The 56240-nt window shown below is 71.3% G+C and carries 52 protein-coding genes and 2 pseudogenes (1 of these 54 running past the window's edge); 34 read left to right on the top strand and 20 right to left on the bottom strand.

Annotation, left to right across the window (positions count from 1 at the left end; genetic code table 11):
• From AB0M08_RS32690 to AB0M08_RS32665, 6 genes are all read left to right on the top strand, one after another.
• On the top strand, nt 1-568 hold the 3' portion of the coding sequence (locus AB0M08_RS32690) for a response regulator transcription factor (protein WP_364501717.1). 98 nt of this gene lie to the left of the window's left edge; 568 of the gene's 666 nt are visible here — the last part of the coding sequence; its start codon lies beyond the left edge, outside the window; its stop codon occupies nt 566-568.
• A 197-nt stretch (nt 569-765) separates the two neighbouring features.
• The gene (locus tag AB0M08_RS32685; RefSeq protein WP_364501715.1) at nt 766-1806 is read left to right on the top strand and encodes a hypothetical protein; all 1041 of its coding nucleotides are present in this window, start codon (nt 766-768) and stop codon (nt 1804-1806) included.
• Between the two features lie 99 nt (nt 1807-1905).
• Nucleotides 1906-3465 carry a CoA transferase gene (locus AB0M08_RS32680; RefSeq protein WP_364501712.1) on the top strand — a complete coding sequence of 520 codons (1560 nt, stop codon included), beginning with the start codon at nt 1906-1908 and terminating at the stop codon, nt 3463-3465.
• A gap of 80 nt (nt 3466-3545) precedes the next feature.
• Nucleotides 3546-4262: an ADP-ribosyltransferase gene (locus AB0M08_RS32675; protein ID WP_364501709.1), complete on the top strand. Its 717-nt coding sequence runs from the start codon at nt 3546-3548 to the stop codon at nt 4260-4262.
• A gap of 215 nt (nt 4263-4477) precedes the next feature.
• Nucleotides 4478-4729, top strand: coding sequence for a hypothetical protein (locus AB0M08_RS32670; RefSeq protein ID WP_364501706.1), 252 nt, complete (start codon nt 4478-4480; stop codon nt 4727-4729).
• A 17-nt stretch (nt 4730-4746) separates the two neighbouring features.
• On the top strand, nt 4747-5865 hold the full coding sequence (locus AB0M08_RS32665; RefSeq protein ID WP_364501704.1) for an SPFH domain-containing protein: 1119 nt from the start codon (nt 4747-4749) through the stop codon (nt 5863-5865).
• 48 nt (nt 5866-5913) lie between these two features.
• Here the strand turns inward: AB0M08_RS32665 and AB0M08_RS32660 are convergent, their stop codons facing one another.
• Both AB0M08_RS32660 and AB0M08_RS32655 read right to left on the bottom strand, forming a co-directional pair.
• The gene (locus AB0M08_RS32660; RefSeq protein ID WP_364501701.1) at nt 5914-7638 is read right to left on the bottom strand and encodes a tannase/feruloyl esterase family alpha/beta hydrolase; all 1725 of its coding nucleotides are present in this window, start codon (nt 7636-7638) and stop codon (nt 5914-5916) included.
• Between the two features lie 92 nt (nt 7639-7730).
• On the bottom strand, nt 7731-8537 hold the full coding sequence (locus AB0M08_RS32655) for an SAM-dependent methyltransferase (protein ID WP_364501698.1): 807 nt from the start codon (nt 8535-8537) through the stop codon (nt 7731-7733).
• A gap of 41 nt (nt 8538-8578) precedes the next feature.
• On the opposite strand from AB0M08_RS32655, the gene AB0M08_RS32650 reads away from it, so the two are divergent.
• From AB0M08_RS32650 to AB0M08_RS32640, 3 genes are all read left to right on the top strand, one after another.
• On the top strand, nt 8579-8977 hold the full coding sequence (locus AB0M08_RS32650) for a hypothetical protein (RefSeq protein WP_364501696.1): 399 nt from the start codon (nt 8579-8581) through the stop codon (nt 8975-8977).
• Complete coding sequence (locus tag AB0M08_RS32645) at nt 8952-9233, top strand: hypothetical protein (RefSeq protein ID WP_364501694.1); 282 nt, start codon at nt 8952-8954, stop codon at nt 9231-9233. Before AB0M08_RS32650 ends, AB0M08_RS32645 begins: the two co-directional genes overlap by 26 nt.
• Nucleotides 9234-9302: 69 nt before the next feature.
• Nucleotides 9303-9683, top strand: a complete 381-nt coding sequence (locus tag AB0M08_RS32640) for a cupin domain-containing protein (protein ID WP_364501691.1) — start codon at nt 9303-9305, stop codon at nt 9681-9683.
• Between the two features lie 22 nt (nt 9684-9705).
• On the opposite strand, the gene AB0M08_RS32635 is transcribed toward AB0M08_RS32640, so the two are convergent.
• Nucleotides 9706-10155 carry a hypothetical protein gene (locus AB0M08_RS32635; RefSeq protein WP_364501688.1) on the bottom strand — a complete coding sequence of 150 codons (450 nt, stop codon included), beginning with the start codon at nt 10153-10155 and terminating at the stop codon, nt 9706-9708.
• A 386-nt stretch (nt 10156-10541) separates the two neighbouring features.
• On the opposite strand from AB0M08_RS32635, the gene AB0M08_RS32630 reads away from it, so the two are divergent.
• Complete coding sequence (locus tag AB0M08_RS32630) at nt 10542-11177, top strand: sensor domain-containing protein (protein ID WP_364501685.1); 636 nt, start codon at nt 10542-10544, stop codon at nt 11175-11177.
• Between the two features lie 62 nt (nt 11178-11239).
• Here AB0M08_RS32630 and AB0M08_RS32625 read toward each other — a convergent pair whose 3' ends face one another.
• A complete protein-coding gene (locus tag AB0M08_RS32625) occupies nt 11240-12112 on the bottom strand; it encodes a hypothetical protein (protein WP_364501682.1) in 873 nt (290 codons plus the stop codon).
• 128 nt (nt 12113-12240) lie between these two features.
• On the opposite strand from AB0M08_RS32625, the gene AB0M08_RS32620 reads away from it, so the two are divergent.
• Nucleotides 12241-12567, top strand: a complete 327-nt coding sequence (locus AB0M08_RS32620; RefSeq protein ID WP_364501679.1) for a hypothetical protein — start codon at nt 12241-12243, stop codon at nt 12565-12567.
• Between the two features lie 157 nt (nt 12568-12724).
• Here the strand turns inward: AB0M08_RS32620 and AB0M08_RS32615 are convergent, their stop codons facing one another.
• Complete coding sequence (locus AB0M08_RS32615) at nt 12725-13243, bottom strand: pentapeptide repeat-containing protein (protein WP_364501676.1); 519 nt, start codon at nt 13241-13243, stop codon at nt 12725-12727.
• A gap of 56 nt (nt 13244-13299) precedes the next feature.
• Nucleotides 13300-14904, bottom strand: a complete 1605-nt coding sequence (locus AB0M08_RS32610) for a PLP-dependent aminotransferase family protein (protein ID WP_364501673.1) — start codon at nt 14902-14904, stop codon at nt 13300-13302.
• Between the two features lie 47 nt (nt 14905-14951).
• Between AB0M08_RS32610 and AB0M08_RS32605 the strand changes: the two genes are divergently transcribed.
• Nucleotides 14952-15089, top strand: a complete 138-nt coding sequence (locus AB0M08_RS32605) for a hypothetical protein (RefSeq protein ID WP_364501670.1) — start codon at nt 14952-14954, stop codon at nt 15087-15089.
• Nucleotides 15090-15260: 171 nt separating this feature from the next.
• Here AB0M08_RS32605 and AB0M08_RS32600 read toward each other — a convergent pair whose 3' ends face one another.
• Complete coding sequence (locus AB0M08_RS32600; RefSeq protein WP_364501668.1) at nt 15261-15797, bottom strand: DUF6817 domain-containing protein; 537 nt, start codon at nt 15795-15797, stop codon at nt 15261-15263.
• 1 nt (nt 15798) lies between these two features.
• Nucleotides 15799-16803: a LysR family transcriptional regulator gene (locus tag AB0M08_RS32595; protein WP_364501665.1), complete on the bottom strand. Its 1005-nt coding sequence runs from the start codon at nt 16801-16803 to the stop codon at nt 15799-15801.
• 70 nt (nt 16804-16873) lie between these two features.
• Between AB0M08_RS32595 and AB0M08_RS32590 the strand changes: the two genes are divergently transcribed.
• The 3 genes from AB0M08_RS32590 to AB0M08_RS32580 all read left to right on the top strand — a co-directional run bounded on the left by AB0M08_RS32590 (nt 16874) and on the right by AB0M08_RS32580 (nt 19282).
• Complete coding sequence (locus tag AB0M08_RS32590) at nt 16874-17569, top strand: SDR family NAD(P)-dependent oxidoreductase (protein ID WP_364501662.1); 696 nt, start codon at nt 16874-16876, stop codon at nt 17567-17569.
• Between the two features lie 70 nt (nt 17570-17639).
• Nucleotides 17640-18206, top strand: a complete 567-nt coding sequence (locus tag AB0M08_RS32585; RefSeq protein WP_364501658.1) for an RNA polymerase sigma factor — start codon at nt 17640-17642, stop codon at nt 18204-18206.
• Entirely contained in the window at nt 18203-19282 is a 1080-nt protein-coding gene (locus AB0M08_RS32580; protein WP_364501656.1) for a hypothetical protein, read from the top strand. Before AB0M08_RS32585 ends, AB0M08_RS32580 begins: the two co-directional genes overlap by 4 nt.
• Nucleotides 19283-19332: 50 nt before the next feature.
• Here the strand turns inward: AB0M08_RS32580 and AB0M08_RS32575 are convergent, their stop codons facing one another.
• On the bottom strand, nt 19333-20124 hold the full coding sequence (locus tag AB0M08_RS32575) for an alpha/beta hydrolase (protein WP_364501653.1): 792 nt from the start codon (nt 20122-20124) through the stop codon (nt 19333-19335).
• 108 nt (nt 20125-20232) lie between these two features.
• Here AB0M08_RS32575 and AB0M08_RS32570 point away from each other — a divergent pair, with 108 nt between their 5' ends.
• Nucleotides 20233-22989, top strand: a complete 2757-nt coding sequence (locus AB0M08_RS32570) for an AAA family ATPase (protein WP_364501650.1) — start codon at nt 20233-20235, stop codon at nt 22987-22989.
• A 57-nt stretch (nt 22990-23046) separates the two neighbouring features.
• A pseudogene (locus tag AB0M08_RS32565) lies at nt 23047-23421 on the top strand (cytidine deaminase); the annotation flags it as partial.
• Between the two features lie 69 nt (nt 23422-23490).
• On the opposite strand, the gene AB0M08_RS32560 reads toward AB0M08_RS32565, so the two are convergent.
• The 4 genes and pseudogenes from AB0M08_RS32560 to AB0M08_RS32545 all read right to left on the bottom strand — a co-directional run bounded on the left by AB0M08_RS32560 (nt 23491) and on the right by AB0M08_RS32545 (nt 28304).
• On the bottom strand, nt 23491-25422 hold the full coding sequence (locus tag AB0M08_RS32560; RefSeq protein WP_364501647.1) for a cytochrome c oxidase assembly protein: 1932 nt from the start codon (nt 25420-25422) through the stop codon (nt 23491-23493).
• An 814-nt stretch (nt 25423-26236) separates the two neighbouring features.
• Nucleotides 26237-27028 carry a polysaccharide deacetylase family protein gene (locus AB0M08_RS32555; RefSeq protein ID WP_364501644.1) on the bottom strand — a complete coding sequence of 264 codons (792 nt, stop codon included), beginning with the start codon at nt 27026-27028 and terminating at the stop codon, nt 26237-26239.
• An 11-nt stretch (nt 27029-27039) separates the two neighbouring features.
• Nucleotides 27040-27675 (bottom strand): annotated as a pseudogene (locus AB0M08_RS32550) (glycoside hydrolase family 11 protein); the annotation flags it as partial.
• A gap of 173 nt (nt 27676-27848) precedes the next feature.
• Nucleotides 27849-28304 carry a DUF6314 family protein gene (locus AB0M08_RS32545; RefSeq protein ID WP_364501641.1) on the bottom strand — a complete coding sequence of 152 codons (456 nt, stop codon included), beginning with the start codon at nt 28302-28304 and terminating at the stop codon, nt 27849-27851.
• 181 nt (nt 28305-28485) lie between these two features.
• Here AB0M08_RS32545 and AB0M08_RS32540 point away from each other — a divergent pair, with 181 nt between their 5' ends.
• The 6 genes from AB0M08_RS32540 to AB0M08_RS32515 all read left to right on the top strand — a co-directional run bounded on the left by AB0M08_RS32540 (nt 28486) and on the right by AB0M08_RS32515 (nt 33569).
• Nucleotides 28486-29433, top strand: coding sequence for a DUF234 domain-containing protein (locus AB0M08_RS32540; protein WP_364501639.1), 948 nt, complete (start codon nt 28486-28488; stop codon nt 29431-29433).
• Between the two features lie 73 nt (nt 29434-29506).
• Entirely contained in the window at nt 29507-30640 is a 1134-nt protein-coding gene (locus AB0M08_RS32535; RefSeq protein ID WP_364501636.1) for a glycosyltransferase, read from the top strand.
• Between the two features lie 13 nt (nt 30641-30653).
• Nucleotides 30654-31370, top strand: a complete 717-nt coding sequence (locus AB0M08_RS32530) for a hypothetical protein (RefSeq protein WP_364501633.1) — start codon at nt 30654-30656, stop codon at nt 31368-31370.
• Nucleotides 31367-31705: a hypothetical protein gene (locus tag AB0M08_RS32525; protein WP_364501630.1), complete on the top strand. Its 339-nt coding sequence runs from the start codon at nt 31367-31369 to the stop codon at nt 31703-31705. Before AB0M08_RS32530 ends, AB0M08_RS32525 begins: the two co-directional genes overlap by 4 nt.
• Nucleotides 31705-32784 (top strand): glycosyltransferase family 4 protein, encoded by a 1080-nt coding sequence (locus tag AB0M08_RS32520; RefSeq protein ID WP_364501627.1) that lies wholly within the window; start codon nt 31705-31707, stop codon nt 32782-32784. Before AB0M08_RS32525 ends, AB0M08_RS32520 begins: the two co-directional genes overlap by 1 nt.
• A complete protein-coding gene (locus AB0M08_RS32515; protein ID WP_364501624.1) occupies nt 32781-33569 on the top strand; it encodes a hypothetical protein in 789 nt (262 codons plus the stop codon). Before AB0M08_RS32520 ends, AB0M08_RS32515 begins: the two co-directional genes overlap by 4 nt.
• Nucleotides 33570-33785: 216 nt before the next feature.
• Here the strand turns inward: AB0M08_RS32515 and AB0M08_RS32510 are convergent, their stop codons facing one another.
• On the bottom strand, nt 33786-35150 hold the full coding sequence (locus AB0M08_RS32510; RefSeq protein ID WP_364501621.1) for an aromatic acid exporter family protein: 1365 nt from the start codon (nt 35148-35150) through the stop codon (nt 33786-33788).
• Between the two features lie 174 nt (nt 35151-35324).
• Between AB0M08_RS32510 and AB0M08_RS32505 the strand changes: the two genes are divergently transcribed.
• Nucleotides 35325-36512, top strand: coding sequence for an MFS transporter (locus AB0M08_RS32505; RefSeq protein WP_364501618.1), 1188 nt, complete (start codon nt 35325-35327; stop codon nt 36510-36512).
• Nucleotides 36513-36700: 188 nt separating this feature from the next.
• Nucleotides 36701-37609, top strand: a complete 909-nt coding sequence (locus AB0M08_RS32500) for a cation diffusion facilitator family transporter (RefSeq protein ID WP_364501616.1) — start codon at nt 36701-36703, stop codon at nt 37607-37609.
• Here AB0M08_RS32500 and AB0M08_RS32495 read toward each other — a convergent pair.
• Nucleotides 37602-38819, bottom strand: a complete 1218-nt coding sequence (locus AB0M08_RS32495) for an NAD(P)-binding domain-containing protein (protein WP_364501614.1) — start codon at nt 38817-38819, stop codon at nt 37602-37604. The two genes, AB0M08_RS32500 and AB0M08_RS32495, sit on opposite strands and share 8 nt — an antisense overlap.
• Nucleotides 38820-39368 (bottom strand): OsmC family protein, encoded by a 549-nt coding sequence (locus AB0M08_RS32490; protein ID WP_364501611.1) that lies wholly within the window; start codon nt 39366-39368, stop codon nt 38820-38822.
• A 90-nt stretch (nt 39369-39458) separates the two neighbouring features.
• On the opposite strand from AB0M08_RS32490, the gene AB0M08_RS32485 reads away from it, so the two are divergent.
• From AB0M08_RS32485 to AB0M08_RS32465, 5 genes are all read left to right on the top strand, one after another.
• Nucleotides 39459-40562, top strand: coding sequence for a homoserine O-acetyltransferase (locus AB0M08_RS32485; protein ID WP_364501608.1), 1104 nt, complete (start codon nt 39459-39461; stop codon nt 40560-40562).
• A 2-nt stretch (nt 40563-40564) separates the two neighbouring features.
• Nucleotides 40565-41860 (top strand): O-acetylhomoserine aminocarboxypropyltransferase/cysteine synthase family protein, encoded by a 1296-nt coding sequence (locus AB0M08_RS32480; RefSeq protein ID WP_364501605.1) that lies wholly within the window; start codon nt 40565-40567, stop codon nt 41858-41860.
• Nucleotides 41857-42339: a CoA-binding protein gene (locus AB0M08_RS32475; protein ID WP_364501602.1), complete on the top strand. Its 483-nt coding sequence runs from the start codon at nt 41857-41859 to the stop codon at nt 42337-42339. Before AB0M08_RS32480 ends, AB0M08_RS32475 begins: the two co-directional genes overlap by 4 nt.
• Complete coding sequence (locus tag AB0M08_RS32470) at nt 42336-43145, top strand: alpha/beta hydrolase (RefSeq protein WP_364501599.1); 810 nt, start codon at nt 42336-42338, stop codon at nt 43143-43145. Before AB0M08_RS32475 ends, AB0M08_RS32470 begins: the two co-directional genes overlap by 4 nt.
• Nucleotides 43146-43324: 179 nt before the next feature.
• A complete protein-coding gene (locus AB0M08_RS32465; RefSeq protein WP_364501596.1) occupies nt 43325-43438 on the top strand; it encodes a PLP-dependent transferase in 114 nt (37 codons plus the stop codon).
• A gap of 86 nt (nt 43439-43524) precedes the next feature.
• Here the strand turns inward: AB0M08_RS32465 and AB0M08_RS32460 are convergent, their stop codons facing one another.
• Both AB0M08_RS32460 and AB0M08_RS32455 read right to left on the bottom strand, forming a co-directional pair.
• The gene (locus AB0M08_RS32460) at nt 43525-46719 is read right to left on the bottom strand and encodes a hypothetical protein (RefSeq protein WP_364501593.1); all 3195 of its coding nucleotides are present in this window, start codon (nt 46717-46719) and stop codon (nt 43525-43527) included.
• Between the two features lie 561 nt (nt 46720-47280).
• Nucleotides 47281-48129, bottom strand: coding sequence for a cutinase family protein (locus AB0M08_RS32455; RefSeq protein ID WP_364501590.1), 849 nt, complete (start codon nt 48127-48129; stop codon nt 47281-47283).
• Between the two features lie 115 nt (nt 48130-48244).
• Here AB0M08_RS32455 and AB0M08_RS32450 point away from each other — a divergent pair, with 115 nt between their 5' ends.
• From AB0M08_RS32450 to AB0M08_RS32435, 4 genes are all read left to right on the top strand, one after another.
• On the top strand, nt 48245-49399 hold the full coding sequence (locus tag AB0M08_RS32450; RefSeq protein WP_364501587.1) for a sensor domain-containing protein: 1155 nt from the start codon (nt 48245-48247) through the stop codon (nt 49397-49399).
• Nucleotides 49387-50046: a response regulator transcription factor gene (locus tag AB0M08_RS32445; protein ID WP_364501584.1), complete on the top strand. Its 660-nt coding sequence runs from the start codon at nt 49387-49389 to the stop codon at nt 50044-50046. The genes AB0M08_RS32450 and AB0M08_RS32445 overlap by 13 nt, the downstream gene beginning before the upstream one ends.
• Nucleotides 50047-50165: 119 nt before the next feature.
• The gene (locus AB0M08_RS32440; protein WP_364501581.1) at nt 50166-50945 is read left to right on the top strand and encodes an ABC transporter ATP-binding protein; all 780 of its coding nucleotides are present in this window, start codon (nt 50166-50168) and stop codon (nt 50943-50945) included.
• Nucleotides 50942-53434, top strand: coding sequence for an FtsX-like permease family protein (locus tag AB0M08_RS32435; RefSeq protein ID WP_364501578.1), 2493 nt, complete (start codon nt 50942-50944; stop codon nt 53432-53434). The genes AB0M08_RS32440 and AB0M08_RS32435 overlap by 4 nt, the downstream gene beginning before the upstream one ends.
• 372 nt (nt 53435-53806) lie before the next feature.
• On the opposite strand, the gene AB0M08_RS32430 is transcribed toward AB0M08_RS32435, so the two are convergent.
• Both AB0M08_RS32430 and AB0M08_RS32425 read right to left on the bottom strand, forming a co-directional pair.
• Entirely contained in the window at nt 53807-54538 is a 732-nt protein-coding gene (locus AB0M08_RS32430; protein ID WP_364501575.1) for an L-type lectin-domain containing protein, read from the bottom strand.
• Between the two features lie 122 nt (nt 54539-54660).
• Nucleotides 54661-56031 (bottom strand): FAD-linked oxidase C-terminal domain-containing protein, encoded by a 1371-nt coding sequence (locus AB0M08_RS32425; RefSeq protein ID WP_364501572.1) that lies wholly within the window; start codon nt 56029-56031, stop codon nt 54661-54663.
• Nucleotides 56032-56240 lie beyond the last annotated feature (209 nt).

Raw genomic sequence — 56240 nt, 5'->3', positions numbered from 1 at the left:
GGCCGGCGACGGGGATCAGGCGCTGCGGGTGGTGGCGCAGACCCGGCCGGACGTGGTGCTGATGGACGTGCGCATGCCCGGGACCGACGGGGTGACCGCGACGGCGCGCCTCACCGCCGCCGCCGACGTACCGAAAGTGATCATTCTGACCACCTACGACCTGGAGGAGACGCTCTACGCGGCGCTGCGGGCCGGAGCGAGCGGCTTCCTGCTCAAGGACGTGCGGCCGGGCGACCTCGTGGAGGCGATCCGGGTGGTTGCGCGCGGCGACGCGCTGATCGCCCCGTCGATGACGCGGCGGCTGCTGGACCGGTTCGTGGCGACCGACGTGGCGCCGGTTGTGCCGGGCGGTCGGCTGGACGAGCTCACCGAGCGGGAGCGGGAGGTGCTGGTGCTGCTGGCCCGCGGGTCGTCCAATGCGGAGATCGCGGCGCGGCTGGTGGTCACCGAGGCGACGGTGAAGACGCACGTGTCGGCGGTCCTGCGCAAGCTCGGCGTCCGGGACCGGGTCAAGGCGGTGGTTCTGGCGTACGACCTGGGACTGGTACGCCCGCGCCCCGCCCCGTGACCGGAGTCGCGGCGCTCTCCCGTCGGAGCCGCTTCGCCCCTCGTCCCGGGCCGTGGCTCTCATCCCGGGCCGGGGGTTTTCATCCCTGGGTCGAGGGCTTTCATCCCTGGGTCGGGGGCCTCTCATCCTGAAGTCGCAGAGCGAAGCCCGTCCATGGTCTGATGACCGCGGGCAGCGGTTTTCCTAGCGTTGAGCACATGACGACGAACAAGCGAGCGGCCTGGTCACTGGTGGTGCTGGCGCCATTGGCCGCCGAGGTCAGCATCGGTAATCTGCCGCTGGATCAGCTCTGGATCGTGCTGTTCTTCGTGCCGATCTACGGTGCGGGGGCACTGTTCATCCGGGAGCTGGTCCGGCGGACCGGCGGTGGGTATCCGCACCTGCTGATCATGGGAGTGGGCTACGGGCTGATCGAGGAGGGGCTGGCCCTACAGAGCCTGACCAGCCCGCATCTGTACGGTGCGGCGGAGTGGGCGCCGCGACTCCTCGGCGTCAATACGGCGTACACGGAACTGAATTTGATCTATCACGCGGTGTTCAGTGTCGCGGTGCCGGTGGCGCTGGTCGAGGTCGTCCACGGCACCCGGCCGTTCCTGCGACGGGGCGGGCTGATCACCTCGGGGGTCGTCGCGGTGCTGGGCGCGCTGCTCGTGCGGGTGAGCGTGCCCCCGGTGGCGGACCCGGGCTATGTGATGCCGCGAAGCGCGGTGATCATCGTGGCCCTGGTGGCGACGGCCGTCTTCGCCGTCGGGCTTCGGGGGCGGTTCCCCACGCCACGCCTCGTCGACCCGCCGCGCCCGTTGCCGGCGGCGGGGATCACCGCGGTCGCGGCGCTGGGGTTCCTGGGGATGATCTGGCCGTTCGGTGGGGCGGAGCAGCCGCTCTTCACCCACGGGGCGTGGGCGCTGCTGCCGATGGCGGGGGCGGCCCTGATCGTCGCGGCGACGGTGTGGACACTGGGGCGCTGGCGATGGACGCGCCGGCACCTGGTCGCGGCCTGTACCGGGGCGCTCGTCGGGCACACACTCTTCGGCCTGGCGGAGAACGCGTCGACGGTGCCCGAGAGGGCGTTCCTGCTGGCGGTGCTCCTGGTCACGGTCGCCGGGGGTGCGCTGCTGGGTTCCGGGCGCGGGCCGCTCGATGCGCCGGTCCCGGCCGTGCCGAGCCCCGCGCCCCCGGGGCACCGGCGAGATCTGACCGGTTCTCCGCTTCGGCCCGATCCACGCCACGAGTCGTGATCGGCGTGCGGGCCGACAGAGCCCCGCTGTCTCGGGTCGGCCCGCCTACGCTGGGACGATGCCTCATGCTCGTGGTCTACATCCGCAAAAGGTGGCAGCGTGAACTCGTCGTTTGAGCCCGGGACGCCGCTCTCGTCGGTGTCGGCCTCGTCAGTGCCGGTGCCGGTGCCGGTGCCGTTGGTGTCGGCCTCGTCAGTGCCGGTGTCGGTGCCGTTGGTGTCGGCCTCGTCCGTGGCGGTCTCCTCGTCGGCGGCGCGGCTGCCCTATCCGCTCGCCGTCGCGGACTGTGCGGTGGACTCGGTCGCGGCGTGCCTCGGTGCGGCGGGGGACCTCGCCGAAGCGCGCACCGGACGGCGGCCGGTGATCGAACTGGGCGACGAGCACGTGGCGGCGGCGGTGCGCAGTGAGGTGTGGCTGCGGGACGCGGGCGGCCGCGGGATCGGCGGGTTCGCGCCGCTGTCCCGGCTCTGGGAGGCCGCGGACGGGTGGGTGCGCACCCATGCGAACTATCCCTGGCACCGGGAAGCCCTGCTCGCGGCGCTCGGGGTGACCGGCGACCCGGACGCGGTGGCCGCCGCGATCCGTTCCCGGGAAGCGGCCGAGGTGGAACGGGTCGTCTACGAGCACGGCGGCCTGGCGGTCGCGGCACGGACGGCCGCGCAGTGGTCGGCCGGGCAAGGAACGGCGGGGCAACGGGCGGCCGGGCAGGGGACGGCGGGGCAACGGGCGGCCGGGCAGGGGACGGCGGGGCAACGGGCGGCCGAGCCGGGGACAACCGAGCGGCGGACGGTGTCTGCGGGGCCTGACCTGCGGGAGGTGCCGCTGATCGGTATCGAGCGGATCGGGACGGGCGAGCCGTTGCCGCCGGCCGGAGTGCTGCCCGCTTCGGGGCTGCGGGTACTGGATCTGACCCGGGTGATCGCGGGGCCGGTGGGTACCCGGATGCTCGGGGCGCTCGGCGCTGACGTGCTGCGGGTGGATGATCCGAATCGGCCGGAGCTTCCGCTGCACGCCGTCGACGGGATCATCGGGAAGGCGAGCTGTCTGCTGGACGGGGTCGCCGAGCGGGCGGTGCTGGACGGACTGGTGGCGGCGGCCGACGTGGTGGTGACCGGGTACCGGCCGGGGGCGATGCGGCGGCTCGGGCTCGATCCCGCGACGATCGCCGAGCGGCATCCGGGGACGATCGTCGCGACGCTCTCCGCCTGGGGCGCCGAGGAGACCCGGGATGTGGCGGGGGCCGCCGCGGTCTGGGGTTCGCGTCGGGGGTTCGACAGCCTCGTGCAGGTCGCGTGCGGGATCGGCATGGCGACCAGTGTGGACGGGGAACGTCCCGGGGCGTTGCCCTGCCAGCTGCTCGATCACGCGAGCGGCTACCTGCTGGCCGCCGGGGTGCTGACCGCGCTGGCGAACCGGGAGCGGAACGGCGAGGTCGGGCACGTGTCGGTGTCGTTGGCGCGTACCGGGAAATGGGTCTTGGAAAGGGAGGGCGGGTCGGCGTTCGAGGAGCGGGCCGCCGACGACCATCGGGTCGACCTCGGTGGCGGATGGAGCGGGATCAGCCCGCCGGGACGACTGGACGCGCGGGCGCTGGAGTGGCCGCACCTGCCACCCGCCTACGGACGCTCGGAGGCTGCCTATAACAGCAGCTCACGGTAGCCGTGCGGCGGTCTGGGGAACACGCGGCGATGGTGTGATGATCCACTGAGGTCCCCGGGGTCGAGGCCATCGTGTTGATCATGACTGCTTCCCGGCGTTTTCTCGTCACCGTTCTCTGCCTCGTGGCTGTCCTGGTCACTCCCGCGAGCGCACCGGCGGCCTCCGCGGCCGCTCCGGCAACCGTGCGCGCCGCTTCCGCGAGCGCGCGGGCCGCTTCCGGCGTCGATTCCGTGAGCGTGCGCGCAGCTTCTGGCGTCGCTTCCGTGAGCGTGCGGGCCGCCTCCGTGAGCGTGTTCTCTGCTCTCGTGGGTGCTTCGTGTCCCGTCGTCGAGGACAGGGTCGTGGCGGCGATCGACCACAGTGTCCAGATTGACAAGATCACTCCGGCGCCGGTGTGGCGGAACGGGTGCGGGACGCTGTACCGCAGCGACAGCCGTGGGCCGGCGATCATCTTCGCGCAGGGCTTCGCGGCCAAGGACATCGCGACCGGACAGTACGACGTCAAGGCGTACGTGCTGCAGAACCAGCCCTCGCCGTACGTCTCCACCACCTACGACCACGACCTGTACAAGTCCTGGTACAAGTCCGGCTTCAACTACTACATCGACGCGCCCGGCGGTGTGGACGTGAACAAGACGATCGGCAGTGACCACAAGTACGCGGATCAGCTGGAGGTGGCGTTCCCGGGCGGCATCCGTGCCGAGTACGTGATCGGTGTCTGCCCGGTGAACAAGACCACCAAGACCGAGATCATGAGCGACTGCGAGAGCAACCCGGCCTACAAGCCCTGGCACTGACCCCTGCCCTCGCCGAGCCTCCAGGCCGGCGTGCCCACCGTAGCGCCCACCACTCAACGCCGCGCTTCACCCCTGATCCGTCTCGATCTTGGCAATAAACGTCCATGTATCGACCGAAAATTGCCAAGATCGAGCCGTGGTTCGGGCGCTGCGGAGATCGGCATGGGTGACAAATGGCTGGCGGCGGGGGTGCGTGGCGGGCGCACAATGCGGGAGTGACGAGTGGATCGCTGGTCGGGCGCGTCGGGGTCGTGGTCACCGCGATCCGGGGCGGGGAACGGGCCGGGGAGGTGCGCCTGGTCGTCCAGGGGATACCGCACTACTACCTCGCGTACGCCGCCGGAGCCGTGGCGGCCGGAGCGGACGTGCTCGTCGTCAACAACCGTGGCGCGCGCCAGGTCGACGTCGAGCCATGGCCCAGTGTGCCGCCGGACGGGATCGCCCGCGGCGTCGTGGAAGGGCTGTAGAAGTGTTCGGTTACCGGGTGCCCGCCCCCAACGAGGCGTTGCTGATCAGTGGTCGTAAGCAGCGGGGCGCGGACGCGTTGCCGTTCAAGATCGTCACGGGGCACGGCGTCTTCGTGATGCCGGTCTTCTCCAAGGCCACCCGGCTCACGCTCGCCATGCAGGAGGCCGAGGTCGTCGAGGACTGCTACACGAAGCAGGGGTTGACGCTGGGTGTCCAGGCGGTGATCGCGTTCAAGGTCGGCGACGACCACGAGTCGATCGCCGCGGCGGCCCGTCGCTTCCAGGGCGACCAGGGTCAGATGCCGACCCTGGTCGGGCGGATCTTCTCGGGGCACCTGCGCAGCATCATCGGCAGCATGACCGTCGAGTCGATCATCCGGGAACAGCAGACGCTCGCCGACGCGATCGTCGACGCCAGCAAGACCGAGATGGCGCGGATCGGGCTCGCCGTCGACTCGCTGCAGATCAGCAGCATCGACGACAAGGGCGTCGGGTACATCCGGGCGCTCGCCGCACCGCACCAGGCCCGGGTCAACCAGGAGGCGAAGGTCGCGCAGGCCGCCGCCGACCGGCAGAGCGCGATGGCCCAGCAGGAGAGCATCCGGCACCAGGCCGAGTACGCGCGCCAGACCGCGATCGCCCAGGCGCAGTATCAGGCCGAGATTGATCAGGCGCAGCAGACCGCGGCGCAGGCCGGCCCGCTCGCCGCAGCCCGGGCCGCGCAGGAGGTGATCGCCGAGCAGGCGCTGGTCGCGCAGAAGAACGCCGAGCTGCGCCAGGCCCAGTTGATCGCCGAGGTGGTCCGGCCCGCCGAGGCGGAGGCGGAGCGGATCCGGGCGCTGGCCCGCGCCGAGGCGGACGCGACCACGGTCTCCGCGGAGGCGGCCGCCGCGCAGGACCGGATCGCGCTCGACCAGGCGATCATCGACAAGCTCCCGGAGATGCTGCGGGCGGCCGCCGAGGGCCTGCGCGGCGCGAACGTCACCGTGCTCGACGGCGCAGAGGGCCTGAACAGCGTGGTCGCCTCACTGGCGGCGCAGGGCGTGGCGGTGCTGGAGACGATCCGTACCGGAATGCGCTCGTCGTCCTCTGAGGTTTCTCTCTCGCCGTCGTCCGACGTTTCCTCCAAGGTCTGATTCTTCTCGGCCCGGCCATGTCCCTCATGGCCGGGCCGAGCACCGGCGTCAGCTCTTGCCGGGGCGGGTCACCCACGTACCGTTCTCCCAGCCGCTGACCGTCTCGTAGCCGGAGCGGAACGATCCCAGGTAGTCCACCTTGAGATCGCGTTCCGCCGTGGAGAGCACCGGCGTCCAGGTTCCGTTCTTCGAGACTGCGATATAGGGGTACGGGTACACCGGCCGGGTCGTCGTGGCGTTCTGGCTGGTCAGGCTCTCGGGGGCGGTCCCGTCGGTGACCCAGGCGATCACCGCGGAGAGCGCGTCGATCTTGTCGGGGCCCTGCCCGCCGCCGCAGTGCGACACCCCCGGCAGCAGGAACAGCCGGGCGAAGCTCGCGGCGTCCGTGACCGTCCGCTGGACCGCCTGGTAGTACGCCATGCTGCCCACCGCCGCGATGTTCGGGTCGGCCAGCCCGTGCCAGATGATCAGCTTGCCGCCGGCCTTCTTGAACGCGGACAGATCAGGATCGGTCGCGTCCATCATGCCCTCATTGGTGGCCATCAACTGCTTCCAGGCCTTCGAGGTGAACGTGATGTCCCGATACGTGCCGTTCGGGTGTGCTTCCGGATAGACCAGATACCGTACGCGCTCCGTGACGTTGGTCTGGGCCGACACGGTGCTCGTCGCGGTCGCCGGGACGATGACGTTCGCCCAGTTCAGCTCGTTGCCGCGGAGCTGCCAGCCGGGGTAGAGCAGCGTGCCGTGCTCGTCGCGGGGGCCGTCGTACAACGTGCGGACGCTGGTCACCTGGGCCGTGGTCAGGCAGAATTCGGCGGTGGTCGTGCCGCACTCGATGCTGCCCGGATCCCACGTGCACGTCAGCGGATCGAGGATCAGACCGTCAACCGCACCACAGGCTTCCAGTACGACCTCATGCAGCTGACCGAGAATGCTCGTGGTCATCGTCGGCTTGCCGTCGTCCGCGAAGACCGCCTGCGCGTTCCAGGCGTGCTCGAAGGTGTGCGCAGTCCAGTTGTTCGCCGGGTCGCCCGCGACGATGCCGTCGAAGTCGGTCGGGTAGCGCTGTGCCTCGGTGAGCGCCTCGTGCCCGCCCTGCGAGCACCCGTCGTAGTAGGAGTGCTCGGCCGCCCGGCCGTAGAACCGCTGGATGATCTCCTTGGCGGCGATCGCGAGCTTGTGCTCCGAGGCGTACCCGAAATCGGCCTTGAGGGTGGGGTCGGTGCCGAAGAGGCCGGAGCTCATGCTCGACCCGGCGTGCCCCTGGTTGTCGCCGGCCACCGCGAGTTCGCCCCCGGTCAGCGGCACGCAGCCGGTCGAGGCGGGCGCGTTCCCGGCGCTCACCACGCCGCAGTTGCCACCGCAGCCGACCTGCAGATATCCACCCTGCCAGGTGCTGGTCGGCAGGCGCAGCTCAAACTGCAGCTGAGGCGCGATCATGCCGGTGACGTCGCAGGCCTCCCAGTCGCCGAGCGGGTTGTCGGCCGCCGCCTCGACGGTCGCGGAGCCCAGCTGGGTGGGCGCGCCGTCGATCCCGTTCAGATCAAGACCGGTCAGGCTGGCGCAGGTGAGGGCGGGAGTTGTCACGCTCCCCGCCATCGTGGTGCCGCTGGCTGTCCTGGTGTCGCTGGCTGTCGTGGTGTCGCTGGCTGTCGTGGTGCCGCTCGCCGGTGCGGCCTCACTCGCCGTGGTGAGAGTGATGAGCAGGGCGCTGACGGCGGCCAGCAGCAGGGTGAGGCGCCGGGTGATCGGGGGCGACGTCGTCGTGGCCATGCATCGATCTCCTTCGAAGGTCGGCGATTGCTGACAGGATTGTCACCAGCCGGAAACCTCCGAAGGAAGCTCTGGATCAAGATTCACAGGTCCTATGGTTTGCGTCCCACGGCGGTCCAGACGTTGATGTCGGAGCGTTCCGGGATCTCCGCGCCGCTCTCGGGCCGCCACTCGCTGGCCGGAACGATGCCCGGTTCGACCAGTTCGAGGCCGTCGAAGAGCTCCGCGAACTCCTGTCTCGGCCGGGTCCACACGTCGGTCCGGCCCTGCTCGATGAGCTGCTGGTAGAGCGCTTGCTGCTCGGGTGTGCCGAAGTCGGAGGTGGCGTGCGTGGCCACCAGGTAGCTGCCGGCCGGGAGCGCGTCGAGCAGTCGCCCCACGATCCCGGAGGCCGCGCCGTGCCCGTGGATGAAGTGGAGCACCGCGATCAGCATCAGGCCGACCGGCTGCTTCAGATCGATCGTGTCGTGCAGGACCGGGTTCGCGAGGATTGCCGCCGGGTCGTTGAGATCGGCCTCGATGTAGGCGGTGCGCCCCTCGGCGCTGCTGTTGAGCAGTGCGCGGGCATGCACCATGACCAGCGGATCGTTGTCGACGTAGACGATCCGGCTCTCCGGCGCGTGCCGTTGCGCGACCTCGTGCGTGTTGTCCGCCGTCGGCAGTCCGGTCCCGATGTCGAGGAACTGCCGGATCCCGGCCTCGGCGGCGAGGAACCGGGTGGCGCGCTGCAGGAGGGCCCGGTTGGCGACGGCCCCGAGCCGTACTTTCGGGAACAGCCGTTCCAGCTCGTCCCCGGACGCCCGATCCGCCGCGAAGTTGTCCTTGCCCCCGAGCCAGTAGTTGTACCGGCGCGCGGGATGGGCAACGTTCGGATCGATCGCGGCACTCGTCTCGTCCATGCTGCGCAGGATAGCCGAGTCCAGTCGTCCATTGTGGATTCATGTGGGTAGTCTTCTCGCTGCCCGCGATCACTGATCGCGGTGCTGGATGCGGCATGTTGTTGAAGGCGGGGGACAATGGCATCCGGCTGGACAATGGCATCCGGCTGGTTCCGGGAGACCGGGACTGGCCGCCGGCGGCCGATGCGTCGGTGGCCGATGCGCCGGTGGCCGATGCGCTGGCGGTCGATGCGCTGGCGGCCGCGGTGAACTCGCTGCGATGCGACGGGCCTGTAGTGTTCGGCCGGTTCGAGGTCTGCGTCATGAACCCGAGCCGTGAGGGACGCGACCTAGATGCCACGGAACTCGCCGACGTGGGTGCGCTACTCGGCTGTCTGGTTCGTCAGATCCTGGCCCACTACCGAAGGCGGGGGCGTGACCGTCAGCTTGCAGGTGTGTGACGTGCGGGTCGTCGAGGGCGACCTCATTCAGCTGAGCGTGCGCTGCCTTGCCGGACCGGTTTCCGTGGGAACCCGACTCGGTGCGGGAAACGGCATCCACCTGACGCTGACCGAGATCCTCGTCTATCGGCGTAGCGTCGACGTGCTCGACACGGCGCTCACCGCCCTGGTCACGCTGCGCGGGCACGGCGCGGACCGGGTGAGGTTCAACTTCAACCACGTTCTTCGTGGCGTCGACGGGGCAGGCGAAGTCTGATTCCTCGCGGGTGGATCGGCGCAGGCCCAACCGGGTTCTTCGTGACGCGGAGGGCGGGATGATGAGGGCATGAGCGAGGAATTCAAGGTTGTGGCGGAAGCGTCGGTGGCGTCGCCGGCTGTCGGAGCGGACAAGTTCGTGGGGGACGTGTGGCAGGCGGAGATTCTGACGCGGCAGCGGGAGAACGGGATGCGGGGCCACCGGTTCGCCTATGCGCCCGGCGGGCGGTCGAACTGGCACGTGCACACCGGGGAGCAGGCGCTGGTCGTGGTGTCCGGACGTGGGCTCATTCAATGGGAGGGCCTCGACGAGGCGCGGGTGCTGGAACCGGGCGACTGGGTCCATGTGGTGCCGGGGGTGCCGCACTGGCACGGTGCGGCCGAGGACAGTGTTTTCGTGCATCTCGCGATCACCGCCACGGGGGAGACGGAGTGGGGCGAGCCGGTCTGACGACCCGCCCCGGTAAATAGCGTCAGAAAGCGTTGGAAATGGTGAAGCTGGCCTTCACCGTCGCGGATCCGCTGGTGTAGACGTCACAGTTCAGCTCGTCCGGCGCGTCGCACGTGATGTCGTCGTCCGCCGCCCACGGGTGATCCCAGTAGAACTCGACATCCCCGTACTTCGTCCGGTAGGTGACGGTCGCCTCGGTGCCACCCTCGTCTTCGGTCGACATCGAGCCGAAACGGGTCTTCGCGTTCTCCTTGATGCTGGACGGCGGCTCCTTTGTCCACTTCCCCTCGGGGAGCGACGTGGTGACCTGGGTGAGCCGCACCGAGCTGTTGTTCTGCACGCTGGCCAGCACCGTCCGGTCGCCCCGGTCGGCCTGCGCGGCGGTCGGCAGAAGTCCGACGAGAGCCGCTGCCGCAAATACCGCGGCCCCGGTGGTTTGAAGCATCCTGGTGCGGGAATTGAAGCGGGTCATGGAATTTCACTCCTGTATTTCGTGCTTCTTGGCCGATTACTGAGTATCGCGCAAACGGCACCCGGCGTCCGGGAAACAGAAAACGTAGGAAATGCGATTCTATGTGGACTATAATCGCGCGACTCTGTCATTCTCGTCACGTGCTAACCGTCCGATGATTATCGGACTCTCCTGTTCACGTGCCACCTCGAATTGTCAGGCGGTTCGGCATGTAGGAATCCGCTGACCATCTTGTGCTCGACGGCCGTTGTGGCGTGCATCGATCCTCCGCCGGCGGAAGCGCCCGGACAACCGGGTGCTCCCCCGACTGTGGTAGGGCTAGCCCTACCCCGAAGACGGTGGCCTGCCAGGTCGGCGGCGCGGCCCACGCGGCATAGCGTCGTGGCATGACGACGACCTACCTCGATGAGGCGATCGAGCCGGCTCCGGTGGAGCGCTACCTCACCCGGGCCGCGCGGATGCGCAGCGATACGCGATATGTGCTGACCGGCTTCCCGGTGGGGCTGGCGGGGATCGTCCTCTGCTTCGGCGGATTCGCGATCGGGCTGGGGCTGGCGGCGCTCTGGATCGGGGTTCCGCTGGCGGTGGGCTCGATGCTTCTGGCGCGGGGGATGGCGATCGCGGAGCGGGCACGGATCGCCCGGGTGCTCGGCGAGCCGTCGACGGCGCCGCTCTACCGCGGCGGTTCCAGGCGGCAGGTGCTCACCGATCCGCAATCGTGGCGGGACCTAGCCCACGCGATGCTGCGGTTCGTTCCCAGCACGATCGCGACCTCGCTCGTGGTCAGCTGGTGGGCAGGGCTACTGGGCGGACTGAGCTGGGCGCTGTGGGGATGGGCGCTGCCGGACGGCCCGCAGGACCACGACGTGCCGGGGCTGCTCGGCCTCGGCGACGGTTACCTGACAGGGGTGGGGTTCTACCTGGTCGTCGCGGCCTTCTTCGCGCTGACTCTGCCGACCGTGACGCGGGCCGCGGCCGTGCTGGAGGCCCGGTTCGCTCAAGGACTGCTGGTCCGGCCGTGACGAGACGGACGGGTTGGCGCCTCGACATGCCAGAGCCCAGGCAGTTGCCGGCCAAGGATTTTCTAGGGGTGGAGCGTTGCCAAGCGGTCGATGGAGAGGCAAGACGTGAAGCAGAGTTCCTTGGCGTCGTTCATCAACTGGGCGGTCCAGGTGGTGAATCCGCCGTCGCCCAGCTCCTGGGCGGTGGTGACCAGGCGGATCGCGGCGCCGCGGTAGTAGCCGGCACCCCGCCGGCGGTCCGGTTCCTCCTCGACGGGGACGGTGAGCGAGACCGCGTCGGTGATGCGTTCACGGAGGACGTCGCTGTCGATGACGGTGTAGAGCAGGCGCAACGAGGGGAGGACCCGGTGCCAGTAAGCGAGGTGGAGGGTCAGCATGCGGGCCTGAGTGGAGCCCGAACCGGTGTCGCGGGCGCTCGAGACCAGGGAGAACAGGCGGAAGTGAGCCGGGGCGCCGGGGCCGAACTGCTGGGCTCGGAGCAGCCGATGGCTCGCGGCCAGGTGGACGGCGCCGGAGCGTGGCTGGCGCAGGCGGCGGGTGGCGGCTTCCAGGGCCAGGGCGTTGGTGGCGTCGCTGAGGACCTCGGTGGAGCGCATGGTGGTGACGACGCGGTTCTGGCTGACGGGAGCGAGAGCGGAGCAGGTACCGATCGGGGCTACCGGGGAGAGCTCGACGCCCTCGAAGTCGGGCGGGAGCAGGTTCCAGAGGTGGGCCTCGGCGGCGGCGGTCGAGCGGAGGTCGGTCTCGGCGGGGCGGACGAAGCGGTCTTCTCGCCAGCGTCGGAGAAGGTGCTGTGGGCGTATGCGGGAAGCGCGTGACTTGGCTACGGAGAGCAACAACGTCTGGAGGTCCGTGGGTGGCAGGCCGAGAAGGGCGTCGCGGGTGCCGGAGGGTAGCCGATTCCAGACGCGGCGCTCGGCGGGTGAGAGCTCCATGAGCTCACGATGAGCGAACCCGACGTGCTTGCGCTATCGATATTTGCGCTGGTGCGCTGGTGCGCTGGTGCGCTGGTGCGCTGGTGCGCTGGTGCGCGGGTGTGCAGGGGTGTGGCACCATCCGCGGCATGATCGAGAATCCGCGTCTGCGTTCGGCCGGTACCACGTTCACCTGGGCGATGGTGATCCTGGTGATCACGGTTGGCTTCTTCTGGACCGCGTACGTGACCGAGGTTCCCTGGATGGAGAGGATGGCGGACGACGGGACCGGGACGCTGATCGCGACGGCGCTGATGGCGGTGCCCGTCCTGGTGGTGCTGGGTGCGGTCATGCACGTGCGGTTTCCGGGGCAGCGGCCGGCTGCGGCGCTCGGGTTGCTGGCCAGCCTGCCGGTGTTCGGAGCGCTCTACTACGTCGCTTACAACTACACAGTGTGCTCGATTCCGGGCTGCTGAGCGGGCGGCGCAGTGGGCGGGCGGCGCAGTGGGCGGCGGTTGGGCCGTGTGCGCGTGGGCTGGCCGGTTGGGCCGTGTGCGCGTGGGCCGGTGGTTGGGCCGTTTGCGGGTGGGCTGGCGTGCGCGTGGGCCAGCGGATAGGCCGGGTGCGTGAAGGTCAGCGGATGGAGAGTCCGAGGGCGACGGCCAGGTCGACTGCCTGTTCGGCGGTGATGACGGCCTCGCGGAGGTCGGTCGTGCGAGGGTCGAAAGCGGTCAGGATGCTGCCCCGCAGGTCGGCGCGGGTGAAGTCGGCCTCGTCGAGGAGGGCGTTGGTGAAGTCGACGTCGCGGAATGTGGCGCCCTGACAGCGGGCGGCGCGGAGGTTGGTCTCGCGCATGCGGACACGGGTGAACTCGGTGGTGGAGAGGTCGGCCGCCAGGAGCCGGGTGCCGGACCAGTCGCCGCCGGTGATCTCGGTGCCGGTGAAGGTGCAGCGGTCGAAGGTGCAGTCGAGGAGGTCGCAGTCGGTGAGGCGGGCGTCGAAGAAGTTGCAGCCGATGAAGCGGCACTCGACGAACCTGACGCCGGTGAGCTCGGCACAGTTGAAGCGGACCGAGCGGAGGTCCAGGCCCTCGAAGACTTCGTCCCCGATGGTGGTCTCGGTCAGGTCGGCGCCCGCGGTGATCGGCTTCACCAGGCCACCCTACGGGGAACTCGGGGCGCACCGGCTCGTGGCCGTCGCGGTCGTTCCTATGTGGCGATGGCGGAGCGTAGCGCGGTGATCAGGGCCTCGACGGCGCTGTCGTAGGCGTGTTGCGGCGGCGAGGCGTAGCCGATCACCACGCCGGGAGAAGCGCCGTGTGAGGGCTCGCGATCGGCCCGGCGACCGTGATCGGCCCGGCGACCGTGATCGGCCCGGTGACCGTGATCGGCCCGGCGGTAGAAGAAGGACAGGGCCTCGACGGCGACGTCGGCGTTCTGGAGGGCGGTGAGGATGTCCGGCTCGGTGGCGCCGGGGAGGTGGAGTACGGCGTGGAGGCCGGCGGCGATGCCGGAGAGGTGAGCGCCGGGGAGATGGGTGGCGATGGCGCGGCCGAGGTGGTCGCGGCGGTGGCGGTAGCGGGTTCGGCAGCGGCGGAGGTGGCGGTCCAGGTCGCCGCGGCGGATCAGGTGGGCCAGGATCAGCTGGTCGAGGGTGCTGACGTGGGACTCGTCGCTGGTGAGTACCCGGTGGACGGCCGGGAGGACGGAGGTGGGGACGGCCAGCCACGCGATGCGGAGGGCCGGGGCGATGGTCTTGCTGACCGTTCCGGCGTAGATGACATGGTCGGGGGCGAGGCCCTGGAGAGCGCCGACGGGCTGGCGGTCGTAGCGGAACTCGCCGTCGTAGTCGTCCTCGACGATCACGGCGCCGGTGCGGCGGGACCAGTCGATCAGCTGGAGGCGGCGGTGTGGGCTGAGGGTGACGCCGAGCGGGTACTGGTGGGCGGGGGTGACGACCACGGCGTTTTCCTGACCGAGATCGGACACGACCAGGCCGTCGTTGTCGACCGGGATGTGGCTGACCGGCAAACCCATGGTGGCGGCGAGGGCGGGGTAGTCGGGCAGGCACGGGTGTTCGAAGGCGATCGGGCCGGTCAGGGCCTCGCAGATGACGCGTAGCGCGTGGGTGTAGCCGGCGCAGATCACGATGTTGGCGGGAGAGGTGATCACGCCGCGGGAACGGCCCAGGTAATCGGCGAGGGCTTCGCGTAGCTCGGTGGTTCCGGCGGGTGCGCCGTAGGCGAAGGCCGTGTTCGGGGCGGTCTGCAGCACGTGGCGGGTGGCGGCCAGCCATTCGCGGCGCGGGAACATCGACAGGTCCGGCAAGCCCGGGCGGAGATCGAAGCCGCCGGTAACGGGCAGGCAACCGGCCGGTTCCGCGGGGAACGGAGGCCGCGCCGGGAGCGAGGCTTGCGCAGAGAACGGGGGCCGCCTGGGGAGCGGAGGTTGCGCGGGGAACGACGTCTGGGCGGGGAGCGACGTCTGGGCGGGGAGCGACGTCTGGGCGGGGAGCGGAGGCTGGGTGGGGAGCGGAGCGGGCGGCTTCGTTCGTGGGGCTACGCGGACGGTGGACCTGGGGCGGCTGTCCAGGTAGCCCTCGGCGGTGAGCTGCTCGTAGACCTGGGTGACGGTGCCGCGGGAGATGCCCAGTTCCTGGGCGAGGGATCGGGAGGACGGGAGCTGGTCCCCGGGCCCGAGGCGGCCGTCGCGTACCGCCTCGCGCAGGGCGTGCTCCAGGCCTGCCCGTAGACCCCGCGTGCGGTCGATCGGCAGGTGCAGGTCGCGGCCGAAACTGGCCCACTCTTCCGCCATGTGTCTGGACTATAGCCGTGGGCCAGTGGGTTCTTAGATTCCTCGGTATGCGACATCTCTTCGCGGCCATCGGCCTCACCCAGCACCTGGTCGGTCCGGTTCAGGAACCGATGGATCGGCGCCGCGCGCTGCGGCGCCGTCGGCCGCTCGCCTGGATCGTCGAGCGGGCGCGACGAGGCGGCTGACCCGTGCGGCAGGGCGGGAAAGGCGGCGGGGCGGGAGAGGTGGCGGGGCGGGAAAGGCGGCGGGGCGGAAGAGATGGCAGAGCGGGAGAGGCGGCAGGCCGGGAGAGGTGGCGGGGCGGGAGAGGTGGCAGGGCGGCAGGGCGGGTGGGTGGCGGGCGAAGGCGGGCGTGGTTATGCGGGGGCGGTGATGTGGCGGATCCGGGCGGCGACGGGTGGGGAGGTGGCGGGGGACCAGGCGGTGAAGAGGGTGCGGAAGTAGTCGCCGTGCTTGGTCAGCAGGGCAGGGTTCTGGGCGATGACGTCGAGCTCGTTGACGATGCTCAGATCGATGAAGGGGGTCAGCATGGCCGGGGTGAGGTGTTCGACCCGGTCGGTGAAGCGGTCGGTGACCTCGTGGGTCTCGGCCAGGTGGGGCCAGCTGCGTTTGCGGTCGCAGGCGCCGTAGAGGTAGACCAGCGCCTCCGCCTCGGTGCCGATCAGGTTGCGCAACGTCGCGCGGTCGGTCCAGTCGAGCAGCGCGAGGGGGAAACCGTCGGTGCCGTATGCGGCGTGGGTCAGGCCGGCCAGCTGGACGTCACGGGGGTGGCCCAGCTCGGCGAGCAACTCCTCGACCCGGCAGAGGTGAGCGAAGAGGGTTCCGCCGGGGTGCTCGACCATCGTGGCGCCCCGTTCGCGCAACCATGTACGTGCGTCAATGTCAGCAGTCACGTCAGCTGACTCTAGGCGCAGGATCGGGGGTCGCGCGAGTGCGAGGGCCCGGTGCCGGGGCCGGGAGCGGCGGATGCGGCGGGAGCGAGGCGGAAGTGGGGGCGGAGGGCGAGGGAGGGGACGAGGCGGAGTGGACGGGGGAGGCGGGCGAGGCGGAGTGGACGGGGGAGGCGGAGGCGGCGGCGGTGCGGGCGGCGCGGAGGAAGGCGAGTACGTGGGGTGGCGGGGCGTCGGGCTGCCAGGCGATCACCAGCGTGGCGGGGGTGGCGTCCAGGACCGGGCGGTAGGTGACGCCGCGGTACGGGCGTTGCAACGCCGACTCGCTGACCAGGGCCACCGCGCGGCCGAGGGCGACCAGCTGGAGCAGCGCCGCGGCGTCGTCGACCACCGGGCCCGGGCGCAGGTCGGCGGACTCCGGCCACTGTGGCATCGGCTCGCCGTCGAGGTCGGCCATCCGGAGGGACTCGCGGGCGGCGAGCGGGTGGGACTCGGCCAGTGCGGCTACCCGGCGCTCGACGGCGAGGGGTGCGGTGGCCAGGCCGTGCAGGTCGTTCTGCGGGTGGTGCAGGAAGGCGACGTCCGCGCGACCGGTGCGCAGCATGGCGGCCCGTCCGGCGATCGAGAAGACGAACTCGACCGGCGCGGCGTCGGGGTCCGGCTCGTACCCGAGAAGGATCTTGGGAAGTAGACCTCCGTCGCCGCCGGGCTTCATCGCGAGGATCAGAGCGCGCTGGGGTGTGCCGGCCCGGCGGGTGCGCCGGACGGCCGTGGCGACCGTGTCCAGGGCGATCCGCGCCTCCTTGAGCAGCACCTCGCCGGCGCCGGTCAGGCGGTTTCCGCGGCTGGTGCGCTCCAGGAGCGGCACGCCGATCCGGTGTTCGAGCCGGCGGATCGCGCGGGAGAGCGGCGGCTGGGCGATGCCGAGACGGGTCGCCGCCCGGCCGAAATGCAGTTCCTCGGCGACGGCGACGTAGTACCGGAGCTCGCGGGTCTCGACGTCGTCCATACCGCAAAGGTATCGGCTCCCACCGTATCGGTCTTGGACGCGCCGGTCGGGCCGGTGCTCGGATAGAGGCATGTCAACAACGAGGATCGCCCTGGTCACCGGGGCGAATCGGGGTATCGGCGCGGCGATCGCAGCGGGGCTCGCCGCCCAGGGGATGACCGTCGTCGCCGGGTCGCGCGGCGGTGGGCCGGGGACGCTTCGGCTCGACGTCACCGACGACGACTCGGTGCGCGACGCCGTCGCCGAGGTGGCGGGGCGGTACGGGCGGCTGGACGTGCTGGTCAACAACGCGGGGATCTCCGGCGGCATCGACGGCCAGGTCAGCGGCGAGATCGACCCCGAGGTCATGCGTACGGTGTTCGAGACCAATCTGTTCGGCGTGGTCCGCGTCACCGAGGCCTTCCTGCCGCTGCTGCGGAAGGGCGACGGCGGCCGGATCATCAACGTGTCCAGCGGCACCGCGTCGCTGACCTGGCAGTCCGACCCCGGGCACGCGTTCGCGAGCGGTCGCCTCCCGCTGGCCTACCCGGCGTCGAAGGCCGCGCTGAACATGGTCACCGTGATGTACGCCAAGACGCTCGCGTCCGAGGGCATCACGGTCAACGCGGTCGCCCCCGGTGCGTGCGGGACCGATTTCGCCACCGATCTGGGGCTGAGCCTGGAGCGGACGGCGGAGCAGGGCGCGGCGATCGTCCTTCACCTGGCGACGGTGGCGGAGAGCCCGACCGGCACGTTCGTGCAGGATGACGGCCCGGTCCCGTGGTGACCGAACGGCAGCATCAGGAAATCTGAGAATAGGCTGTCACGATCGGCGTCGATCCGGACATGGAGGTGACGTGACCTCCGCTATCGACCATGAGGACCGGTTCCGACGGGTCTACGCCGACCATTTCGAGGCGCTTCTCGCGTACGCGATCCGGCGTGTCGACCGCCCGGAGGACGCCTCGGACATCGTCGCCGAGACGTTCCTGGTGGCCTGGCGACGCGTACGCGAGATCCCGCCGGACACCGAGGCGAAGCTCTGGCTCTACGGCGTCGCGCGCCGGGTGCTCGCCAACCACCACCGCGGTGACCAGCGCCGGGACCGGCTCGGTGACCGGCTGCGTCAGCGGCTGACCGGGGGACCGGCCGTCGACCCGGGCACCGAGGTCCCGGACCGGCTCGTGGTGCGCGCGGCCCTGGCCCGCCTCGGCGAGCTGGACCGGGAGGTGCTGACGCTGACGGTCTGGGACGGGCTGGAGCCGCGCGAGGTGGCCACCGTCCTCGGGGTGAACGCGGCGGCCGTCCGTACCCGACTCTCCCGGGCCCGGGGGCGGCTTCGCGAACTGATCGGTGACGAACGCGCGTCGTCCGGACATGTGCTCGACGTACTGACCAGACTCATCCCGGAGGAGGGCCGGTGACCGACGAGCAGCTGGATCACCTGATCCGTGACGCCGATCCGTACCGTGCGATCGGTCTCGGACACCTCGACGGGGCGAGGCAGAGCCTCCTGGAGGAGATCATGTCTGAGCCGCCGCAACCCCGCTTCGCGCTCCGCCACCGCCTGGCCCGCCGTTCCGCCGTCGTGGTGGCCGCGGCCGCGGTCCTCGTCGCGCTGCTCCCGATGGCCTTCGTGGCCGGCGGGCGGGGCTGGCACGAGGAGAATGGCAGCAACGTCGCCACCGTCGAGGAGACCGCGGCGACGCCGGGGCCGATCGACGCGGCCGCGGCCAAGGAGGCCGCCGAGAAGATGCCGCGCCTGCTGGTCCGGGAGGACGGCTGGACGATCGTCCACGTCTACGGCTTCCGGGACGGCGACGGCAGCGGCGACATCAGTTTCCAGAAGGGCACGCTCCTGCTGGACATGAACTGGTACCGGGCCGAGTCCTACGACAGTTACTACCAGGACCGCCTCCAGGTCAGTGCCCCGGAGGCGGGCGGGATCGTCGGCTGGACCGGCAAGGTCTTCACGTACAGCGACAACGACTTCGCCATCATGCTGACGCCGCGTGACGACGTCTTCGTCGAACTGCGCCTGCAGGGCGCCGGGGTCACCCGGGCCGTCTTCGACGAGATCCTGACCCATGTCGAGCAGGTCGACGTGGACACCTGGCTGGCCGCCATGCCCGCCGACGTGATCACCCCGGACCGGATCTCCGCGAAGGCCGACGAGTTGCTGGCGGACATCCCGCTACCGCCCGGGTTCGACAAGTCCGACCTGGACGGGGCGGGTACCAACGATGCGTACCAGTTCGGCGCCGCGGTGACCGGCCTGGTCGGCTGCGAGTGGATCGCCGAGTGGACGCGCGCCGACCGGGCCGGCGACGACGCCGCGCGCAAGCGGGCGGCCGAGGCGCTGACCAGCAGCCACCAGTGGAAGGTGCTGAACGACATGAACGCCGAGGGTGACTGGCCCGAGGTCTTCTGGGAGCTGGCCGACAAGGTCGCCGACGGCGACGTGCCGAGCACCTACAAGGACTGGATCGGCTGTAAGTGACGTGATCCATCGGGGGTGCGGGAGCCGGGCGACCGGCTCCCGCACAGGACTCACGCGTGCCGCAGCGCCCACTCCAGGGCGTGGTCGGCGACCTGCTCCCAGCCCGGCTCCGCGCAGGTCCAGTGCGACCGGCCGGGGAACTCGTAGTACTCGGTGATCGTGTCCGGCGCCCTGTAGTGGTCGGCGTTGGACTTGTTCACCGAGGGCGGCATGATGTGGTCGGCGCCGCCCGCGAGGAACAGCAGCGGCGCCCGGTCGTTGTTGTGGAAGTCGACCCAGGTCTCCTGCTTGCCGGGTTTGAAGTTCGCGATCAGCCCGTACGCCCAGACCCAGCTGCCGGGCGCCGCGATCGCGTACCGCTCGTACGCCGCGAGCGAGTCGGCCTCGGAGAGCGTGTTGGTGAACGCGTAGTGGAACTGTTCCGCGGTGAACCCGGCCGCCTGGTGGCGCTTGGCCGGGTTGTTCAGGATCGGGAAGAGTGACTTGATCTGCGACGGCGGCGTCACCCGGATGCCCTCCGGCGGCGCCGAGTCGATCACCACGCCGGCCGCCCCGTGCCCCCGGTCCAGCAGCAGCTGGGTGAGCGCCCCACCGAACGAGTGACCCATGATGATCGGCTTCTCCGGCAGCGCCGTGATCACCTTCTCCAGGTGTGCCAGGGTGTCCGGGACGGTCGCGGTGGCGATCGGCGTCGGGTCCGCCCGCAGCGCCTCCACCTCGACCTCGAAGCCCGGGTAGGCCGGCGTGATCACGGTGTGCCCCTTGGCCTCGTAGTACGGCACCCACTGCTCCCAGCTGCGTGGCGTCACCCATAGCCCGTGAACCAGAACGATGGTGCTCATGCCCTGTACCCCCTCGTTGTGAACCAGCGGTCACGGTATGGCGGTGGGAGCGTTCCTCGCGTCCACGCGAGTACGTAGTCCGTCACAGAATTCACGTAGTCTGCGGCCGTGCTGCTGGGACGCGCCGCCGAGAAGGCCACATTGGACGACCTGCTGGACGAGGTCAGGGCCGGGATGAGCAGGGTCGTCGTGGTGCGGGGTGAGGCCGGGATCGGCAAGACCGCGCTGCTCGACGAGGTGGCCCGGGCGGCGGACGACCTCCGGGTGCTGCGGGTGGCCGGTGTGGAGGCGGAGGCGGACTTCCCGTTCGCCGCTCTTCATCGCCTGCTGGTGTCGTACGTGAGGAAGGATCTGGAAGTTCTGCCGGGGACGCAGCGGACGGCCCTGTCGGTGGCCTTCGGGCTGGCGGACGGGCCGGCCCCGGATCGTTTCCTGGTGAGTCTCGCCGTGCTGTCGCTGCTCGCGAGCGTGGCGGCGCGCGGTCCGGTGCTCTGCTGCGTGGACGACACCCAGTGGCTGGACCGGGAGTCCCTGGGGGTGCTGGCCTTCGTCGCCCGCCGGGTGCACGCCGAGGGGATAGGTCTCATTCTCACGGTACGCACCGGAACCGGCGATGTGGCTCTCCTGGAGGGGCTGCCCGTCGTGGCGGTGGAGGGGCTGCCCCCGGCCGACGCCCTGGAACTGCTGCGGTCGGTCGTCACGGGTACGCTGGATCCGAAGGTGGCCGCCCAGATCGTCACCGCCACCCGGGGTAACCCGCTGGCCATCACCGATCTCTCCACCGCGCTCACCGGCAACCAGCTCGCCGGTGCGCTGCTGCTCCCGGAGCCGCTGCCGGTCGGGAGCCGGCTGGAGGCGCACTACCTCGATCAGGTGCACCGTTTCCCCGAGCCCACCCGGCGCTGGCTCCTGATCGCCGCCGCCGAACCGCACGGCGATCTGGGGTACGTCACCGCGGCCGCCGCCGAGCTGGGCGTCCGTCCCGAGGCGGCCGACGACGCGGAGCGGGCCCGCCTGATCGCTCTCGGACCCGACATCCGGTTCCGGCACCCGCTCGTGCGCTCCGCGATCTACGGCGGTGCCACCGGTTCCGAACGGCGCCGCGCCCATCAGGCCCTGGCCGGGGTCACCACGCGCGGCACCGACGCCGACCGGCGGGCCTGGCACCGGGCCTCCGCCGCGCTGCAGCCGGACGAGTCGGTCGCCGCCGACCTGGAGCTGGCCGCCGGGCGCGCCGCCGATCGGGGCGGGTACGCCGCCCGGGCCACCTTCCTCACCCGGGCCGCCGAGCTCACCCCGGACGACCGGGCCCGCGCCGCCCGGTTGCTCGCCGCCGCCGGGGCCGCGTACACCTCGGGCGCGCCCACCCAGGCGACCCTGCTGCTCGACGCGCTCGACCCGGCCCTGCTGGACGCCACCGGCCGGGGGGACCGCCTGATGCTGCGGGCCCGGACCATCGTGGCGCTCGGCGGCGAACGCGGCATCGCCCAGGTCCCGGCGACCTGCCTGGCCGCGTACCGGGCGTTCCGCGCCGACGATCCGGACCCGGCCCGGGACCGGCTCTCGGCTGTCCTCGATCTTCAGCGGGGCGCGCTGCTCAGCGCCGTCGACGCCGCCCTGACCGCGGAGTACCTGGTCGAGGGGACCAGCCTGCGGGAGATCGCCGAGGTGGTGGTCGCCCGCGACCATCCCGGCGAGACCATCGCCGACCTGCTGCTGGACGCGATCGCGACGCTGGTGGTGTCCGATTTCGCCGATGCGCTGCCCGCCCTGCGCCGGGGCACCGGACTGCTCGCGACCGGGGACGTGCCCGACGCGGACGTGCTCACCCACTACGTCACCGGGATCACCGCGTGCACCCGGATCTGGGACGACCGCACCCGCGAGACCATCCTGGAACGGGCCGCGGAGGTGGCCCGGCGTACCGGGGCGATCCAGGTACTGGAGACCGCGCTCTTCGCGTTCGCCCTGCACGAGACCACACTCGGCCGGCTCGACAGCGCGGACGAACTGCTGCTGGAGGTGCACGAACTGCGGAGCGCGGTGCGCAGTACGCCGTACATGTGGGAGGTCTTCCGGAGCCCGGAGCAGGTGGCGTGGCGCGCACCCGCGGACGCCCGGGAACGGATCGAACGGGCCCGTCAGGCGGCGATCTGGCTCGGCATGGGCGCGAGCGTCCGCATGGCACGACTGGGACTGATCATCCTGGAGCTGAGCCAGGGCAACTACGCCGCGGCGGCCGGGGTGGCGAGCGAGGTGCTGGCCGACGACTACGCGTGCTCCTACAGCCGGGTACTGCCGGACCTGATCGAGGCGGCGGTCTACGCGGGGGACCGCCCGGTGGCCGAGCGGGCGCTGGAGACGCTCACCGCGCGGGCGACCGCCGGCGGGACGCCGTGGGCGCTGGGCGTCCTCAAACGGTCCGAGGCGGTGCTCGCGCCGGCCGACGAGCGCTTTCGGGAGGCGATCGGCCTGCTGGCGTCGACCGCGGCGGCCGGGGATCTGGCGCGCGCCCATCTGCTGTACGGCGAATGGCTCCGGCGGCAGCGCCGTCGCCGGGACGCCCGGGAGGCGCTGCGGACCGCGCTGACGATGTTCGAGCAGATGGGGGCGCCGGGGTTCGCGGAGCGCGCCCGGCAGGAACTGCTCGCGACCGGAGAGCGGGCGGGGCGGCGGGCGCCGGGCAGCCCGAGCGAGCTGACACCGCAGGAGGCGGCGATCGCGCGACTCGCCCGCGACGGCCTGACCAATCCGGAGATCGCCGAGCGGCTCTTCATCAGCGCGAGCACGGTCGACTACCACCTGCGCAAGGTCTTCCGAAAGCTGGGCATCGACTCCCGCCGGCGCCTGGGCCGCGTGCTCTGAGCCTGCCGGCCGGTCTGGTCACTGGTGCGTAGGGACCGCGCCTAAGCTCTTGTCGTGATCACTGAAGAAACCTGGACGATGCTGCGCGAACGGGCCCGGGAGGCGATGACCAAGGCGTACGCGCCCTACTCCGGCTTCCCGGTCGGCGTGGCGGCCCTGGTCGACGACGGCCGGGTCGTCACCGGCGCCAACGTCGAGAACGCGTCGTACGGCGTCGGCCTCTGCGCCGAGTGCTCGCTCGTCTCCAACCTCGTGATGACCGGCGGCGGCAGGATCGTCGCGTTCGCCTGCGTGGACGGCGACGGCGGGATCCTGATGCCGTGCGGCCGGTGCCGGCAGCTGCTCTACGAGTTCTCGGCCGAGGGCATGCTGCTGGAGACGCTGAGCGGCATCAAGACCATCGACGAGGTGCTCCCGGACGCCTTCGGCCCGCGAACCCTCAAGGCATACCAGGACTCGCACTGATCCTGGGACGTGGCCCCGGCCCTTCCCGGACGTGGCCTAATCCTTTGCGGACGCCTCGGCCAGGAACGCGTTGTACCTGGCCAGGTCGTCCTCCTCGCCGCTCGCGGCGGTGCGGTCGGCGGCCCGGTCCAGCCGGGCCTGCTCCCGCTCGTCGCTGCGGATCCACTGCCGGACCAGCAGCAGCATGATCGCGGCGGCCGGGAGCTCACCGAACGCCCAGGCCACCCCGGCGCCGAGCCGCTGATCGGCGAGCAGCGAGTCGGCCCAGGGCGGGTGGACGCCGGTGAACCAGTCGGGCGCGATCACCGCCGTACCCTGGAGAAGCGCGAAGCCGAAGAAGGCATGCGCGGCCATCGCCAGGAAGTGGATCAGCACGAGCAGCGCCGGGTGGATCCGCCGGCGACCCGGGTCGACGCCGATCAGCACCCAGAACAGCAGGTACCCGGCGAGCACGAAGTGCGTCAGCATCGCCAGATGGCCCAGGTGGTAGCGCATCAGTGTGCCGAGCGCGCCGCCGAAGTAGAGCCCGTAGAGGCTCGCCACGTAGATCGCGAGCGCCACCAGCGGATGGGTCAGGAACCGGGCGACCCGGCTGTGCAGGATCAGGATCAGCCACTCGCGGGCGCCGCGCATCGCCGGATCGGCGGGCCGCCGCAGCGCGCGCAGCGCCAGGGTGACCGGGGCGCCGCCGACCATCAGGATCGGCACCACCATGGAGAGCACCATGTGCTGGATCATGTGCACGCTGAACAGGACGTACGCGTACCGCCCGACGCCCAGGCAGGTGATCGCGCCGAGCAGCAGCATCCCGCCGAGCCAGCTCGCGGTGCGCGCCATCGGCCAGTCATGCCCGGCCCGCCGCAGCCGCAGCACCCCGGCGAGGTAGTAGCCGATCCCGGCGGCGACCAGCACCAGGAAGAACATGTCGGGCAGCGGGTCGCCGAGAATCCGGGCGGCGGTCGGCGCGGCCGGCATCGGGAAGCCGAGCACCTCGACGTAGGGATCGGGATCGGTCACGGCCTGCGGGTCCGGACTGCGGGAGAGGGCCACGGCGAGCCCGGTCGCGGCACCGAGGACGAGCAGTTCACCGGCGGCCAGCCGGAGGAAGGCCCGGGGGCGGCCCGCGGCCAGCTCCGGGAGACAGCGTGCGCGGTGCCTCGCGCCGATCAGCCCGGCGGCGGCGAGGGTGGCGATCTTGAGCATGATGAGTACGCCGTAACGCGTCTCCAGCAGGTCATTCCAGCTGCCCAGGCGTACCGTGGCGTTCGCCGCGCCGCTGAGCGCGGTGGCCGCGAAACACGCCAGGGCGAGGCGGCTGTAGCGCTGGGCCGCGGCGGGGAGATGCCGGGTGGTGCGGATCGCGAGGAGCCCGGCGAGGCCACCGATCCAGACCGTGGCCGCGAGCACGTGCAGCGCGAGGCTGGTCACGGCGATCTGATGATTCCCGGACCCGGCGGCGTGCCCGGTGAACGCGGGCGGCACCACGGCGGCCATCGCGAGCAGCGCGCTGGACGCGGCGGTGTTCCGGGCCAGTGCCAGACGGCTCACGACCGTGACGGCCAGCGCGAGCGTGGCCTGGACGACGAGGGCCTGCCCCTGGGCGATGGAGAACGCGAACCCGGCCACGGCCTGGCCGCTGAGCTCGCCGATGGGCACGGCGAGCACGTCGGAAACGGTCAGCAGTACGAGAGCCAGGGTGACGAGAGTCCACGCGGCGGCGAGCCAGCCGGTCCGCCGGAGGAGAAGCCAGCCGTGCGGGGCGAGACCCGCATCGTCGCCGGGCAGCAGGAACGCCGCGGTGACGGTGCCGCCGACGACCAGGACGGCCAGCAGCTCGGACAGCAGGGTGATGACCGGAAGTGCCCAGACGGTGAGCGCTCCCGGCGAGGGGATTCCGGGTAGGACCGCGTCATCGACCCCGTTGCCGACCCACAGTCCGAGGAGAAGCGCCCCGACAGCGATCCCCACGACTCCGACGGGCACGAGCCGTCCAGCGATCCTCACGGTATGCATCCCCTCACCTGTGACACCTCCGCAGAGTCGCTCCCGCGGGTGCCTCTGGTTCCCGGCACCACCGATCTTTTCTGGTGTCCTCCCCCACTACGGATCCCCGGCGAGCGAGCCGCCCGCTGACGGGGTGGTCGTTCTCGGTCATGGTCCGGGTCGGGGGTTATCCACAGCCGGGGTTTGTCCACAGGGCCCCGGGCCAAGATCACGGTTATGTGCCACTGTTCCGTTAGGGATGGGGGTTTCCCCCGGTCGGGGTGGGCCCCGACTGGCCGGACTTGATCAACATTTCATGATCAACTGTGGGGATGATCTTGGTGGCTGATGGTGAGGGGTGTGTCGGCGGGCTGGAGTGACCTCTGGGTGCCAGCTTTCCCGGCGCGGCTGGCGTTCACGGGTCTCTGGAGCGCCTGAGACACCCCGGATCGCCAGCCGACGGGCCTGAGGCACCCCGGATCGCCAGCCGGACCGGCCGAGGCACCCTGGACCGCCGGCCCACCGCCTGCGGGCACGCCACCCGACGGGCCCGCGACCGAAACCTGGCCGACCGAAACCTGGCCGATGGAATCGGCGATCCGCGGGCCGCGAGCGTTCCGGACGGGCACTCGCCGCGGGATCCGGCGTCCCACCCGTGCGGTCCAGCATCGACCAGCAGGGTCACGGGTGGAATGCGGCGGCGGTTCCGGGCTTCACCGCCAGCCGAGCCGGGTGGTACCGAGCCGGGGCGGGACCCGGATCAGCGGGCCGGCGGTGTGGCACGGAACGGGCTGACCGATCACGTGCGCTGTTGCCGGCCGGACGTGGCGGTCCGTGCCCGGCCCCGGCCGGGATCGACGCCGGAGCGCGGGCCGGCGCCGGGCGCGGAGTGGTCACCCCGTTCCGGCCCGGAGCAGACACCGGCCGCGGACGGTGCGACCGCCCGGCCCGTCGAGGGTGAGATCATGCCCGAGCAGAGGCCCCGGGACGCCAGCCCCTGGGCGATCCGGGGGATGGCGGCGACCGTGTTCGGCGGCCAGTCGTGCATCAGGATGATCTGGCCGTTGGTCAGGGTGGCGGCGGCCGCGACGATGGCGTCCACGGAGACCCCGTTCCAGTCCTGCGTGTCGACGTCCCAGATGATCTCGGTCAGTCCGTACTTCTGCTCGGCGGCCTGCAGCGTCGCATTCGTCTCGCCGTACGGTGGGCGGAACAGGCGTGGCGTCCCGCCGCCCGCGGACGCGATGGCGCTCTGCGTACGGGAGATCTCGGATTCCATGTCCGCCTGGCTCAGCGTCGTCATGTGCGGGTGCGTGTAGCTGTGGTTACCCACCCACATCCCGGCGCTGACCTCGGCCCGGACGAGGGCGGGATACGCCGCGGCGTACTGACCCTCGTTGAACATGGTGGCCCGCAGACCGTTACCGGTCAGCGCGGTGAGCAGGCTCCGGGTGTTGCTCGCGGAGGGCCCGTCGTCGAAGGTCAGCCCGACGTACCCGCTACAGGTGGCGGCGGCCGACGCGGGGGAGCTCACGCCGGCGAGGCCGGTGACGCCCAGCAGGGCCAGAGACGCGAGGACACGGATACGCATGATCATCAGCTCACCGTCACGTTCGAGCTGCCGCTGCTCTGGTAACCCTCGGTGGCGAGGATCTGGTAGTTGAAGGTGCCGAGGCTCATCCCGAGGCGCGCCCACGCGTCGAAGTGGTTCGCCGTCGTGATGGTGCCGCCGACCCGCTTCGACTGGCGCACGCTCCAGTACTGGTAGAACGTCGCGGTGCCCTCGATCGACGGCGCGTCCACCCGCAGCGTGCGGTAGATGTCGTAGGTGCCGCCGTCGCTGGTGACCGCGCCCATGTAGGTGCCGGTCGGCCGGTAGGTGCCCCAGCTGTCCACGATGTAGTACTCGATCAGTGGGCTGGTGGTCCACCCGTACAGGGTCAGGTAGGCGTTTCCGCTCGGGCTGAAGCTGCCGGAGTAGGTGACCGTCCGGCGCGCGCCGGTGGCCCAGCCCTTCCCGGCCACGAAGTTGTTGATGCTGCTCCAGCTGGTCGAGTACTGACCGCCGGAGCCCATGGTCATGCTGACGTTGCCGCTGTCCTTCCAGAACGAGTAGAAGTACCCGTTGTTCGTGCCGGTCTGGTTGGTGGTGATCGTGGTGTCCGCCTGGGCCGGACCGCTCACCAGCTGGGTTCCGGCCACGGCGACGACCGCGGCGCAGACGGCTCGCAGGAGCATCCGGAGGGGGATTCGGGACATTCGCGTCGCCTCCCGGGACGAGGGGAGTGGGGGATGTGTCGACAGCGCGAGTATTTGCCCCCATCAATCCCTGTGTCAACAACTTCCGGAAACTTATCGGTAATATGAAGTGCAAAACCCCAGTTCAAAAGCGCTTATAGTACGGCCGGGAGTCAACTTTCGAGCCGGAGTTCCGAAAGTTTCGGGGCCGGTAGGAGCCGTGAGTAGCGGGTGGTCAGCTCGTAGTCCTTCTCCGGTCCGGTGGCGTGCCAGTGCTCGGTGAAGCCGTCCGGCCCGGTGATCCGCCCGTCGACCACGTACCGGTCGGCCCGGCAGGGGTGCTCGGCCGTCCACCCGCCGTCGCTCAGGTCGAGCCGGTAGAAGTCCCGCCCGTCCGCGAACGTCACGTCGAGCACCCACCCGCCGAGGTCCACGTACTTCAGCGACCGCGACGCGGGCCCGCGATGCCCCCCGAACCGCAGCTCACCCTCCTCGTGGTAGCCCAGGTCGGCCCCGAAGACGGCCGTACCCAGAAACTCGCCCGACACCCCGGCCCGGTGATCGACGATGCCCCGCTCCACCCGCCAGCGCCCCCGCAGAAACGCCGCAGCCCCATCAACCGTCGTCACGGTGGGCAGGTTGCCACGTCGCCGTCCCGGACACGAGCCCGCCCCCGCCGAATCCGGTAGATTGAATCTACATAGTTTTTGTCCACCGGGTGGTGGCCATGTTCTTCGGACGCAAGGTCGAGCTGGCACTGCTGCACAAACACGGCCGGTCCTGTTGCTCCTGCTCGGCAGCGATCTGCACATGATGCAGCGGCTCACCGCCTACGACCGGCCGTTCTACGGCCGGGCCGACAACCTCGTCCTCGGCCCGCTCAATCCCTCGGAGATCGGTGACTTCCTGGGGCTCTCCGGATCCGGCGCCATCGACGCGCAGCTGATCAGTGGCGGTCTGCCCGGCATCGTCGTCGGCTGGCCGAACGGGACGACCGCGCTCGACTTCCTCGACGGTGAATGCGCCGATCCCGCCTCACGGATCTTCAGCGTCCCCGAACAGGCGCTCAACTCCGAGTTCCCGAACCCGGACGTCGCCCGCCGGGTGATCGAGGCGATCGGGGACGGCGACCGGACGTTCGCGAACATCGCCTCCGCCGCCGGTGGGCGTGCGGGTGCGCTGCCCTCCGGAACGCTGTCGCCGTTGCTGCACCGCCTGGTCGCCGACAAGCAGGTCCTCGCCATCGAGGAACCGCTCGCCACCCAGCCGGGCAAGCCGGCCCGGTACCGCGTCGCCGACAGCAACCTCCGGCTCTACCTGGGCGTCCTCCGGCAGGCGCAGACCCAGGCCGCCCGTGGTCGCGCCGTCGCCGCCCGGGAACTGGTGCGCAGGCGGTGGTCGTCCTGGCGTGGCCGGGCCGTCGAACCGGTGATCCGGGAGGCGCTGACGAACGCGGCCCTCGACGGCGACCTTCCGTGGGAGGGTGTGCAGGTCGTCGGCGGCTGGTGGAACCGGCAGTTCAACCCGGAGATCGACATCGTCGGCGCCGACCGCGGTCCGATCGCCGAACGGATCGGTTTCGCCGGTTCGATCAAGTGGCTCGACGCGCCGTTCGATCAGCGGGACCTCGAATCCCTGCGTGCGGGCGCCGCCCGGATTCCCGGTTTCGACGCCGCGACCGGTGGTCCTCGTCATCGTCAGCCGGTCGGGGACGTCCGCCCGGCACGAGCCCGGCCACCTGGTGTGGGGGCCGGATGACGTGGTCGCGGCCTGGAGGAACGGGCTCGATTAGAGTGACCGGTTGTGCGGATAGCGGTGACCGGGTGGCGGCATGGTTGAGGCGGCCTACATCGCGTTCGATCGCTTTCCGTCGAGCAAGGGCTCGGCGGTGCACATCCGGCACATGGCGGCGGAGCTCTTCGGCCGCTACGAGAGCGGGCTGCTCTGTGTGCTCGGTGGCGGTGGGCTGCCGGCCTACCAGCGCGAGGGCGGCGTCGAGATCGTCCGGTTCGCCGAGGTGGTGCCGAACCTGCTGGACCGGGCCGAGGCGTTCTCCGCCTGGGTCGCCGCCCAGCTCGCCCCGCACCGCGACACGCTGCGGCTCTGCCACGTCCGCGACCCGTGGGGCGCACTCCCGGCGCTCGATCTGACATGCCGGATCGTCTACGAGGCGAACGGGCTGCCCTCGGTCGAGTTGCCCTACTCCTGGCCGCTCGCCACGCCCGCCACCCTCGCGAAGATCCGTGACCTGGAGCGGCGCTGTCTGGAGAACGCGGACGCCGTCGTGGTCCCATCCCGGGTCATCGGCGCGGCGATCACCGGCCGTGGCATCCCGGCGGATCGCGTGCACCACGTCCCGAACGGTGCCGACCCGGTCCCGGACGGCCTGCCGCGCCCGGACGGGGCCCCGGACCGGTACCTGATCTACGTCGGTGCGCTGCAACCCTGGCAGGGCGTCGACGTGCTGCTGCGGGCGTTCGCCCGGCTCGCGGATCTGACCGATCTCGCCCTGGTCGTCTGCTCGTCGGTCTCGCCGAGCCGGGCCCGCCCGCTGCACCGGCTCGCCGCCCGCCTCGGCGTCGAGGACCGGGTGCACTGGCGCTACCGGCTCCCGCACGGCGAGGTCGCCGCCTGGCTGGCGCACGCCGCGCTCTCGGTGGCGCCGCTGACCGCCACCCCGCGCAACCTCGATCAGGGGTGCAGCCCGATCAAGGTCTGGGAGTCGATGGCCGCGGGCACCCCGGTGGTCGCCTCCGACCTGCCGGTGATCCGCGAGGCGCTGGGCGGGAACGGCCGCCTGGTCCCGCCGGACCGGCCCGCCGAGCTGGCCCGCGCGATCCGGGTGCTGCTGGAGTACCCGGTCGCGGCCCGGGACCTGGCGGACCGGGCGCGGAAGGACGTGCTCTGCTGGGCCGAGGTCCGCGCGCGGCTGGCCGCCGTGTACGACCACGTCGACCCCCGCTGATACGGTTCCGATCATGTTCTGGCGCGAGCAGAAGGCCGCCATCGCGAGCTTCCACCCGTTGCACCAGGCACTCATCGAGCACCGGGCGTTCTCCGCGACGTACCCGGCCGCGGGCTGGCACCAGTTGATCACCAGCCTCCACCGGCACGCGGGGCTGGTGACCCGCGGTAAGTGGGCGCTCCCGGCGCGGACCCTCGACGTGCTGGTCCCGCTGCTCCACGAGGTCTGCTCCGACCTGGGCCCCGACGGCACGCTCGCGGTCCTCGCCGACCTGCGCGGAGCGGACGCGCCCGGCAAGGAGCTGCCGTCCCGGGATCTGCCGGTGCGCCCGCCGATCCGCTCGGTCACCGAGACGTGGACCGTCGACCCGTGGCTGCGGATGCGGGCCGAGCTCCGCGACGGCAGTGTGCTGGAGATCGTGGTCGCCGACCGGCGGCGTACCCGGAAGATCGCGAAGCGCAACCCCCGCGGCAAGCTGAAGTCGAAGCGGAAGATCAAGCTGGTCCAGACCATCAAGGTCCGGCGCAAGCTGCCCAAGGGCGACGCCGGGCGGGTGCCGTCCACCGCGCCGCCACGCTGGATCCAGGTCTTCGTGCGCGAGGGGGAGCGGCGCTGTGTGCTGGCCGGCGCCAAGCTGGACCGGATGCCGGGCACGCCGCAGGAGCAGCTCGACCGGATCCTGACCGTGGCCACCGAGCCGTTCCGCTGGACCTCCGTGGAGGAACGATGACCCCCTGTGCGGTTACCACCGGCTTCTTCACGCTCGGTAAGTGCGGGCAGATGGCGGTGGCCGGGTGCCCGTCGTGCGGGCGGGCCCTCTGCGCGGACCACGTCACCGAGGGCGGGCTCTGCCCGGAGTGCGCGGCGGCGAACGGCCGGTACGGGCACCCCGCCGCGGCGGCCGCGTACCGCCGGCGGGCCCAGCGGTACCGGGCGTCGCAGGAGTACGAGGACGCCGGGTGGTACAACCTGTTCGACGCGTTCGACCGGTCCGCTTTCGATCCGAACGCCGGTGCCCAGCAGGACTATCTGGACGACGGGAACGACGCGCTGGTGGACAGTTGATGCGCCTTCTCTGGCTGACCGAGAACTATCCGCCCAACCCGGGCGGGATGGCGAACTCCTGCGACCGGATCGTCCGGGGTCTGCGGCAGTCCGGCGTCGACGTGAACGTGGTGCACCTGTCCCGGCGCCCGATCCCCGGCACGGTGGCGCTCACGGATGATCCCGAGCACGCGCTGCGGTCGCTGTGGACGACGCTTTCTGGCGAGATTTCGGGATACGACGCTATTGTTGCGTTTGGCGGCACTTATCCGCTTTTAGCCGCACCGATCTACGCTGCCTGGGCCGGATTGCCGCTGGTCACACTGCTGCGCGGGAACGACTTCGACACGGGCGTGTTCTCCCTGCGCCGCCAGCCGGTCGTCGTGGAGGCGCTGCGCGCGTCGGCCCACGTCTGCGTGGTCGCGAGTTCGACGAAACCCCTGGTCGAGGCGCTCGCCCCGGCGACGCCGGTCACCTTCGTGGCGAACGGGATCGACACCACCGAGTGGCAGATCCTGCCCTCCGAACGCCAGCAGGCCGCCGCCTGGCGCGCCGGGCACGTCGACCCGGCCCGGCGCACGATCGGCCTGGTCGGGCATCTGAAGAGCAAGAAGGGCGTACGCCACTTCCTGGAGTCGCTGGTCGCCACCCGGCACGCGGACCGCTTCCACGTGGTCCTCGCCGGTGACCTGGAGCCCGGCCTCGACGAGTGGCTCGCCGCGCACCCGCAGGTCGCGCAGACCACCATGCCGTTCCAGGACCGGTACCAGCTGATCAGCATCTACGCCGCCTGCGACCTGATCGCGCTGCCGTCCTTCTACGACGGCCTGCCCAACGTGGCCCTGGAGGCCGCCGCGCTCGGCATCCCACTGCTCGCCTCGGACGCCGGCGGGCTCGCCGACCTGGTCACCCCGCAGATCGGCTTCCGCTTCCCGGCCGGCGACCCGCACGGCTGTCGCGCCGCCCTGCACCAGGCCGCGGTGGCCGACAACGATCAGCTGGCCGCGATGGGCGACGCCGCCGCGACCCGGGTGCGCACCCACTTCGGCGTCGGCGCCGAGACCGAGTCGTACCTGAAGGTCCTGGCCACCCTGCGGTGATCGTCTGCTACGCCCAGGGCGGCGGCCTCGGCCACCTGACGAGGATCCGCGCCTACCTGCACACGTGCCACCCGGGCGAGCCGGCCACGATCCTGACCACGTCCCCGTTCACCGCCGACCCGCGCGTCCTGGGCCCGCACCGGGTCCTCCCGGCGGCGGCGTTGCCGTCCCTGCGCCCATCGATCCTGGTCATCGACGCTTTCCCGTTCGGCCTCAACGGCGAGCTGAACGCGTCGGCCGTCTCGCCCGGCACCCGGCTCGTCCACCTGGCCCGCCTGCTGAGGTGGGACGCCTACCGCACCCTGACGCCCGCCGCCCCGCTGCACTTCGACCAGACCTGGACGGTCGAGGAGCTGACCCCGCCGCACCACGCGTTCCTGGCGAGCATCTCCGGCTCGATAGCCCCGCTGCGCCTCACGGACCCACCCGTCGCCGAGCCGCTGTCCGTTCTTGCACAGGACCGGTGGTTGGTCGCCCACGCCGGTCCGCTCACCGAGATCACCGAGCTTTTATCGTACGCATCCGAATGCTCTGCCCTGGAAAGAGGCGATCGCCGTCTTCTCCTGGTCTCCCCGCACCCGCCGCCGGCGCCGCCCCCGAACGTCGACCACCTGTCGGTCTACCCGGCGGCCCCGCTGTTCCCTCGGGCCGATCGCATCTTCACGGCGGCCGGCTTCAACGCGGTCCGCCAGCTGGCCCCTTGGCGCCCGAAGCACGTGATGCTCCCGTTCCCCCGCCGCTGGGACGATCAGTTCACCCGGGCCACCCGCGCCCGTACCCCCTGACCGTACCCGCCGCCCGCCTGCGCGATCCCGTGCCCACTCCCGGCCGCAGCGCGCCCCCGCTCCTGGCTGGTCCTCACGGGTGCATCGGCGGGCCTGAGGCACCCGTGAGGACCAGCCAGGACCGGGACTGCCGCGCCGGGGTGACCGGAGACGGCGTGGCGGTCAACGGCGGCGTGGCGGTCAGTGACGGCGTGGTGGTCAGTGACGGCGTGGTGGTCAGTGGCGGATCAGGGTCTTCTCGGTGGGGCGGACGGCCTTCTCCCAGATCAGGCGGACCGCCGGGAGGACGTCGGAGACCGCGGGGATGCCCGGGGAGGGCTCGCGGACGCCGACGTTCAGGGCGGGTGCCGACAGGGACAGCGAGCCGGCCATCCGGTCGATGTCGGTGATGATGGAGCCGGTCAGGACCAGGACGCCGGTGTCGTCGACCTGGGTACGGACCGTGCGCAGGGTACGGCGGCGGGCCTGGCGGAGGCCGTCGAGCAGCTCGTGCAGGTTGCCGGCGTCCTGGGTGGCGTCGGCGCGAGCGTCGGCGACCAGCGTGGCGTGCGCGGTGAACGCGTCCGCCGCGGCGGTCAGCACCTGGCCGATCTCCTCCGGGACACGGGTGCCCTGCGGCGTGGCGGCGGCGTCGAACATCGAGCGGGCCACCGAGTTGACCTGCTGGACCCCGTGCTCCAGGGCGCGCAACGTCTGCTGGAGCGGCATCACCCGGGCGGTGGACATGGTCAGCGACCAGCGCGCCTGGCGGGCCAGGTCGTCGACGGCGGTCACCGCGTCCTCGAGGTCCTCGGTCAGCTCGCGGGACCGGGCCAGCCAGTGGGCGGCCTGGTCACGGTCGTACCCGGAACCGACGCCGGTGCCGAGCTCGCCGAGCAGGGCCGCGATCCGGTCGGAGAGGTGCGCCAGGTTGCGGCGGGCCCGTTCGAGCGGGGTCTCGCCGGCGACCAGCGGCGACAGGATCGCGCCGACCACGATGCCGAGCGCGGTCGCGACCACCCGCTGCCACACGAAGTTCTCGGTGACCGCGCTGCCCGCGACGATGATGCCGAGCGAGGTGAGCGGCACGGTGACCGCGCCGTCGCCGAGGCGCAGCATCCGCCCGGCCGCGAGCCCGCCGCCGGCGATGACCGCGATCGTCCACGGGCTGAGCCCGAACACACCCCACACGCCGACCGTGATGGCGATCCCGACCAGCGTGCCGATCAGCCGTTGGGCACCCTCGCGGATCGACGCGTACGTGCTCATCTGCACCGACAGCACGGCGGAGACGGCCGCGGTGACCGAGCCGGCCAGATGCAGCGTCTCGGCGGCGGTCCACGCGATCCCGGCGGCCGCCGCGGTCACCAGCACCGACCGTACGGTGGACGGCTCCACGATGGTCCGGCACCGCCGCGCGGAACGCTCCAGCCAGGACGGCAGGTGCGGTCGCAGACGGGTGAGCACGGCGCGGCAGACGGCCGAGAGGGCGGGCCGGACCTTGCGGCGCAGGACGGTGGCGATCACGGCGCAGAGCACGAGACCGATGACGACGACGGTGAGCGGACTGGGGGACGCGACGAGCGAGTGGAGCAACAACACGGCTTTCTCACAGACGGCTGGCGGCCGGATGATCCATTGACTTTCCGATACCGAAGTTATCGGCGGAGGCTGTGGAAAATCGGGCGAAAGCCGGGAATTGTGACGGCCGTCGCCCACGAAAGTGATCATTCACAGGGCCCCATGGAGCGCGGTCGATTCCGGCACGATGAGGGCATGGTCGAGACACTCCACCACGGGACTCCGCCGGCGGCGCGGCGGATGTGGCCGCTCTACGCCGCCGGGTTCACCACCGCGTTCGGGGCGCACGCGATCGCGGCGAACCTGGGCGGGTTCTCCGGGGACGCGGTCACCTCGCTGCTGGTGCTCGGCGGGCTGCTCGCGCTCTACGACGGGGCGGAGGTGCTGCTCAAACCGGTCTTCGGGAGTCTCGCGGACCGGATCGGGGCCAGGCCGCTGCTGCTCGGCGGGCTGGTGGCGTTCGCGCTGGCCTCCGCGGTCTACGTGGTCGCGGACAGCCCCGGCTGGCTCTGGGCGGCCCGGCTCGGGCAGGGCGCGGCGGCCTCCGCGTTCTCGCCGTCCGCGTCCGCGCTGGTCGCCCGGCTGAATCCTGCGGCGAAGCACGGGCGGGCGTTCGGGTCGTACGGGTTCTCCAAGTCGATCGGGTACACCCTGGGCCCGTTGCTCGGTGGGCTGCTGGTCTGGGCCGGTGGGCTGCGGCTGCTCTTCACGGTGCTGACCGTGCTCGCGGCCGTGGTCGCGGTCTGGGCGCTGACGGCGGTCCCGGCCGTACCGCCGCTGCCCAGGACCCGGCAGACCGTCCTCGACCTGGCCCGCCGGCTGAGCGCTCCGGCGTTCCTCGGGCCGACCGCGGCGCTGGCCGCCGCGACCGCCGCGCTCTCGGCCGGGGTGGGTTTCCTGCCGGTGGCCGGGCGTGGCGACGGGCTGGGCACGGTCGCGACGGGCGCCGCGGTGTCGGTGCTCGCCCTCTGCGCGGCGATCGTGCAGCCGCGGGCCGGGCGGGCGCTCGACGACGGGCGGCTCACCACCCGGACCGGGCTGACGGTGGGGCTGGGACTGACCGCTTCCGGACTCGCGGCGGCGACGCTGCCGGGTGTCGCGGGGCTGCTCGCCGGGGCGGCGCTGATCGGGGTGGGTACCGGGCTGATCACGCCGCTGGGGTTCGCGGCGCTGGCCACGGGCACCCCGGCCGAGCGGTTGGGGCAGACCATGGGCGCGGCCGAGCTGGGGCGGGAGCTGGGCGACGCCGGTGGGCCGCTGCTGGTCGCGGGGGTGGCCGTGCCGGCCGGCCTGGACGGGGGTTTCGCGGCCCTCGCGGTGCTGGTCGCGGTGGGTGCGGCGCTGTCCGCCACGCGCGGCAGAACGGAGCGCGCGGTGGCCTGACGGCCCGCGCGGGCGGGCTACGAGGGGAAGGCGACGAGGGATGGGCGGGAACCTGACACGCCCGGGTATCCCGTCGATGTGCAATTATTGCGATGAGCGCATATGTCAGGGAGGGTCGAGGGATGGCGGGCGAGCACGGGCACGACCATGACGGGCACGGGCATGGGCACGGCGGGCATGATCACGGCGTGTCGGCGGAGACCGATCGGAAGTGGCTGACCGTCGCGCTCGCTCTGATCGGGGTGTTCATGCTCGGCGAGGTCGTGGTCGGGCTGATCGCGGGGTCGCTCGCGCTGCTCTCGGACGCGGCGCACATGCTCACCGACGCGGGCGCCATCGTGCTCGCGCTGATCGCGATGCGGCTCGCGGCGAGGCAGCCACGGGGCGGATACACGTACGGTCTCAAACGGGCTGAGATCCTCTCCGCGCAGGCCAACGGCCTGACCATGCTGATCCTCGCGGTCTGGCTCGGCATCGAGGCGGTGCAGCGGCTGATCGACCCGCCCGCGGTGACCGGCTCGCTGGTGCTGATCACCGCACTGGTCGGCGTGGTGGTCAACGTGGGCGCGGCCTGGGCGATGAGCCGGGCGAACCGGAGCAGCCTCAACGTCGAGGGCGCGTTCCAGCACGTGCTCAACGACCTGTACGCCTTCATCGCCACCGCGATCGCCGGCGTGATCATGGTGACCACCGGGTTCACCCGGGCCGACCCGATCGCCACCCTGATCGTGGTCGCGCTGATGGTGAAGGCCGGGCTGGCGCTGGTCCGCGAGTCCGGGCGGATCTTCCTGGAGGCGGCGCCGGCCGGGCTGGACCCGGCGGCGCTCGGCGCGGAGATCGCCGCGACCGGGGACGTCGTGGAGGTGCACGACCTGCACGTCTGGCAGATCACCTCCGGTCAGCCGGCGCTCTCGGCGCACGTGCTGGTACGGCCCGGCGGCGACTGCCACGCGGCCCGCGCCCGGATCGAGGAGCTGCTGCGCTCCCGGCACCGGATCACCCACAGCACGCTGCAGGTGGACCACGCGGAGATCGCGCGCCCCGCCGACCCGCACTGTGCCGACGCGCACGGTGTCGCCTACCGCAGCGCTACCTGAGCCGGACCGGCTGGGCGGCCAGGTGGGCGACGATCGCGGCGGCGTCGTCCTCGATACCGCTGATGAAGGTCGAGCGGCGGCGGCGCAGCAGGGGCAGGCCGAGCGCGTACAGGCCCGGGCTGCCGGTGACCACGCCGCCCTCGTGGCGCAGGCGGCCCTTCTCGTCCAGGACCGGTACGTCCAGCCAGCGGTAGTCCGGCCGGAACCCGGTCGCCCAGACGACCGTGCCGATCTCACCGCCGCCCAGGTCGAGCCGGAGCCGTGGGGTGGCCGGGACCCGGGTCGGCTCCACCTCCACCGGGGGATCGGTGACGCCCGCCCATGCGTCGAACGTGGCCAGCAGCCGCTTCATCTTCAGGTCGGCGAGCGAGCACACGTTGCGCAGGCCGCCGGAGAAGAGCGCCCACCCGTCCCGTACGGTAGCCCACCGCCCGACCACCTCGACGCCGAGCCCGAGCAGCGTGTTCAGGTCCAGCGTCGCGCGTTCCGGGGTGCCGGCCAGCTGTGGTGACGGCAGGCGGCGGGCCCGGGTGAGGTCGTCCACCTCGTCGTACCGCTGGTCCCACACGCCGGCGGCGTCCATCCACCAGAGCACGTCGCGCCCGCGGTGCAGCCGGGGCAGCCGGACGTGCTCACCGGTGGAGAGCACCACGTGCCGCCCGGCCCGCCGCAGCTCCGCCGCGATCTGCACGCCGGTCGCCGAGCCGCCCACCACCAGCACCCCGCCGTCCGGCAGCGAGCCCGGTCCGCGATAGCCGAGCGGCGTCACCTGATGGACCGGCGAGGGCACGGCCGTGCTGAACGCGGGGACCACCGGCAGGTTGCAGGCGCCGCCGGCCAGGATCACCGATCGGCTGGTGAAGGCGCCCTGACCGGAGACGATCCGATAGCCGTCGTCGTCGCGGCGGATCGAGGTGACCTCGGCGCCGGTGACGACGGGCGCACCCACGGCGAAGCGGCCGATGAACGCGGCCACCTCGCCGGCGGTCATGTAGCCGTCCGGGTCCGGGCCGTCGTACGCCTGACCCGGCAGCCGGGTCTGCCAGTTCGGCGTGAGCAGCCGCAGCGAGTCCCAGCGCTCGGTCCGCCAGGAGTTCGCCACCTCGCCGCGTTCCAGTACGACGTGGTCGATCGCGTGCGCGGTGAGGAAGTGGCTGGCGGCCAGGCCGGCGTGCCCGGCGCCGACGACGACCGTGTGGGGAGCGTTCACCTAGGCGACGGTGACCGTGACGTCGGTCGGGTTGGTCAGCGCGTCGTAGACCGCCGAGCGCTTCTGCGACTGGGCGACCAGCGCCTCGATCTCCTCCTTGGACGCGTCCGCGTCGATGTGGAAGGTGACCTTGATGTCGTTGTAGCCGTTGCGCACGTCGCTGTCGGCGCCGAGGATGCCCCGGATGTCGTGGTTGCCCTCGACGGTGGACTCGACCGAGTGCAGCTTGATGCCCCGGTTCTGGGCGACCGAGGCGACACCCGCGGTCAGGCAGCCGGCGAGGCCGACCAGCAGATACTCGATCGGGGTGATGCCCTGGTCCTCGGCGGCGAACACCTCCGGGTGGTCGGCGGGGAAGACCGACTCGCTCTTGTGGGTCTGCTCCTGGCCGAGGCCGAAGAACTTCTCCACCCGGGTGGTGCTGTGTACGCCCTTCTCCCACGTGGAGGTGGCCCGCCAGGTGAACCGGGCGGCTTCCGGCGCACCCTTGAGTGCTTCGCGCGCGTCGAGCAGCGCCTGGACGTTGACTCCGTTATCAATGGTGGTCATGGGCGGTGATCCTTCCTCGTCGCATGGAGATCCACAATACCCATCGGGTTGCTAGACAATAGCCCGGAGCTGCCCTAACTTCGAAGAGCTATGAGAGACATCGGCACTGTGGAGACGCGGTATCTGGATCTCCCCGGGCCACTGCCGCTCGACTGCGGGCGGGTGCTGCCCCGGGTGACCGTCGCGTACGAGACCTACGGCACCCTGAACGCGGCCCGCGACAACGTGATCCTGGTCTGCCACGCGCTCAGCGGCGACGCGCACGCGGCCGGCGTCGCGGCGGCATCGCCCGAGGAGGGCACCCGGGAGGGCTACCCCAGCGGTCTGGGCTGGTGGGACGGCATGATCGGGCCCGGCAAGGCGTTCGACACGGACCGCTGGTTCGTGGTCTCGACGAACCTGCTCGGCGGCTGCCGTGGCACCACCGGCCCCTCCTCGACCGACCCCGAGACCGGCCGCCCGTACGGCTCGCGCTTCCCGGTGCTGACCGTCGCCGACATGGTCCGCTGCGAGCGTGCCTTCCTGGACGCGCTCGGCATCGATCGCGTGGCGGCGGTCGCGGGCGGCTCCCTCGGCGGCATGCAGGCACTCGAATGGGCGATGGCGTACCCCGATCGGGTGGACGCGATCGTGGTGATCGCCTCCACCCACGCGCTCCAGCCGCAGGGGGTGGCCTGGAACGCCATCGCCCGCGAGTCGATCATGCGGGACCCGGGCTGGCAGGGCGGCGACTACTACGGCACCGGGCGTACGCCGGACGCGGGGATGGGCGTGGCCCGGATGATCGGGCACATCACCTACCTGTCCGCGCCGGGCCTGGCCGAGAAGTTCGGCCGGCGCCTGCAGAACGACGGCGGGATCCGGTACACGTTCACCGAGCCGGAGTTCGCGATCGAGAGCTACCTGGATCATCAGGCCGCCCAGTTCGTCAAGCGGTTCGACGCGAACACCTATCTGGTGCTGTCGAGGGCGCTCACGTACTTCAGCGTCAAAGATCTTGAATCAATAAAGACCCGGACATTGCTCATCGCGTTCAGCTCGGACTGGCTCTATCCGCCGGCGGGCTCGGAGGAGATGGCAAACAATATAGAAGGATCCGAATATCACCTGATCGAGTCCCCCTACGGGCACGACTGCTTCCTCCTCGAAGAGGCCCGCCAGACCCCGATCGTCAAACAATTCCTGGAGGGATGACGGTGAGCGACGACCACGAGTTCGGCTTCGAGACCCGGCAACTGCACGCCGGGCAGCGTCCCGAGCCGAACACCGGCGCCCGCGCGGTGCCGATCTTCCAGACCACCAGCTACGTCTTCGAGGACCCGGAGTCGGCGGCCGCGTACTTCAACCTCCAGGAGTACGGCAACACCTACTCCCGGATCATGAACCCGACCGTCGCGGTCTTCGAGGAGCGGATCGCGAACCTGGAGGGCGGCGCCGGCGGGGTGGCGTTCGCCAGCGGGATCGCCGCGCAGGCCGCCGCGTTCTTCACCCTGCTGCAGCCCGGAGACCACGTGGTCGCCTCGTCCGCGCTCTACGGCGGCACGGTCAACCAACTCAAACACCTGTTCCGCAAGATGACCGTGGACCTGACCTGGGTCGATCCGGACGATCCCGAAGCGTGGCGGAGAGCGGTCCGGCCGGCCACCAAGGCGTTCTTCGGCGAGACGATCGGCAACCCGGCCGGGAACGTCCTGGACATCGAGACGGTCGCCGGGATCGCCCACGAGCACGAGATCCCGCTGATCGTGGACAACACGTTCGCGACGCCGTACCTGTGCCGGCCGATCGAGTGGGGCGCCGACATCGTGGTGCACTCGGCGACCAAGTTCATCGGCGGGCACGGGACCAGCATCGGCGGCGTGGTCACCGAGGCCGGCACGTTCGACTGGTCCAACGGGCGCTTCCCGGTGATCGCCGAGCCCTCCCCGGCGTACCACGGTCTGACGTTCCACGAGACCTTCGGAACGTACGGCTATCTCATGAAGCTGCGCGCCGAGACCCTGCGTGACCTCGGCGGAACCCTGGCGCCGCTGAACGCGTTCCTCCTCCTGCAGGGCCTCGAAACGCTGTCGCTGCGGATGGAGCGGCACGTCGCGAACGCCCGCCGGGTCGCCGCGTTCCTCGACGCGCACCCGCGCGCCACCAACGTGACCTATCCCGGACTGCCCGGCGGAAAGTACGGTCCGCTCGTCGAGAAGTATCTGCCGCTCGGCCCGGGCGCCGTCTTCACGTTCGACGTCGAGGGTGTGGACGGTGGGCGCGAGGCGGGGCAGGATCTGATCCGCGGCGTCACGCTCTGGTCGCATCTGGCCAACGTCGGCGACGCGAAGAGCCTGATCATCCACCCGGCCAGCACCACGCACCGGCAGCTCAGCGACGACGAACTGCGCGCCGCGGGCGTCGGCCCGGGCACGGTGCGCCTGTCGGTGGGCACCGAGAGCGCCGACGATCTGATCTGGGACCTGGAACGAGCCTTGGAGGGCCGCCGATGAGCTGGGTGGAGGAGTACCAGGACACCAGCACGATCCAGCGTGTCCTCCATACCGCGCGTACCGTCGCGGTCGTCGGGCTCTCCGCCAACGAGCTGCGGGCCAGCCACTTCGTCGGGTACTACCTCCAGCGGCACGGCTACCGGATCATCCCGGTCAACCCGCGGGAGACCGAGATCCTCGGCGAGCGCAGCTATCCGAGCCTGACCGAGGTGCCCGAGCCGGTCGACGTGGTCGACGTGTTCCGGGCGCCTGACGCGCTGCCGGGGATCGCGCGCGAGGCGGTGGCGATCGGCGTGGGTTCGCTCTGGTGCCAGTTCGGCGTGATCAACGAGGAGGGCACCCGGATCGCGGTCGACGGCGGGCTCTCGGTGGTCGTCGACCGGTGCCTCAAGATCGAACACGCCCGCTTCCTCGGCCGGATGCACTGGCTCGGCTTCAACACCCAGCGGATCACCTCCGTACGAGAAGGATTGCAATGACTGTCACCACCGCCGACGGCCTGATCAACGCGCTCGTCTGGGGCGACGCGCCCGAGGTGACGTTCCTGCACGGTGGCGGGCTGAACGCGCACACCTGGGACGCCACCATCGAGGCGCTGGGCCGTCCGGCGCTGGCGCTGGATCTGCCCGGGCACGGCGACTCGGCCTGGCGCGACGACTTCGACTACGCCCCGGCGACGATCGCGCCGGCCGTCGCCACCGCGATCGGTGAGCTGGCCGGTGGCCGTCCGCAGGTGCTGGTCGGGCAGTCGCTCGGCGGGCTGACCGCGATCGCCGTCGCCGGGCTGCGGCCGGACCTGGTCACCGGGCTGGTGATCGTGGACGTCTCGCCGGGTATCCGGGAGCAGGACGCCCAGCAGGTGCGCTCGTTCCTCTCCGGGCCGCTGGTCTTCTCCTCGCGCGAGGAGATCTCCGCGCTCGCGGTGGCGACCGGCATCGCGAAGCCGGGACCGGCGCTCGAGCGCGGCGTGTACTACAACACCCGGATCCGCGAGGATGGCAAAGTGATCTTCAAGCACCACTTCGGCAGCGCCCCCGCGGACGCCGCCGAGCGGTTGCCGCGCGACTTCACCGGGCTCTGGCCCGCACTGGAGAGGACGACCGTGCCGGTGCTGCTGGTCCGGGCGACCAACGGCTACCTGCCGCCCGAGGTGGTCGCCGAGTTCGCCGAGCGGGTGCCGTCCGCACGCATCGAAGAGATCGATTCCGTGCACAACGTGCAGGAGCAGTGCCCCGCTGAGCTGGCAACTCTCGTCGACGCGTTCGTCGGTAGCCACCAGATATAACCCACAAACACTATAGGGGCAGTGAAATTTTTGGTCCGATGACAAGCTCCGGCTGGGGGTTCGACACCTCCAAGTGCACGCCGGCGCCGCGCCCGATCCGGCCACCGGCGCCCGCGCGACCCCGATCTCCGCGACCGCCGGCGTACCGCTGATCGTGGACAACTGACCCGGAGCAGCTGGTGGCGAGCGGGATCTCGCCCGGCCTGATCCGCCTCTCCGCCGGCATCGAGGACGTACAGGACCTCATCGCCGACCTCACCCTCGGTTTCGCAGCAGTCGGAGCAATCTCATGAATGACAGCACCGGCCTCTCCCTGGTTCAGAAGTCGCGACGGCGGGTCTCTTCCGAACGACCTACACCGAACGACGCTGCGCGAGCGCTACGGGTTACCGCGACCGCCGTACCCTTCCGCCGGGTAGCCGGTCGACCACGTCCGCAGCGAGACGTCGTCGCTGGTCGCCAACTCGTCGCCGTCCGGGCTGATCGCGATGACCCTGATCGGCCTCATGTGCCCGTACAGGATGGGGCCGATCGAGTGGCCGGTGCTCGTCGACCACCGATGGAGGGCGCCGTCACCACCGGCGGCGATGACGACGCTGCCGTCCGGGCTGAACTTCACGACGCTCTCGCTGACTCCCCAGCTGTCCGGGCCGGCGAGATCAGTGGTCCACCGGGACGTCCCGTCCCTGGTCTGATAGACCTCGATCCGGTAGTCGTCCCTCACCACGCACCACCGCCCGTCCGGGCTGAGCGCGATGTCCTGGATGGAGGCGAATCTGCCGGTCTCCCTGTCGAGGGTGACCGGCCCCAGCGGACCGAACACCGTTCCGCTGGAATTCGACACCACCGCGGTCGTTCGTCCGTCGCCGCTGATGGCGACGGCGTCGACACGGCCTTCGAGGTTTCGGGTCGTGCAACCCCGCCGGAGACCGAACCGGCACACGAGCAGTTGATCATCTTGGATCAATGCCGCGACAGCGGTCCTCTCGTCGCTGATGTCGGCATCGCTCAGGCGTGCCACCGTATCCGCTCCGATCCGCTGGGAGTCGACGATGCGGCCGTTCCGGCTGTTCCACATCGCCGCCCGCCCGTCCGGCGTGAACCCGAGGACGTACGCCCCATGGGCCGCGAGACCCTCGAGGAACCGCACCTCGTCGGAGAGGCGGACCATCCGTGGGCTTCCGCCCCGTGGCCAGATGCGAACGCCCTGCTCGACCAGGCCGACGATCTCCCGTCCGTCCGGGCTGAACGAGAGGTCACCAGAGCCCATCCGGACCGGGACGGACATCCGGCTGGCGTCGTGTGGCACGGCGAGTACAGCGACCGCCAGGCTCACGATCGTCACACCGACGATGCTGGTACGGCGGATCGTTGTCCGGGTCCGGGTCGGCTCGCGTCGCGGTCCGGCCGCCGGTTGACGCGTGGCGAGCCGCTGCTGCAGCCGGGCGTGGGCGAACTGGTAGACGCCGCCGGACTGCCGTAGGAGACCCGCGGCGCGCGCGTCGCTGAGAAACGCCATGAGACGCAGCGGGATCCGGCCACCGGCCGCGAGGACCCCGCGCGTGACGAGGAAGCGGAACCACGCCGTGGCGATCAGGCTCAGCAACGCGTAGACCCCGCCGCCGAGCGCGAAATAGAGGGCTCTCGTGTCCGCGGTCGCCTCGAGCAGTTCGTAGGTCGGTCCCGCCCACCTGATCCGGTCGGGGACTCCCAGTGTGCTCGGCCAGCCCGCACGCAGCTCGAAGAGAAGAGAGGCCACGGCGAACGCGAGCGCGATGGCGACCAGCAGCAGGGCGCCGAACACCGTGCCGGTGATCGCGGAGCCGACCAGGGACGCCGTCCGGTCGCTGCGGAGCGTCGCCGAGGGCCCGGCCCGTCCGGATTGGCCCGGTGCGGAGGTCAGCCAGCTCTGCAGCGCGAAGACGACGCCGAAGAGGAGAACGATCGTGGGCAGGAGGAACAGGACACACAGATAGTCGCGCCAACTCGCCAGGCCATGCGGGGACGCCGCCGTCGCGAGGCCGGCGGCGACGAGCACCGGGATCGCGATCATCCCGGACAGGGCGGTGCCCAGGCCGAAGCCACGGGCGAGACGGCGGAGCGAACCCCGGCGGGCCGGTGCCAGCCGACCGGGCGTCCGGCCGGTGGAGGCGTACCACACCGCGCCGGTCAGGGCACCGGACGGAACGGCGAACATCAGGACCACGTACAGAATGATGTCCATCCTGGTCGCGGCGGCGAGAGGCCCCCACATCACGCCGAAGACGATGAGCGCGGGGCCCAGGGCCACGGCCGTACCGGCCCAGCGGGGTAGCAGCCGGTCGGCCATGCGCCACCAGGCCAGGTCCCGCTCGCCGTGGCGGTGCAGGTAGCGCGCCAGGTAGGTCAGCCAGTGGGATGTCCGTGCCGGGTTCCAGGTCCAGCGGTGTCCGTCGCCGCCCGGGGTGGTCGCGGCGATCAGGAAACGGTCGAGGAGATGGTCCTCGACGGCGAAGCGGCTGTCGAAGAGGTTCCGGTCGAGTAGTTCCGATGGATGGTCGCCGGTCCGGGCGTAGACCCGGCGGGCGATCGAGACCATCAGCGGTGTGCTCAGCGCGGTTCGCAGTGGGCCCTCGTCGCCGGCCCGCATCGCGGCGAGCACCGGTGCCCAGCTCACCCGCTCCGGCCAGTCGATCGCGCCGAGATAGGTGGCGATGTCGTCCACGGCCAGGCGGGACACCTCGACCACCGGGGTCCGTCGCAGGGTCGGCGCACCACCGGCGATGACGTCGGTGTACTCGGCCGACCGGCAGGTGACCACGATGGGGCGGTCGGCGCCGATCGCGCGGTTGATCGCCCGTACCGCGCTCTGGCGGGACGACTCCGGGATCTCGTCCAGCCCGTCGACGATCGGCAGCAGCAGTCCCCGGCCGAGTAGTTTGCGGGGCAGCCGTTCCACGCCGTCGTAGTAGGTCTGCGCGACCACCCGGACGATCCAGTCGTCCATCGAGTCGGCGACCGGGTCCCAGGTCGACGCGGTGAGCAGGACCGGCACCGCGGTACGCCCGCCGGTGTCGCGCAGGCCCAGGAGCCCGACGGTCAGCAGCATCGCCAGTACGGTCTTGCCCGCGCCCGGCTCGCCCAGGATGACCATCCGGTTGAGGGGTACGGCCTGGAATCCCCGCGCCAGCTGTTGGACGACCGTGGCGAAGTCACCCGCCATCCGGCCGTCCAGCCGGAGCCTCGCGTGCTCGCCGGCGCATCCCGGGTCGCTCACCCCGGTGTGGACCGTGGACCAGGAGAGCGGGAGGACGCCCGGCTGCCGAAGACCCCGCGCCGCCACCTCGTCGAGCCACTCGGCCTCGACGGTCGCCGCGAGGTCGTCGGCGATCGCTGCGACGGGCGGTTCGGCGGGCGCCGCCGGTACCAGCGCCACGATGCTCAGCGTGAGGCTGATCAGCGCGGTGAACGGCGTCACGACACCGGCCACGTGGGTGCCGCGCTCCACGCTGTCAGCCATCGCCACGGAGAGCACGCCGAGGTAGGTCAGCACGACGCCGAGCAGCGCATCGCGAGCGAAACGACGTCGCGTCACCGATGTAGTATCGCCATAAATGTCCATTAAGCGTTAGATGACACGCTTGTCGTCAGAGGGTGATGCCGACGAGGGCGGCCGCGTTCCCCGAGGTGAACCGGGTGCGTGCGTCGTCGTTGGGCAGGTGCCTCAGGAACGTGGGGATGATCTTCGTGGCCGGCGTTCCGGGGTGTCTCGGCGGGCTTGAGTGACCTCTGGGTGCCAGCTTTCCCGGCGCGGCTGGCGTTCACGGGTCTCTCGGAGCGCCTGAGACACCCCGGAGCGCCAGCCCGCCGCTTTGACGCACCCCGGAGCGCCAGCCGACCGGTCGAGGCACTCCTCAACGCCAGCCAGGAGGGCGGGTGCGGGGGGACCAGGGGTGTGTTGGGGAGCGTCGAGGCACATCCCTCGGCGCCAGTGGAGAGTGGAGGGAAGTGCTTGTGCTCGGTGGAGCGCGGAGCGGGGTCGGTTCGGGGGGAGTGGGGGCGGGGACTGACGCGGTTGAGGGCTGGGGGGCCGCGTACGATAGGAGTGTCCGGACCGCGAGGGGAATCGCGGCCCGGACGTGACGCGGGGTGGGGGTCAGCCGCCGATCTTGGAGAGGATGAAGTCCTCGGCGTCGTTGTTGTATTTCTGGGTGTAGCTCAAGTGGACGGCTACGCTGGCGCCGCTGGCGCAGAACGTGTCGCCGGTGTCGCAGTAGGATTGGGTGCGGTCGGCGAAAGCGTCGAGGGAGGCGTCCTCGCCGCGAGCGAAGAGGCCCTTCGTGCGTGAGGTGCCGGCGTTGAAGGACTTGCCGGGGACGTATCGAGGGTCGCCCATCAGGATGACCGCGACCACCCTGTCGGTGACGTCGGTCGATACCGCGTCGGCCTGGGTGAAGCCGGTGACGCGGCCGGTGCCGGCCAGGACGTCGCCGATCACGTGGGCACCCTGGGAGTAACCCATCATCACGATCTTCGTGTTCGGGCAGTTGGCGACCTCGGTGGTGAGCTGGGAGGTGAGCTCACGGGTGCCGGCCGCCACGCTCGGTGGGTACGGGTTGAGCAGCGCCGGATAGTCCGTCGCCTCGACCGTGATGGTCTGGTCGCTCGCCCGGGTGACGGCCGTCGCCAGCGAACCGATGATGCCGGTGCCGGGCGCCTCCGTCGACGCGCGGGTGACGATGATGTGCGCATCCGGACAGTTCCCGGCGGCGTCGCCGGTCGAGGCGACGTTCGTGCGCCCGCCGATCGACGGGAAGCTCAAGCCCGGCAGGCTCGGCGTCGCGGTGGCGGCCCGGCGGGATCCGAAGCCGGGGATCGTTGCGGCGAAACTGTTCTGTACGACGAACATGGCGCCCGCCACCACGGCGGCGACGGCTCCGGCCAGTGCGATCCGCTTCCGCGGCGACGTGCGGCCGGTCGGTTTGTGGAACCTCCTCGTAGACATCGATACCCCTCTCCATGTATTCGCACTCGGTGTGCAAATATCTGCCTCCCAGTACGGGAGCAGGGTTCGCAGAGGTTGAAGATCAAAGTGATGATTTTCGGCCTACCCTTTCGGGGTGCCGTTACGGACCATTCGGCGGGGCGTCGATGCCCTGGAGATCGTCGTCAGTGGGCTCGGTACCGGGATCCTGGCCCTGGGCGTCCTGCTCTGGACGCTTCTCGTGGGCGTCGCGTGCCTGGTCGGCGTGGGTTTCCGCCTGCTGCCCACGGTGCGCCGGGCGGCGCACGCGGTGGCCGATCGGGAACGCGCCCGGCTCGCCGTCGCGGGGTCCGGCAGCGCCCGCCAGGAGATCGTCTGGCTGATTCTGCACGGCACGGTGGGCTTTCTGCTGGGCGCGGTCGGCATCACTCTTCCGGTGTACGTCGTGGAGGACGTCACCTTCCCGCTCTGGTACCGGTTCCTCGACCCGGAGCAGGGCGGTCCCGGCGTCATCTGGTGGCGCGTCGACGAACCGGCGGACGTGGCCGCGGTGGTGCTGACCGGCGTGGGCTTCGCCGTCCTGACGATCGTTCTCGGTCCGGTGCTCGCGTGGTTGCAGGCGTACCCGGGGCGCCGGCTGCTGGGCGGCTCCCTCTCCCGCCGCGTCGCCGAGCTGACCGCCACCCGCGCCGCCGCCCTGGACGCGCACGCCGCCGAGCTGCGCCGAATCGAGCGCGCCCTGCACGACGGGACGCAGAATCGCCTGGTCGCGGTCACCGTGCTGATCGGGGCGGCCCGGCGCGCGGCCGACCGCGACCCGGACGCGGCCGGCGACCTCCTGGACCGTGCGCAGGACGCCACCGAGCAGGCCCTCGCCGAGCTGCGCGGGGTTGTCCGGAGCATCCTGCCGCCGGTGCTCGACGACCGTGGCCTGGCCGGCGCGCTCGCGGGGCTGGCCGCGAGCTGCGCGGTGCCGTGCACCCTCGACGTCGACGTGCCCGGCCGCTGTGCGGTATCGGTCGAGGCGACGGCCTACTTCGTGGTCGCCGAGGCGCTGACGAACATCGCCCGGCACAGCGGCGCGACGTCGGCGACGGTGCTGGTGCGGCGCGCCGGGGACCGCCTGAGCCTGTCGATCACCGACGACGGGCGCGGCGGCGCGGCGGAGGACGGCGGGTCCGGGCTCGGCGGTATCCGGCGGCGGGTGGCGGCCTACGATGGCCGATTCCGACTGACCAGCCCACCCGGTGGGCCGACGACCATCGACGTGGAGCTGCCGTGCGGATCGTGATCGCCGAGGACGACCCCCTGCTCCGCGAGGGCCTGGCGCTGCTGCTGCGCGCGGAGGGTCTGGAGGTGGTCGCCACGGCGGGCACGCCGGACGAATTGCTGACCGCGATCGATCAGTACGAGCCGGATGTCGCGATCGTCGACGTGCGGATGCCGCCCACCCACACCGACGAGGGGGTCCGGGCGGCGGCCGAGGCACGTCGCCGGCGGCCGGGCATCGCCGTTCTCGTTCTCTCCGCGTACGTCGAACCGGCGTTCGCCACCGACCTGCTGGCACGCGGGTCCGCACGGCTCGGCTATCTGCTGAAGGAGCGGGTCGGCAGGGTGGAGGAGTTCCTCACCGCCCTGTACCGGGTGGCCGGGGGCGGTACGGCGGTCGACCCGGAGGTGGTCGCGCAGCTGCTCGCCCGCTCCCGGCCGGACGACGCGCTGGCCCCGCTCAGTCCCCGGGAGCGGGAGGTCCTCGCGCTGATGGCGGAGGGTCTGGGCAACGCCGCGATCGCCGAGAAGCTGGTGATCACCGAGGGGTCGGTGCACAAGAACATCGGGCGGATCTTCGCGAAGCTGGGCCTGGCCCCGGACGACCGCGCCGACCGGCGGGTGATCGCCGTGCTGCGCTATCTGGGGTTGACCCCCGGTCCCGGGTAGGGCCTGCCCTACCCGGATTGACCAGCCTGCCCGGTAGTCCGGCGGGCCCGTGCTGAGAAGACTTCTCGGTGCGCGCTCGTTCTCGTGAGCGCGCCGAGAAGAGGGAGAGGCACAGGCGCATGCCCGTCGACTATCAGGACGTCAGCGAGCCCGCGGTGCGGGTGCGAGGGCTCACCCGGCTCTACCCGGCGGACGGGGAGCCGGTGCGGGCGCTGGCCGGGGTGGACGCCGAGTTCGGGCGGGGGACCTTCACCGCGGTGATGGGGCCGTCCGGCTCCGGGAAGAGCACGCTGCTGCAGTGCGCGGCCGGACTGGACCGGCCCACCGGGGGCGCCGTCTGGATCGGCGGGACCGAGCTGTCCCGGCTCTCCGAGACCAAGCTGACCGAGCTGCGGCGCGGGCGGATCGGGTTCGTGTTCCAGGCGTTCAACCTGATCGGGGCGCTCACCGTCGAGGAGAACATCGTGCTCCCGCTGCGCCTCGCGGGGACCCGGCCGGATCGGGAGTGGATCGCCCGGGTGATCGAGCGGGTGGGGCTGGGGCACCGGCTGCGGCACCGGCCGTCGGCGCTCTCCGGTGGACAGCAGCAGCGGGTCGCGATCGCCCGGGCGCTCGCCTCGCGACCGGAAGTGATCTTCTGTGACGAACCGACCGGGGCGCTGGACAGCACCACCGCGGCCGAGGTGCTGGCGCTGCTGCGCGGGGTGGTCGACGAGCACGGGCAGACGGTCGTGATGGTCACCCACGACCCGGTGGCGGCCTCCTGGGCCGACCGGGTGATGGTGCTGGCGGACGGGCGGATCGTGCACGACACGCCGCAGCCCGGTGCCGAGCGGATCGCCGAGCGGCTGGCCGCCCTCGGCCGTCGTCCCGCCCCGGTCGAGGGGGCCGCGCGATGACGGCGCTGGCGATGCGGATGCTGCGGCACCGGCCCGGATCGTCCGCGGCGACGCTGCTGGCGCTCGCACTCGGCGCGCTGATCCTGACCGCGATGGGCATCCTGGTCGAATCCGGTCTGCGATATCACCCGGCGCCGGTGCGGTACGCGGCCGCCGATCTGGTCGTGGCGCGACCGGACACCACGTTCACCAGCCGGGAGTTCGACGGGGAGGTCTACGAGAGCACGGTCGCGCTGCCCGAGGGCGGGACGGTCGACGCCGCTCTGGTTGACGAGATCCGGCGGCTGCCGGGCGTCGGGAGCGTCGCCGGGGATCAGGGCGTCCCGGTCGTGACGGCGGCGGGGACGACGGCGTCCGGGCGGGGCTGGGGTAGTGCGGGGCTGACGCCCTACCGGCTGGTCGAGGGCGCGGCACCGACCGGAGACGATCAGGTCGTGCTGGACACGGCCACCGGCGCCGGACTGACCGTCGGCGGGCGGGTGGAGCTGGTCGCCGGGGGAGTGCCCCGGGCGTACACGATCAGCGGCCTCGTGACCGGGAACGGGACGGCCACGGTCTTCTGGAGCGACGCGCGGGCCGCGGCCCTGGCGCCGCACCCGGGAGCGGTGAGTGCGATCGGGGTGATCGCCCGGCCGGGCGCCGACCTCGGGCAGCTGCGCGCCGCGATCGCCCGGGTCGCGGGGGACGCCCGGGTGCTGGCCGGCGCGGAGAGCGGACTCGCCGAGCGGTCGGCGGACCGGGCGGCGGCCGCGCTGCTGGTCCAGATCGGCGGGTCGTTCGGCGGCTACGTGCTGCTGCTGATCGTCTTCGTGGTGGCCGCGACCGTGGGCCTCTCGGTCCGCCACCGCCGGCGCGACCTGGCGCTGGTCCGGGCCGTCGCGGCCACGCCCGGCCAGGTCCGCCGGATGATCATGATGGAGTCGGCGCTGGTCGGCGTGGTCGCCGGGGCGATCGGGGTGCCGTGCGGGCTGGCGGCCGCGCGGTGGCTGGCCGGGGAGCTGACCGGTCGTGGTTTCCTGCCCGCCGGGTTCCCGATGCTGCCGGGTGCGATCGCGGCACCCGCGGCCTTCGGGACCGTGCTGCTCGCGGCGGTGCTCGCCGGGCTGCTGGCCGCGCGCCGGATCGCCGGCATCAGGCCCGCCGAGGCGCTCGGCGAGGCGGCGGCCGAGCCCACCGGCGGCGGCCGGAAGCGCCTGATCGGCGGGTTCGTCGCGCTCGGCTCCGGTGCCGCGGCGGCGATCGCGGCGGTCGGTGCGAGCGGGGAGACCGCGATGGGCGCGGCCCTCGGGATGCTCTACCTGTTCGTGCTCGCCGTCGCGCTGCTGGCGCCGTGGATCAACCACGCGGCGGCCCGGTTGCTCGGGCCGGTGCTGCGCGCGGTCTTCGGGAGCAGCGGCTACCTCGCGGCGGCCAACCTGCGGGCCGGCGCGCGCGGCACGGCCACCGTGCTCACCTCGCTGGTGCTGGCGGTCGGCTTCGGCGGCTCGGTCTGGTTCCTGCAGAACAACCTGGAGCGCGCGGCGGTCACCCAGAGCCGGGAGGGGCTGCTCGCCACCCGGGCCCTGATCGCGCCCGCGGGTCTGCCCGGCTCGGCGGTGGCCGGGCTGCGGGCGGTCCCCGCGGTGCGCGCGGTCTCCCCGGTCCGGCACACCACGGTGATCGTCCCGCTGATGGGCGACGGCGAGGCGGTTGCGGCCCGGGCGGTGGACCCGGCCACGCTCGCCGCGGTGATCGACCTCGGCGTCCGCGAGGGCAGTCTCGCCGATCTGCGCGACGGGACGGCCGCGGTCTCGGCGAGCCAGGCGTCGATGTTCGGCTGGGACCTGGGCGACACGGTCGACATGCGGCTCGGTGACGGCACCGCGGTGCAGACCCGGATCGTGGCGATCTACCGGCGCGGGCTCGGGTTCGGCGACGTGGTCCTGCCGCTCGCGACGGTCGCCGGGCACACCGCGACGAACCTGGACGACGAGATCCTGATCAGCGCCCCGGCGAGCGCCGACGCCGGGCTGCGAGCGGTGGCCGCCGCGCATCCGGGCAGCACGCTCGCCGACACCGCCACGCTGACCGGTGGGCTGGCCCGGGATCTGGCGCTCAGTGCCTGGCTGAACCGGCTGCTGATCGGGGTGATGGTCGGGTACACCGTGGTCGCGGCGGCCAACACCATGGTGATGGCCGCTCTCGCCAGGCGCCGGGAGCTCGCTCTGCTGCGGCTGACCGGGGTGACGCGGCGGCAGGTTCGGCGGATGGTGAACGCGGAGCAGACCGGGCTGCTCGGCACGGCCGTGGTGCTCGGCGGGTCGATCGCGGCGCTCACGCTGAGCAGCGTGGTACGGGCGCTGACCGGGAACCCGGTGCCGTACGTGCCCGTGCTCGGCGGGGCCGCCGTGCTGGGCGGCGTCACGGTGCTGGCGCTGGCGACGACCGTGCTGCCGGTCGCCCGGCTGCTCAGGGTTCCGCCGGTCGAGCAGATCGGCGTCAAAGAATGATGAATGGGCTTATAAGAATTCTATTGTGGATGGGGTCAGTCACGTATGGGAATGCTTTCGTTGAGCTTTTTCCCAGGCTCCGCATATTGGTCGGACAATGTCGGGGAATAGCTTTCTCCCTGCAAGCGCCGCACGGCGGAGGAACAAGAGAGAGGGCATGACTCATGCCGATCAACAACATCCTTCCGAAGAAGCAGGCCGAACTGCCCCAGGCGGCTCCGAAGAAGAAGGCCCGCAAGGCCAAGAAGGTTCTGCCGGCGCCGGACCAGCAGTGGCGCTGAGCGTAGGCACGCGCTCGTAGCGGAGTGGGGGCCGGCCCTGATCACGCCGGCTCCGCTCCGGAGGCTCATCTCCACCAGGAGAGCCGGGGGCTTATCTCCACCAGGAGAGAACGTCCTGCTTGGCGGCGATGTCACCGGTTGCGCCGGTGAAGCCCATCCAGGCGGTATCCGCGCCCAGCCGTTCGCGGAGGTCGATCTCACGGTCGATGACGAGCTGGGCGGAATCGGCACCGGGGGCACCCAGATAGACCCGCAGAACGCCGGTGGGCGCGTCCCAGGCCACCCGGGCCTGGAACGGCGCGCCGAACAGTGGAATAGCGGCCTCGGTCACCGTGAGATGGCGACCGGGATCACCGTCCAACACCAGAGCGACATGATTACCATCGGGATCGTCGCCATTGCGGTGGTCGTCGAATTCGACGGCGACACTGCGATTAAGGCCACGATATCCGAGGCCGCCGCCGTGCCCGCCGAGCGCGCGCGGACCGGATTCCTGCAACACGAACGCGATCCCGTCCGCGCCGATCTGCCCGTTATGCCGGGACCCGTTATGTTGGGACCCGTTATGTTGGGACCCGTTATGTTGGAGCCCGTGGTGCAGGAGCACGTCGAACCGCGTCTCGAACGACGCGCGCAGGTCGATCCGCTCGGGAAGCCACGCCGAACCGGCCCGCCGATGATCGGCTCCGGTCAGGCGCAGGACCTGACGATGACCGGGCCCGGTCCGGACGACGACGGCGTCACCGTTGAGCGTGAGCCGGTCGACGGCGATCGGCGTGTCACCGCCGGTCGCGCCCAGCGCGGGCGCGGGCGCGGGAGCCACGAGTAGTCCGGCGGCGAGCAGGATCTTCCATGCGCTCATACCACATTGTCCCGTGGAATCCGCGGCGGCGGGCACAACCAGCGCACGACACCGCCGATGCCCACCGGACGGGGTAGCGATCCTCAGCCGATCACCTTGCCGGGGTTGAACAGGTTCAGCGGGTCGAGGGTGCGCTTCACCGCGACCTGCATCGCCTGCACGGCGGGCGACAGCTCCTGCCGCATCCCGTCGCGTTTCAGCAGGCCGACGCCGTGCTCGCCGGTGACCGTGCCGCCCATCCCGATCGCCGCGGTCAGCATCTCCTCGAACGCGCCCTGCGCCGCCCGCTTCGCCGCCTCGTCACCCGCGGGCGCCAGGATCAGCGGATGAAGATTGCCGTCCCCGGCATGCGCGATCGTCGCGATGGTCGCACCGTGTCGCGCCGCGATCTCCTCGATCAACAGCAACATCTCCGGTACGCGTGACCTGGGCACACACACGTCCTCGGTGAGCACCGGACCGAGCCGCTCCAGAGCCGGATACGCGAGCCGCCGCGCCGCGAAGAGCGCGTCCGCCTCGACCTCGTCCGTCGACTGCTCCGCCCAGAGCGCCCCGGCCGCCCCGAACACCGCGGCGACCGCGGCCGCCTCGTCGTCCCCGGCCCGCCCGGGCGTGTCCAGCTGGGCCAGCAGCAGCGCTTCCGCGTCCGCCGAGATGCCCAGGTGCTTCCACTGTTCGACGGCCCGCAGGCAGGTCCGGTCGAGCAGTTCCAGGGCGGCGGGCAGCAGCCCGGCCCGGGTGATCCCGGCGACCGCCCGGCCCGCGGCGACCAGGCTGTCGAACGCCCCGACCACGGTGCGCGGCGCTTCACGGCGGGCCGGCCGGAGCCGTACGGTGATCTCGGTGATCACCCCGAAGGTGCCCTCCGAGCCGGTGAAGAGCCCGGCCAGGTCGTACCCGCTGACGCCCTTGGTGGTCTGCCGCCCGAGCCGGACCACCGTGCCGTAACCGCCGGCCGGACCACCGACCACGGCCTCCATGCCGAGCACGTAGTCGCGGGTCACGCCGTACTTCAGGCAGCAGAGACCGCCGGCGTTGGTGGAGACGTTGCCGCCGATCGTGGACCAGGGCGCGCTGGCCGGGTCCGGCGGGTACCAGAGGCCGTGCTCGGCGACGGCCCGTTTCAGGTCGTCGTTGATCACACCGGGCTGCACGGTCGCGGTCATGTTCTCCGCGTCGATCGCGACGATCCGGTTCATCCTCGAGAGGTCGACGACCATCGCCCCGTCGACCGCGTTCGCGCCACCGGAGAGCCCGGTGCCGGCGCCGCGGGGGATGATCGGAATCCGCCGTTCGGCGCAGGCGGCCACCACCCGGCGTACGTCCTCGGTGGAGCGCGGACGCACGGCCGCAAGCGGTGTGCCGTAGGGCGCCCACTCGGCGTCATCGTGGCTCAGGCTCTCCAGGACGTCCGGATCGTCGACGACGTCCAGACCGGGCAGCACGTCCTTCACGTGAGGAACTCCAGCTTCACTTGAGGAACTCCAGCTTCATCGAGAAGCCTCCGTGGAAACCCCCGGCTTTAGCCGTGGGGAGGAATCGGATTCCCTGCGGAGCAGGTCAGGGGTAGCCCATTCGCCGTCAAGGCGGTTGGGTGTCTGGTCAGACGTTGCGCTGGTTCTCCACATATCTCTTCACGATCTCCAGGGTTGCGCCGCCGACG

It is taken from the genome of Actinoplanes sp. NPDC051851 (assembly GCF_040681165.1).
GTDB lineage: Bacteria > Actinomycetota > Actinomycetes > Mycobacteriales > Micromonosporaceae > Actinoplanes.
The sequence above is the reverse complement of the archived record's forward strand: the minus strand, read 5'-3'. Positions and strand labels throughout refer to the sequence as shown.

Bases quoted from the DNA above. Each gene is read 5' to 3' on its own strand.
- AB0M08_RS32650 (WP_364501696.1), top strand. From the start codon at position 8,579: ATGTGGGTAGTCTTCTCGCTGCCCGCGATCACTGATCGCGGTGCTGGA.
- AB0M08_RS32535 (WP_364501636.1), top strand. From the start codon at position 29,507: ATGGTTGAGGCGGCCTACATCGCGTTCGATCGCTTTCCGTCGAGCAAG.
- AB0M08_RS32675 (WP_364501709.1), top strand. From the start codon at position 3,546: ATGACTGCTTCCCGGCGTTTTCTCGTCACCGTTCTCTGCCTCGTGGCT.
- AB0M08_RS32525 (WP_364501630.1), top strand. From the start codon at position 31,367: ATGACCCCCTGTGCGGTTACCACCGGCTTCTTCACGCTCGGTAAGTGC.
- AB0M08_RS32590 (WP_364501662.1), top strand. From the start codon at position 16,874: ATGTCAACAACGAGGATCGCCCTGGTCACCGGGGCGAATCGGGGTATC.
- AB0M08_RS32520 (WP_364501627.1), top strand. From the start codon at position 31,705: ATGCGCCTTCTCTGGCTGACCGAGAACTATCCGCCCAACCCGGGCGGG.
- AB0M08_RS32625 (WP_364501682.1), bottom strand. From the start codon at position 12,112: ATGGAGCTCTCACCCGCCGAGCGCCGCGTCTGGAATCGGCTACCCTCC.
- AB0M08_RS32635 (WP_364501688.1), bottom strand. From the start codon at position 10,155: ATGACCCGCTTCAATTCCCGCACCAGGATGCTTCAAACCACCGGGGCC.
- AB0M08_RS32485 (WP_364501608.1), top strand. From the start codon at position 39,459: ATGAGAGACATCGGCACTGTGGAGACGCGGTATCTGGATCTCCCCGGG.
- AB0M08_RS32440 (WP_364501581.1), top strand. From the start codon at position 50,166: ATGCCCGTCGACTATCAGGACGTCAGCGAGCCCGCGGTGCGGGTGCGA.
- AB0M08_RS32435 (WP_364501578.1), top strand. From the start codon at position 50,942: ATGACGGCGCTGGCGATGCGGATGCTGCGGCACCGGCCCGGATCGTCC.
- AB0M08_RS32660 (WP_364501701.1), bottom strand. From the start codon at position 7,638: ATGGCCACGACGACGTCGCCCCCGATCACCCGGCGCCTCACCCTGCTG.
- AB0M08_RS32605 (WP_364501670.1), top strand. From the start codon at position 14,952: ATGCGACATCTCTTCGCGGCCATCGGCCTCACCCAGCACCTGGTCGGT.
- AB0M08_RS32630 (WP_364501685.1), top strand. From the start codon at position 10,542: ATGACGACGACCTACCTCGATGAGGCGATCGAGCCGGCTCCGGTGGAG.
- AB0M08_RS32505 (WP_364501618.1), top strand. From the start codon at position 35,325: ATGGTCGAGACACTCCACCACGGGACTCCGCCGGCGGCGCGGCGGATG.
- AB0M08_RS32455 (WP_364501590.1), bottom strand. From the start codon at position 48,129: ATGTCTACGAGGAGGTTCCACAAACCGACCGGCCGCACGTCGCCGCGG.
- AB0M08_RS32475 (WP_364501602.1), top strand. From the start codon at position 41,857: ATGAGCTGGGTGGAGGAGTACCAGGACACCAGCACGATCCAGCGTGTC.
- AB0M08_RS32575 (WP_364501653.1), bottom strand. From the start codon at position 20,124: ATGAGCACCATCGTTCTGGTTCACGGGCTATGGGTGACGCCACGCAGC.
- AB0M08_RS32470 (WP_364501599.1), top strand. From the start codon at position 42,336: ATGACTGTCACCACCGCCGACGGCCTGATCAACGCGCTCGTCTGGGGC.
- AB0M08_RS32620 (WP_364501679.1), top strand. From the start codon at position 12,241: ATGATCGAGAATCCGCGTCTGCGTTCGGCCGGTACCACGTTCACCTGG.
- AB0M08_RS32640 (WP_364501691.1), top strand. From the start codon at position 9,303: ATGAGCGAGGAATTCAAGGTTGTGGCGGAAGCGTCGGTGGCGTCGCCG.
- AB0M08_RS32610 (WP_364501673.1), bottom strand. From the start codon at position 14,904: ATGGCGGAAGAGTGGGCCAGTTTCGGCCGCGACCTGCACCTGCCGATC.
- AB0M08_RS32530 (WP_364501633.1), top strand. From the start codon at position 30,654: ATGTTCTGGCGCGAGCAGAAGGCCGCCATCGCGAGCTTCCACCCGTTG.
- AB0M08_RS32555 (WP_364501644.1), bottom strand. From the start codon at position 27,028: ATGCGTATCCGTGTCCTCGCGTCTCTGGCCCTGCTGGGCGTCACCGGC.
- AB0M08_RS32595 (WP_364501665.1), bottom strand. From the start codon at position 16,803: ATGGACGACGTCGAGACCCGCGAGCTCCGGTACTACGTCGCCGTCGCC.
- AB0M08_RS32655 (WP_364501698.1), bottom strand. From the start codon at position 8,537: ATGGACGAGACGAGTGCCGCGATCGATCCGAACGTTGCCCATCCCGCG.
- AB0M08_RS32685 (WP_364501715.1), top strand. From the start codon at position 766: ATGACGACGAACAAGCGAGCGGCCTGGTCACTGGTGGTGCTGGCGCCA.
- AB0M08_RS32540 (WP_364501639.1), top strand. From the start codon at position 28,486: ATGATGCAGCGGCTCACCGCCTACGACCGGCCGTTCTACGGCCGGGCC.
- AB0M08_RS32490 (WP_364501611.1), bottom strand. From the start codon at position 39,368: ATGACCACCATTGATAACGGAGTCAACGTCCAGGCGCTGCTCGACGCG.